The 47,037-nt window shown below is 72.0% G+C and carries 42 protein-coding genes, 1 tRNA gene, 1 other RNA gene and 1 pseudogene (1 of these 45 cut by a window edge); 18 read left to right on the forward strand and 27 right to left on the reverse strand.

From position 1 onward, the window contains the following. A protein-coding gene (locus AB0I89_RS18670) for a hypothetical protein (RefSeq protein ID WP_357127897.1) crosses the window boundary here: on the reverse strand, positions 1-34 show its start. It extends 512 nt beyond the left edge of the window; the window shows 34 of its 546 coding nt (coding positions 1-34); the start codon lies at positions 32-34; its stop codon lies beyond the left edge, outside the window. A 45-nt stretch (positions 35-79) separates the two neighbouring features. Continuing rightward, a complete protein-coding gene (locus AB0I89_RS18675; protein WP_357127900.1) occupies positions 80-1,228 on the reverse strand; it encodes a hypothetical protein in 1,149 nt (382 codons plus the stop codon). Positions 1,229-1,366: 138 nt separating this feature from the next. On the opposite strand from AB0I89_RS18675, the gene AB0I89_RS18680 reads away from it, so the two are divergent. Both AB0I89_RS18680 and AB0I89_RS18685 read left to right on the forward strand, forming a co-directional pair. Then, positions 1,367-2,917, forward strand: a complete 1,551-nt coding sequence (locus tag AB0I89_RS18680) for a gluconokinase (RefSeq protein ID WP_357127903.1) — start codon at positions 1,367-1,369, stop codon at positions 2,915-2,917. Between the two features lie 328 nt (positions 2,918-3,245). Next, positions 3,246-4,751 carry a serine hydrolase gene (locus AB0I89_RS18685; protein WP_357127906.1) on the forward strand — a complete coding sequence of 502 codons (1,506 nt, stop codon included), beginning with the start codon at positions 3,246-3,248 and terminating at the stop codon, positions 4,749-4,751. 7 nt (positions 4,752-4,758) lie between these two features. Here the strand turns inward: AB0I89_RS18685 and AB0I89_RS18690 are convergent, their stop codons facing one another. The 3 genes from AB0I89_RS18690 to AB0I89_RS18700 form a co-directional block, all read right to left on the reverse strand. Next, on the reverse strand, positions 4,759-5,517 hold the full coding sequence (locus AB0I89_RS18690) for a MerR family transcriptional regulator (RefSeq protein ID WP_357127909.1): 759 nt from the start codon (positions 5,515-5,517) through the stop codon (positions 4,759-4,761). 50 nt (positions 5,518-5,567) lie between these two features. Further along, positions 5,568-7,823, reverse strand: a complete 2,256-nt coding sequence (locus AB0I89_RS18695; protein WP_357127912.1) for an EAL domain-containing protein — start codon at positions 7,821-7,823, stop codon at positions 5,568-5,570. Between the two features lie 349 nt (positions 7,824-8,172). Continuing rightward, on the reverse strand, positions 8,173-8,406 hold the full coding sequence (locus tag AB0I89_RS18700) for a zinc-ribbon domain-containing protein (protein ID WP_357127915.1): 234 nt from the start codon (positions 8,404-8,406) through the stop codon (positions 8,173-8,175). Between the two features lie 78 nt (positions 8,407-8,484). Here AB0I89_RS18700 and AB0I89_RS18705 point away from each other — a divergent pair. Further along, positions 8,485-8,685 (forward strand): annotated as a pseudogene (locus AB0I89_RS18705) (transcriptional regulator); the annotation flags it as partial. 117 nt (positions 8,686-8,802) lie between these two features. On the opposite strand, the gene AB0I89_RS18710 reads toward AB0I89_RS18705, so the two are convergent. The 4 genes from AB0I89_RS18710 to AB0I89_RS18725 form a co-directional block, all read right to left on the reverse strand. Continuing rightward, a complete protein-coding gene (locus tag AB0I89_RS18710) occupies positions 8,803-9,672 on the reverse strand; it encodes an SRPBCC domain-containing protein (RefSeq protein WP_357127918.1) in 870 nt (289 codons plus the stop codon). Next, positions 9,665-10,222: a helix-turn-helix domain-containing protein gene (locus tag AB0I89_RS18715; protein WP_355051970.1), complete on the reverse strand. Its 558-nt coding sequence runs from the start codon at positions 10,220-10,222 to the stop codon at positions 9,665-9,667. Before AB0I89_RS18715 ends, AB0I89_RS18710 begins: the two co-directional genes overlap by 8 nt. Before the next feature lie 134 nt (positions 10,223-10,356). Beyond that, positions 10,357-11,700 carry a class I SAM-dependent methyltransferase gene (locus tag AB0I89_RS18720; protein ID WP_357127921.1) on the reverse strand — a complete coding sequence of 448 codons (1,344 nt, stop codon included), beginning with the start codon at positions 11,698-11,700 and terminating at the stop codon, positions 10,357-10,359. Further along, positions 11,697-13,094 carry an FAD-binding oxidoreductase gene (locus AB0I89_RS18725; RefSeq protein ID WP_357127924.1) on the reverse strand — a complete coding sequence of 466 codons (1,398 nt, stop codon included), beginning with the start codon at positions 13,092-13,094 and terminating at the stop codon, positions 11,697-11,699. The genes AB0I89_RS18720 and AB0I89_RS18725 overlap by 4 nt, the downstream gene beginning before the upstream one ends. Before the next feature lie 93 nt (positions 13,095-13,187). On the opposite strand from AB0I89_RS18725, the gene AB0I89_RS18730 reads away from it, so the two are divergent. Both AB0I89_RS18730 and AB0I89_RS18735 read left to right on the forward strand, forming a co-directional pair. Continuing rightward, complete coding sequence (locus AB0I89_RS18730; protein ID WP_357127927.1) at positions 13,188-13,658, forward strand: YbaK/EbsC family protein; 471 nt, start codon at positions 13,188-13,190, stop codon at positions 13,656-13,658. Positions 13,659-13,720: 62 nt separating this feature from the next. Further along, positions 13,721-14,431 carry an RICIN domain-containing protein gene (locus AB0I89_RS18735; RefSeq protein WP_357127929.1) on the forward strand — a complete coding sequence of 237 codons (711 nt, stop codon included), beginning with the start codon at positions 13,721-13,723 and terminating at the stop codon, positions 14,429-14,431. On the opposite strand, the gene AB0I89_RS18740 is transcribed toward AB0I89_RS18735, so the two are convergent. Further along, positions 14,428-15,783: an MFS transporter gene (locus AB0I89_RS18740; RefSeq protein WP_357127932.1), complete on the reverse strand. Its 1,356-nt coding sequence runs from the start codon at positions 15,781-15,783 to the stop codon at positions 14,428-14,430. The genes AB0I89_RS18735 and AB0I89_RS18740 overlap by 4 nt on opposite strands. A gap of 19 nt (positions 15,784-15,802) precedes the next feature. Between AB0I89_RS18740 and AB0I89_RS18745 the strand changes: the two genes are divergently transcribed. Continuing rightward, positions 15,803-16,792 (forward strand): DJ-1/PfpI family protein, encoded by a 990-nt coding sequence (locus tag AB0I89_RS18745; protein WP_357127936.1) that lies wholly within the window; start codon positions 15,803-15,805, stop codon positions 16,790-16,792. A 97-nt stretch (positions 16,793-16,889) separates the two neighbouring features. Here AB0I89_RS18745 and AB0I89_RS18750 read toward each other — a convergent pair whose 3' ends face one another. From AB0I89_RS18750 to AB0I89_RS18780, 7 genes are all read right to left on the reverse strand, one after another. Then, complete coding sequence (locus AB0I89_RS18750) at positions 16,890-17,354, reverse strand: hypothetical protein (protein ID WP_357128041.1); 465 nt, start codon at positions 17,352-17,354, stop codon at positions 16,890-16,892. A 117-nt stretch (positions 17,355-17,471) separates the two neighbouring features. After that, on the reverse strand, positions 17,472-19,424 hold the full coding sequence (locus AB0I89_RS18755; RefSeq protein WP_357127939.1) for a VWA domain-containing protein: 1,953 nt from the start codon (positions 19,422-19,424) through the stop codon (positions 17,472-17,474). 2 nt (positions 19,425-19,426) lie between these two features. Further along, complete coding sequence (locus AB0I89_RS18760) at positions 19,427-20,923, reverse strand: sigma 54-interacting transcriptional regulator (protein ID WP_357127942.1); 1,497 nt, start codon at positions 20,921-20,923, stop codon at positions 19,427-19,429. Between the two features lie 66 nt (positions 20,924-20,989). Further along, entirely contained in the window at positions 20,990-22,066 is a 1,077-nt protein-coding gene (locus AB0I89_RS18765; RefSeq protein WP_357127945.1) for a hypothetical protein, read from the reverse strand. 124 nt (positions 22,067-22,190) lie between these two features. Further along, positions 22,191-22,841, reverse strand: a complete 651-nt coding sequence (locus AB0I89_RS18770; protein ID WP_357127948.1) for a response regulator transcription factor — start codon at positions 22,839-22,841, stop codon at positions 22,191-22,193. Next, a complete protein-coding gene (locus AB0I89_RS18775) occupies positions 22,838-24,082 on the reverse strand; it encodes a histidine kinase (RefSeq protein ID WP_357127951.1) in 1,245 nt (414 codons plus the stop codon). The genes AB0I89_RS18770 and AB0I89_RS18775 overlap by 4 nt, the downstream gene beginning before the upstream one ends. 55 nt (positions 24,083-24,137) lie before the next feature. Then, positions 24,138-24,635 carry a hemerythrin domain-containing protein gene (locus AB0I89_RS18780; protein WP_357127954.1) on the reverse strand — a complete coding sequence of 166 codons (498 nt, stop codon included), beginning with the start codon at positions 24,633-24,635 and terminating at the stop codon, positions 24,138-24,140. 103 nt (positions 24,636-24,738) lie between these two features. Here AB0I89_RS18780 and mgrA point away from each other — a divergent pair, with 103 nt between their 5' ends. After that, positions 24,739-25,734 carry an L-glyceraldehyde 3-phosphate reductase gene (gene mgrA, locus AB0I89_RS18785; protein WP_357127957.1) on the forward strand — a complete coding sequence of 332 codons (996 nt, stop codon included), beginning with the start codon at positions 24,739-24,741 and terminating at the stop codon, positions 25,732-25,734. A gap of 24 nt (positions 25,735-25,758) precedes the next feature. Here the strand turns inward: mgrA and AB0I89_RS18790 are convergent, their stop codons facing one another. Continuing rightward, a complete protein-coding gene (locus AB0I89_RS18790; RefSeq protein ID WP_357127960.1) occupies positions 25,759-26,661 on the reverse strand; it encodes a lytic polysaccharide monooxygenase in 903 nt (300 codons plus the stop codon). Positions 26,662-26,800: 139 nt separating this feature from the next. Here AB0I89_RS18790 and AB0I89_RS18795 point away from each other — a divergent pair, with 139 nt between their 5' ends. Together AB0I89_RS18795 and AB0I89_RS18800 are read left to right on the forward strand one after the other, a co-directional pair. Continuing rightward, positions 26,801-26,923, forward strand: a complete 123-nt coding sequence (locus tag AB0I89_RS18795) for a 50S ribosomal protein L36 (protein WP_030490864.1) — start codon at positions 26,801-26,803, stop codon at positions 26,921-26,923. A 150-nt stretch (positions 26,924-27,073) separates the two neighbouring features. Then, the gene (locus tag AB0I89_RS18800; protein WP_357127964.1) at positions 27,074-28,372 is read left to right on the forward strand and encodes a hypothetical protein; all 1,299 of its coding nucleotides are present in this window, start codon (positions 27,074-27,076) and stop codon (positions 28,370-28,372) included. A gap of 56 nt (positions 28,373-28,428) precedes the next feature. Here the strand turns inward: AB0I89_RS18800 and AB0I89_RS18805 are convergent, their stop codons facing one another. Then, complete coding sequence (locus AB0I89_RS18805; protein WP_357127967.1) at positions 28,429-29,811, reverse strand: fatty acid--CoA ligase family protein; 1,383 nt, start codon at positions 29,809-29,811, stop codon at positions 28,429-28,431. Then, positions 29,801-31,339 carry an NAD(P)-binding domain-containing protein gene (locus AB0I89_RS18810; protein WP_357127970.1) on the reverse strand — a complete coding sequence of 513 codons (1,539 nt, stop codon included), beginning with the start codon at positions 31,337-31,339 and terminating at the stop codon, positions 29,801-29,803. The genes AB0I89_RS18805 and AB0I89_RS18810 overlap by 11 nt, the downstream gene beginning before the upstream one ends. A 63-nt stretch (positions 31,340-31,402) precedes the next feature. Here AB0I89_RS18810 and AB0I89_RS18815 point away from each other — a divergent pair, with 63 nt between their 5' ends. The 7 genes from AB0I89_RS18815 (at position 31,403) to AB0I89_RS18845 (ending at position 39,949) form a co-directional block, all read left to right on the forward strand. Beyond that, the gene (locus tag AB0I89_RS18815; protein ID WP_357127973.1) at positions 31,403-32,920 is read left to right on the forward strand and encodes an aromatic amino acid ammonia-lyase; all 1,518 of its coding nucleotides are present in this window, start codon (positions 31,403-31,405) and stop codon (positions 32,918-32,920) included. Continuing rightward, entirely contained in the window at positions 32,913-34,475 is a 1,563-nt protein-coding gene (locus AB0I89_RS18820) for an FAD-dependent oxidoreductase (RefSeq protein WP_357128044.1), read from the forward strand. The genes AB0I89_RS18815 and AB0I89_RS18820 overlap by 8 nt, the downstream gene beginning before the upstream one ends. A 1-nt stretch (position 34,476) precedes the next feature. Continuing rightward, positions 34,477-35,466: an alpha-hydroxy acid oxidase gene (locus tag AB0I89_RS18825; RefSeq protein ID WP_357127976.1), complete on the forward strand. Its 990-nt coding sequence runs from the start codon at positions 34,477-34,479 to the stop codon at positions 35,464-35,466. Positions 35,467-35,471: 5 nt separating this feature from the next. Next, complete coding sequence (locus AB0I89_RS18830; RefSeq protein WP_357127979.1) at positions 35,472-36,716, forward strand: cytochrome P450; 1,245 nt, start codon at positions 35,472-35,474, stop codon at positions 36,714-36,716. After that, entirely contained in the window at positions 36,713-37,972 is a 1,260-nt protein-coding gene (locus AB0I89_RS18835) for a cation:proton antiporter (RefSeq protein ID WP_357127982.1), read from the forward strand. The genes AB0I89_RS18830 and AB0I89_RS18835 overlap by 4 nt, the downstream gene beginning before the upstream one ends. Positions 37,973-38,042: 70 nt before the next feature. After that, complete coding sequence (locus AB0I89_RS18840) at positions 38,043-38,699, forward strand: response regulator transcription factor (RefSeq protein ID WP_357127985.1); 657 nt, start codon at positions 38,043-38,045, stop codon at positions 38,697-38,699. Next, positions 38,696-39,949 carry a HAMP domain-containing sensor histidine kinase gene (locus AB0I89_RS18845; RefSeq protein WP_357127988.1) on the forward strand — a complete coding sequence of 418 codons (1,254 nt, stop codon included), beginning with the start codon at positions 38,696-38,698 and terminating at the stop codon, positions 39,947-39,949. The genes AB0I89_RS18840 and AB0I89_RS18845 overlap by 4 nt, the downstream gene beginning before the upstream one ends. 41 nt (positions 39,950-39,990) lie before the next feature. Here the strand turns inward: AB0I89_RS18845 and AB0I89_RS18850 are convergent. Together AB0I89_RS18850 and AB0I89_RS18855 are read right to left on the reverse strand one after the other, a co-directional pair. Next, positions 39,991-40,063: transfer RNA gene (locus AB0I89_RS18850), tRNA-Ala, on the reverse strand. Positions 40,064-40,150: 87 nt separating this feature from the next. After that, a complete protein-coding gene (locus AB0I89_RS18855) occupies positions 40,151-40,741 on the reverse strand; it encodes a YqgE/AlgH family protein (protein WP_357127995.1) in 591 nt (196 codons plus the stop codon). A 172-nt stretch (positions 40,742-40,913) separates the two neighbouring features. On the opposite strand from AB0I89_RS18855, the gene AB0I89_RS18860 reads away from it, so the two are divergent. Both AB0I89_RS18860 and mdlC read left to right on the forward strand, forming a co-directional pair. Then, positions 40,914-41,714, forward strand: a complete 801-nt coding sequence (locus AB0I89_RS18860) for an S-methyl-5'-thioadenosine phosphorylase (RefSeq protein ID WP_357127998.1) — start codon at positions 40,914-40,916, stop codon at positions 41,712-41,714. A 123-nt stretch (positions 41,715-41,837) separates the two neighbouring features. After that, positions 41,838-43,433 (forward strand): benzoylformate decarboxylase, encoded by a 1,596-nt coding sequence (gene mdlC, locus AB0I89_RS18865; RefSeq protein WP_357128001.1) that lies wholly within the window; start codon positions 41,838-41,840, stop codon positions 43,431-43,433. Positions 43,434-43,451: 18 nt separating this feature from the next. Here the strand turns inward: mdlC and AB0I89_RS18870 are convergent, their stop codons facing one another. From AB0I89_RS18870 to smpB, 5 genes are all read right to left on the reverse strand, one after another. Beyond that, positions 43,452-44,411: a hypothetical protein gene (locus AB0I89_RS18870; RefSeq protein ID WP_357128004.1), complete on the reverse strand. Its 960-nt coding sequence runs from the start codon at positions 44,409-44,411 to the stop codon at positions 43,452-43,454. A gap of 44 nt (positions 44,412-44,455) precedes the next feature. Then, the gene (locus tag AB0I89_RS18875; protein ID WP_357128006.1) at positions 44,456-44,929 is read right to left on the reverse strand and encodes a hypothetical protein; all 474 of its coding nucleotides are present in this window, start codon (positions 44,927-44,929) and stop codon (positions 44,456-44,458) included. Positions 44,930-45,084: 155 nt separating this feature from the next. Next, entirely contained in the window at positions 45,085-45,717 is a 633-nt protein-coding gene (locus AB0I89_RS18880) for a hypothetical protein (RefSeq protein WP_357128009.1), read from the reverse strand. Positions 45,718-45,800: 83 nt separating this feature from the next. Then, positions 45,801-46,176: a transfer-messenger RNA gene (gene ssrA / locus AB0I89_RS18885) on the reverse strand. Positions 46,177-46,280: 104 nt separating this feature from the next. Continuing rightward, a complete protein-coding gene (gene smpB, locus AB0I89_RS18890) occupies positions 46,281-46,760 on the reverse strand; it encodes an SsrA-binding protein SmpB (protein ID WP_124775313.1) in 480 nt (159 codons plus the stop codon). Between the last annotated feature and the right edge of the window lie 277 nt (positions 46,761-47,037).

The raw sequence follows: 47,037 nt of genomic DNA on the forward strand, positions 1-47,037 counted from the left end.
GCACCCGGGCACCGTCGTCGGATCGGATCTCCACTCGATCATTCTGACTGACCTGAACGAGCGTTCGGGTCAAAATGCGCTACTTCGTGACGGTCCGCCGGACGCCCCGGTGGTCAGCGCACGCGCCCGCCCGGCCACCCGCGAGGCTGACCGAGCCGTCCCGGCACTGCACGAGGTAGCCCCGGCCCGCCCAGAACTGCGGCACGCAGTCGAACCAGTCGCACACCTCGACGGCGGGCCGGCGAACCCTCGTCCCGCCGCAGAAGTCGTACCCCAGGGGGTTCTCCGGCGCCCCGCAGCGCGGCCCGGACGTCGCGCTCGACGACGGGCGTGGCGACGGTTTCCGCTTGGGCGTGGTGGTGGGCGCGGGCCGCGGGACCGCCGGCCGCAGCAGCGCGGGAGGCCCGCTGGCGGCCGGTGCCGGCGTGGCCGCCACGGCGACCTCCGCGCCCCCGGTCGGGTCCGACGGGTTCGATTCGAAGAGCGCCGCCGGTACGAGCAGCGCGACCGCCGCCGCCACCGCGATGGACCGGCGACCGCCGGGCACGAGCGCGGAGAGCCGAGCCTGCGCCGGGGTGGCCACCGCCGGCCGGAACGGCTTGAGCTGGTCGTGCTCCGCGATCAACTCGTCGAGCTGGGCGAGCACCGCGGCTCGCTGCTCGATCGAGTCGGCGAAGGCCAGCGTCAGCTTGAACCGGAAGTCCGCCGCCGCGTCGGTGGGCAGCAACAGTCCGGAGGTACGACGCCGGTCCAGCACCTGGATCAGGGTCACCGGCCCCACCAGGTCGTGGGTCAGGCCGGTGATCCGGCCGTACGCCCAGTCGCGCCGACCGCGCCCGCCGAGCAGCACCAACCGGCGGCTGGTGATGACGGCCATGCCGGCGTCGGTGACGCGTACGCCGTCGGGTCGGCGCGGACGCAGCGGCGCGGCCGGCACGGCGACCGTGAGGTCCGGCGCGGGCAGCACGGCCGTGTGTCGCACCTCGACCAGTTGCGCGGCGGGCAGCGCCCACAGCACCACCTCGTCGTCGACGAGTTCGAGTGGAAGGCCCGCGCCGGCCGCGGCGGAACCGTGGAAGTCGGCGGCCAGGGCGCGCAGCCGCCGTAACTCGTCGTCGCGTCGCCGCCAGGCCGTCTCCGCGCCGCGGTACGTGCTGATCCGCCGCACGTTCTGCCGCTGCGCCCAGCGGTACCGCCATGTGGAACCCGTCGAATCAGTCTTTGCCACGCCGACTCCTTCGCCGCGTAGGCCACCAATCTGGGGTGCACTCGGATTAACAGTTGTGACGGTCGGCCGGGACACGCCAAGACGGGCGAACTACCCGAACGGCGGATCAACCCGGACGATAGGGCGATACTGACGGTCATGCCGCCAGCTACCCCGCCCGGTGTGGTGATCGGGATCGACATCGGCACCACGAGCACCAAGACCATGGCGTACGACACCGACGGGCGGCTGATCGCCAGCCACTTCGTCGGCTATCCCCTCGACGACCCGCACCCCGGGTACGCCGAGCAGAACCCGGATGTGATCCTCGCCGCCGTCGTCGAGTCGCTCCGGACCGTGGTGGCCGAGTTGGCCGCACCGATCTCCGGCCTGGCGTTCTGCTCCGCCATGCACAGCCTCATCGGCCTCGACGCGGCCGGCAACCCGCTCACGCCGTCGGTGACCTGGGCCGACTCCCGGGCCACCCGGCAGGCCGAGCGGCTGCGGGCGGTGCCGTCCGGGCTGGCGCTGCACCGGCGCACGGGTACGCCCATGCACCCGATGTCGCCCCTGCCCAAGCTGCTCTGGTTCGCCGAGCAGGAGCCCAAGCTCTTCGAACGCGTCGCGCACTGGGTCGGCATCAAGGACTGGGTGCTGCTGCGACTCTGCGGAGAACTGGTCACCGACCACTCGATAGCCTCGGCCACCGGCCTGATGGACATCCACACCCTCGAGTGGGACGCCGAGGCGTTGACCATCGCCGGCGTCACCGGGGAGCGGTTGCCCCGACTGGTCGCCACCACCGCCGTCCTGCCCGGCCTCACCGCGCGGGCCGCCGACGCCATCGGCGTGCCGCGGCGCACGCCGGTGGTGGTCGGGGCGGGCGACGGGCCGTTGGCCAACCTGGGTCTGGGCGCGGTGCACCCCGGCATGGTCGCCTGCTCGATCGGCACCAGCGGCGCGATGCGGGTCATGGTCGAGCGCCCCGGCGTCGACCCGCTGGGCGGAGTGTTCTGCTACGCGCTCACCGAGGACCGCTGGGCGGTCGGCGGCGCGATCAACAACGGCGGCATCGTCCTCAAGTGGGCGGGCGCCGCGCTCGCGCCGGAGTTGGGCGAGCACCCCGAGGAGGACCTGGTCGCCCTGGCAGCCCGGGCGCCGGTCGGCTCGGGCGGGCTCATCATGCTGCCCTACCTGCACAGCGAGCGCGCTCCACACTGGAGCGCCCTGCCCCGCGGCGCGTACGTCGGGCTGACCCACGGGCACCGCCGCGAACACCTCGTCCGGGCCGCCATGGAGGGGGTCTGCCAGCAACTCGCACTGGTCCTCACCTCGGTCCGCGCGGCCGGCAACGAGGTCCGCGAGATCCGCGCCGGTGGCGGCTTCGCCCGTAGTGGCCTGTGGCGGCAGATGCTCGCCGACGTGCTCGGCATGCCGGTGAGCTTCCCCGCCGGACGCGAGGGGTCGAGCTTCGGCGCGGCGCTGCTCGGCATGCAGGCGCTGGGCCTGATCCCCAGCATCGACGTCGCCGCCGACCTGGTCCAGATGGAGGAGACCATCCGTCCCGACCCGGCCGCCGCCGCCACCTACGCGGCGCTGCTGCCCCTCTTCGCCGAGCTGTACGAGGCGCTGGTGCCGACCTTCACGTCGATGCGTCGCCTGGCACCCGGCCTGCCCGCCGAGCCACCCACCCCGGGACCGCCGATGTAGCCGGCTCGACCGCCGACCGGCTCGACCGGCTGGCGGCTCGACCGGCGGGCGACGCGACCGGCGACCGGCTCGACCGGCGGGCGACGCGACCGGCGACCGGCTCGACCGGCGGGCGACGCGACCGGCGGGCGACTCAACCGGCGGCGGGCTCGGCGCGGGGCTGGCCGTTCGGTGTTGAGCGTGATGCCGGTGAGTCATCGTTGAGCGTGATGCCGGTGAGTCATCTTGATGCCACTGAGGCATCACGCTCTCGCGGGCGCGGTCTCCCGGACGGGTGACTCACGCCCCGGCAGCCCCATCCGCCGCCAACGCTTCTTATCGTACAAACGTGAGGAAAAGCGACAAGAAGCGCTCATCTTCCCTGCTTGCGGCGGCGATCGCGCTGGTCGTCGCGGCGACGACCGGCCCGGCCACCGCCGACGGTCCCGGCCCGAACCACCGAACGACCCTGGGGTACGCAGCCGACGGACCCACCGCCGACACCGGGCCGAAGGACACGGGCGGGCCGAGCGACACAGACGGGCCGAACGACGAGGGCGGGCCGAACGACGAGGGCGGGCGGAGCGACACGGGCGGGCCGAACGACACGGGCGGGCCGAACGACACGGGCGGGCCGAACGACACGGGCGGGCGGAGCGACACGGGCGGGCCGAACGACACGGGCGGGCGGAGCGACGAGCCGGGCGTGGAGCCGACGGCGGAGCGGGCGCCGACCAGCGAGGTGTCCTGGCTGTCGTTCCCTGGCGGGGCGTTCGCGGTGGACTCGCTCGGGCACACCGTGCGGTACCGGGCCTGCGACGGCGACACCGGCCGGGTCGCCGACCCGGACATGCGGGTCGCCGCCGGGGTGGCCAGTGGGGCGGTCGTCGTCGAAGGGACCGCCTACCGCTACCGGGTGCCGCTGGTCGGGCGCAGCGAGGGCACGCTTGAGGTGATCCAGCGGCACCGCCCGCCGACGACGCTCACCGGAGTGGTGGTCACCAGCCCGCAGCCGCCCACCGACCCGGTCGCGGGAGCACGGCTGTTCCCGCTCAGCGGACAGCTCGCCCGGGTGGTCGCCGACGCCAGCCTCAACCCCGCTGGCGCAACCGTCCGGGACCTCTCCGGCCGGTACGGGGACCAGCAGGTCTCGGTCAACGGGTCGCTGCGTCCCAAGGCCGCGAGCGTCATCAAGCTCTGGATCCTGGTCGAACTCCTGCGCCGGGTCGACTGTGGACAGGTGTCTCTCGACGACGGCGTGCTGGTCACGCCGGCCGACGTGGTGGGCGGCACCGGCCAGCTCCAGTTCGAGACGTTCCCGCAGGTGGTCACGCTGTACCGGCTCGCACGCTATCTGATCAAGTACAGCGACAACGTCGCGGCCAATGTGCTGATCACCTACCTGGGTGGGTTCGCCCCGGTCAACGCGCTGATCGACTCGATGAACCAGCGCTCCACCATCCTGGCCCGGCGGATGCTCGACAGCGCGGCAGCGCAGCGCGGCGAGGAGAACTACACCAGCCCGGACGACGTCGTGTCGCTGCTCGGCGCGGTCTGGGACGGCGAGGTCCTCACCCCGGCCTCCCGGGACCTGATGATCGGCTTCATGCGGGAGCAGACCCTGAACACCAAGATCCCGGCGGCGCTGCCACCCGGCGTCCCGGTGGCCCACAAGACCGGTGACCTGCCGGACGCCTCCCACGACGTCGGCTACTACCTGATCCCCGGCACGGAGACCGCCGTCGCGTTCCTCACCGCCGGGCCGATGGTGACCGGGGACGAGACCGTCCGCCGGATGGCCAGGACCGTCTACGACTTCCTGGTCCCGCCATCCGACGGCGCGGTCGAGGAGTGAGCCCCGGTCAGGCCCGGCTGATCGCGTTGGCGTGGATCGCCTCACTGATGTAAGCGGCCAACCCCGGGGCGATCTTCTCGTAGTACGCGGTGAACCGCTCGTCGGCCATGTACATGTCGGCCAACCCGGTCTGCACCTCGTACGAGCACTCGTAGAACCAGCGACTGATGATCTGCCGGTGCTCCTCGGCCAGGTCCATCGCTTCCGGGCCGTCGGCCGGCGCGCCCGAGGCCATCAGCGCGACGATCCGTCGACCCCAGTCCTCGTTCTCCGCCTTGATCCGCAGCCAGTCCTCCTTGCCGTAACGGGAGGCCCGGCGGTTCGACTCCCGGTACGCGTCGGTGCCTCCCCAACGCTGCTCCGCCTCGGCCTCGTACTCCTCCGGCTTGAAGTCACCGAAGACCTCGAACCGCTCTTCCGGGGTGAGTTGGATGTTCAACTTGCTCGCCTCCATCGCGAACTCGATCGCCGTGACCATCTCCTGCAACCGCTTGATCCGTACCGTCAGCAGTTCGTGCTGACGACGCAGGTGGGCGGCCGGATCGGCCGCCGGGTCGTCGATGATCGCGGTGATCTCCTCAAGCGGGAAACCCAGCTCGCGGTAGTACAGGACGAGTTGCAACCGTTGCAGGTCCGTGTCGTCGTAGCGGCGGTAGCCGGTCGACGTCCGGCCGCTCGGCGAGAGCAGACCAACCTCGTCGTAGTGGTGCAGCGTCCGTACCGTCACGCCGGCGATCTTCGCCACCTGACCCACCGTGTACGCCATGGTTCCCCTCCCTTCCGGAAACCAGGCTCCTACCTGCCGCTACGTCAGGGTCAAGCCCGATTCTGACCCACCGTGGCGGGGCTGTCCGGACGCCCGTACAGAAAGCCCTGCCCGCGCGGGCAGCCGATGGCGGTGACCGCGTCGTGCTGGCGCTCGGTCTCCACCCCCTCGGCGATCACCGCCAGGTCGTACGCGCCGGCCAGCCGGGTGACCATCTCCACCGTGGCGTACGCCCGGTCGTCCGTGCCGAGGCGGGCCACGAACGAGCGGTCGATCTTCAGTTCGGTGGCCGGGATGCGGTGCAGGTAGCTCAGGGACGAATAGCCCGTGCCGAAGTCGTCGATGGCGATCTGGATGCCCAGTTCCCGGAGCTGGTGCAGCCGTTCCAGCACGGCGTCGGTCCCCTCGATCAACGCCGACTCGGTCAGCTCCAGCGTCAACGCCCGGGGTGCCAGCCCGGCGCCGGCGGTGGCCGCCGTGACCGTGGCGATGAGGTCGGGCCGGCGCAGGTGGGCGGCGGCGATGTTCACCGCGACCGTCGCCTCCGGCGCGCGGGCCCGCCAGGTCGCCGCCGCCCGGCACGCCTCGTGGATCACCCAACGGTCGATCGGGAGGATCAGGCCGGTCTCCTCCGCCAGCGGCAGGAACCGCGCCGGGGGCAACATCCCCAGTCGGGGGTGCCGCCAGCGCACCAGCGCCTCGGCGCTGCGTACCGCACCGGTGGCGAGGTCGACGATCGGCTGGAACTCCAGGTGCAGTTGCTCCTCGTCGACGGCCCGGCGCAGGTCGGCGATCAGCTCCGCCCGGGACACGGCCGACTCACGCAGCGCCGGGGTGCAGGTCCGGTACGCGGACTTGCCGGCGGCCTTCGCCGCGTACATCGCGATGTCGGCGTCGCGCAGCAGGTCGGAGTGGGAGGCGTGCTGCGGCCCGTACTCGGCGATGCCGATGCTCGCCGACGGGTGCACACCCACGTCCTCCTCCCCCTCGGACGGGCGCAGCGCGTCCAGCAGGCGTTCGGCCAGGTGCTCCGGTGACACCGGCCGGTCCCCCTCGACCAGCACCGCGAACTCGTCGCCGCCGAGGCGGGCGATCGTGCCGTCGCCGTCCACGGCAGCCCGCATCCGAGCCGCCAGCCCGGTCAGCAGGGCGTCGCCCGTGGCGTGCCCGAACCGGTCGTTGACCTGCTTGAACCCGTCGAGGTCGAGCAGCAGGACGGCCACCGGCCGACCGTCCCGCAGGGCCAGCCGCAGCAGTCGGTTGAACAGCAGCCGGTTCGGCAGCCCGGTGAGCTGGTCGCCGTACGCAAGCCGGCGCAGTCGCGCCACCAGGCGCAGGTTCTCGTTGGCGGCCAGCCCCTGCCGTACGGCGAGGGCGGCGAGCAGGGTCATCATGGTCACGAAGACCAGCGGTGGAGTCTGGCCGGTCGGCCGGCGGGCCAGCAGCACCGCGATGATCGCCCCGCCGACCGGCAGGTACGGCAGCGCCACCCGCCACCACGGCGGCAGCGGGGATTCGGCGGTCTCGTCGGTGCCGTCGCAGTCCGGCGGCGGCCGGCTGGCGGTGGCCAGCCCGATCAGGAGGTAACTCAGCGGCCAGCACAGGTCGATGGGGTGGCCGGCGGCGTAGTCCCCCCGGGCGACCAGCGAGACGTACACCACGTCGGCCACCACCCGGATGGTCAGGCTCGCCGCGAGCACGCGCATCGGCCGCCACCGGGGCCGCGCCGGACCGGCCACCGCCACCAGGATGGTGAGCTGCATCAGGTCGAACATCGGGTAGAGCAGCCCCAGCGTGCGCGCCGGATCGGCCAACTCGGCGGCGGCAACCCCACGGAACACCAGCACCCAGCCGACCGGCACCAGCGCCAGCGCGACGATCACGCCGTCCAGCAGCGTCCGGGCCCGCCCGACGGCCGTCCGCGGTCCGGACGGGGAGCTGAGCAGCGCGGCGGTGCCGGTGAGGATGCCGGCGCTGAAGACGACCCCGATCAGCGCGTTGTGCGGCAGGTCGTCGCCGACGAGCCGCTGCGCCGTCCAGATTCCCCGACCCAGCGCGGCGAGCGCCATGGTGACGGCGAGCAGCGTCCAGAACCGGCGCAACGGGGCCGGGTGTCGACGGGCCACGCCGGCACAGGCGACTGTCGCCCAGCCGGCGACCAGGAGCGCGCCCACGTCGCTGACCAGCGCCGCGCCGGGCAGCGCGGCGGCCAACCAGCCGGCCTCCACGACCAGGACCGCGATCGCGACGATCGGGCCGATGGGCTTGAGCTGCCCCGCGGCCTGCTTCACGTCCTGTCGCGACACGGTCGCTCCGGCTCTTCGTCGGGTGTGCACAGTCGGGCGGACCGGTCCACGGCAAACCTCGAAAGCCTAGCCAGCGCCCGGGAACGCCGCCAGAGCCGAACATCCAGGCCGATGCGGTCTCCCCGGGCTGTCCTGGCGGTCGGTGTCCGCTGCCGGCGACAGGTCGGGTCAGCGGCCGGCGGAGCGGTTCCAGGGTGAGCGGGGTAAGGCGGTGCCGGCCAGCGGACGGCGGACGGGTCGCCGTCTACGCCGGCCGGGAGTGCACGGCGGGCGGGTGGCGGTGTACACGACGGATCCGGCCGACGGGGGTCGGCCGATCAGCCAGCACAGGAAGCGGGCCATCTGCGGCTCAGCCGACCGGGAGGCGCTGGGCGTCGGACTTGGCGACCTCGTACTCCGCCCCGCAGAACGTGCACTGCTGCGCGTACCGGGTGCGGATCGGGATGAGTGGGATGAAGAAGAGGGTGAATTTCGTCGACCGGCGGGTGATCACCTGTGCGGCGTGGTTGCCGCAGTGACGGCAGACCTCCTGCACGACACCGGACCGGTCGACCTTGGTACGCAGACCAAAGATGAGGAACATCGCACGGCAGTACCCACTCCACCCCGAAAAGTCACCGAACCCGCCCCCACAGATCGGTACGACAGCCACAACGCTGCGGTCCAGCGGGCCGCTGGCGAGGAGGCCGTCGAAGCCGGAAAGCAGGAACTGCTCGCGCTGGTCATCGGGCACCGACTCGCCGAGGTACGACGAGCCCGGATCTCCGGCCAGGAGGTGGTGGCCCGATACGCCGTCGCCCTCGGCGGTCGACTGCACCAGGCGATCTACTTCGACGACGGTGATATCGCAGCCATCGCGTGAGCGTGCGGGCAGCACCCTCTCCCCACGCACAAGATCGTGCTCGATCCAGGATGTAGTGCCTTCGAGGTGCGAACGAGGCCACTAAATCCTTGATCGAGCACGATCACGGCGGGACGGTCAGAGGGTGGGCTGGGGCTCCAGGCCGGGGACCTCCTCGGCGAGCCAGATCGGCTGCCAGGCCGCCATCTCGTGGAAGCGGCGCAGCTCGAACAGGCCGGCCACCGAGCCGGACCAGGCAGCGTACGGCGGGTTGGTCTCGTCGAAGCCGCTCTGTACGAAGGTCAGCGTGGTGCGGCCACCGGATTCGGCCAGCTCCCAGCTGGTGACGCCGGTCGGTCCCCAGTCGACGGACATCCGCCGGCCGGGCTCCAGGTCGACGATCTTGGCGGCGTAGCCGTGCTCGAAGCCACCCATGGCGTACCGGCCGCCGACCCAGGGCTCGATCCCGATCGGGTAGCCGAACCAGGCGCTGGCCTGCTCGGAGTCGGTCAGGGACTCCCAGACCTTGTCGGCGGGGACGGCGATGACCAGCTCGCCGCGCAGCTCCGCGGAGGTGAAGTCGGTGCGCGGCAGCAGCGGCTTGCCCTCCAGGTGGGAGGCCAGGTTCGCGATGGACAGCGCCCAGTACGTCTGGAGCACGCCCCGAATGCTGGAGCCGTCCATCGCCTCGGCGAAGTCGAAGTGGCTCTGGGTCAGCGTGAGCACCGTGGCGTCCGGGCCATCGGCGGCGAGCTGGAACTCGGTGGTGGTCTCGACCCCGTCGAGCAGCCAACCGAAGCGCAGCGAGTCGTCGTCGGCGTGCAGGAGCCGCTGGTGCGGGGCGTCACCCTCGGGCGTGTAGCGGCCCCAGAACTCGTACCGCTCGGGCAGCTCGACCTCGGCGTGCTCGGCCAGCCAGAGGCGCAGCTCGGCCGGGTCGGTCAGGGCCTGGCGGACGCGCGCCACGGGGGCGGTCAGGCGGGCCTGCACCTTCAACGGTTCACTCATTGTCGTTCCCTTTCGGATAGCAGGCGACGGCCAGCTTGAAGGCATCTCCCTCGCTGCCGCCGTAGCGGGTGAACAGGTCCTGAAGTGCGGTTTGCAGGTCGTGCAGGAACTCCTGGCGCTGCTCGGCGGGCACCCGGATCTCGCCGGAGACCCCGATCGAGGGCAGCTCGGGCGCCGCCCGGTCCAGGGCGGCGATGTCGGCCTGGACCTCCTCCATCAGGTCGAGCAGGTAGCCCAGGCTCAGCTCGTCGCGGGCCCGGCGCAGCCCGATGCGGCCGACCAGCCGCGGCGAGAGCCAGTAGGACCGGGCGGCGGCCTGGTAGATGCCCTCGGTGATCCCGCGAACCTTGCGCTCGTTGACCAGCTCGACCAGGCCGGCCGCGACGAGCTGCTTGACGTGGTAGTAGACGCGCTGCGGCGTCTGGTCGAGTCGGGCCGCGACCTCGGTGCAGGTGCGCGGCTCGGCCAGTTGCCGCAGCACCTCCACGCGCTGCGGCTTGAGCAGGACCTCGGCCTGCTCGATCTGCTCCAGGTACAGGACGTCTCTCATGGCAAAATCAGTTTGTACGTACAAAACTTGTTTGTCAATCGCTTCGCGAGAAGCCGCGCCGACTTTCTCGACGCGGCTTCCGGCGACGCTCAGCTTCAGGCGACGCTCACCCTCAGGCGACGCTCAGCGGATGATCAGGGCAACCAGTCCGGTCGCAGCGGATAGCCGTTCACGCCGTCCGGGCCGTTGTGGGTGGCCAGCACCTGGTGCAGTTGGATGCCGTTGCGCTCGAACGCCATCCGCGAACCGGCCATGTAGAGACCCCACACCCGGGCCGTCCCGGTGCCGACCTCCGAGACGCAGAAGTCCCAGTGCTCCACCAGGTTGCGGCACCAGGCGGCGAGGGTCAGCGCGTAGTGCTGGCGCAGGTTCTCCTCGTGGTGCACCTCCAACCCGGCGTCGTGCACCTCGCTGATCAGCCGACCCGGGCCGGCCAGCTCGCCGTCCGGGAAGACGTACCTGTCGATGAACGCGCCCGAGCGGTGCGGCGCCCGGTTGTCGGCGCGCGTGATCGTGTGGTTGAGCAGCCGTCCACCCGTGCGCAGGCGCGACCGCAGCGCCCCGAAGTACGACGGGTAGTTGCGCACGCCGATGTGCTCGGTCAGCCCGATCGAGGAGATGGCGTCGAACTGCTCCGCGGGCGCGTCCCGGTAGTCGAGGTGTCGCACCTCGGCCAACTCGCTCAGCCCTTCCCGCTCGATCGCGGCCTGCGCCCACTGCGCCTGCGCCTTCGACAGGGTCACCCCGAGCGCCTTGACCCCGTACTCGCGCGCGGCGTGCCGGACCATGCCGCCCCAACCGCAGCCCACGTCCAGCAGCCGCATGCCCTTCTTGAGTGCCAGCTTGCCGGCGACCAGGTCGTACTTCGCCACCTGGGCCTGCTCCAGGGTGTCGGTCGGGGACCGGAAGACCGCACAGGTGTACGTCATGGACGGGCCGAGCACCTTCTCGTAGAAGGCGTTCGAGACGTCGTAGTGGTGCGAGATCGCCGTGCTGTCGCGGACCCGGGAGTGCCGCAGCCCGTTCATCACCCGCTTCCAGCGCGGCTGGGCCTCCTGCGGAGGCGCCGGCGGCGGCATCAGCCGCTCCCAACCCAACCCCCGCACCAGCGCGACGCCGTCGGCCACCGACGGCGGGCGCAGCCGCAACTCGTCCTTGAGCACCCGCAACGCCTCGTACGGGTCACCCGGGTGCACCCCCTGCAACGCCAGGTCGCCGCTCACGTACGCCCGGGCCATGCCCAGGTCGCCGGGGGCGGTGAGCAGGTACGACAGACCCCGCTCGGTACGGATCGCCAGGGTGATGCCGGCATCGGTCGGGCCGACGGCGCTGCCGTCGTACCCGGTGATGCGGATCGGCAACGGCCCGGCGGTGACCGCGCGGACGACGTCCGCGACGGTCGGGCCGGTGCGCCGGCCCCCCGCCGGCGGGGTGGCGGGGACGCTCGCCGCCCCCTGATCTCGGTCGGTCAGGCTCATGCTCGTGCTACCGCCTTTTCGTACAGTCCCGTCAGCCGGTGGTCCGGGTCGTAGCGGTCTTTCACCGCGCGCCAGGTCTCGCCGCCGTAGAGGCGATCGAAGGCGTCCCGGTCGTAGTACGCGTCGGAGTAGAGCGACTTGTGCCCACCCAGCTCCGACACCCTGCGTTCGATCGTGCGGTTGACGTCGCCGTCGGCGGCGCCGGACGCGATCGGCACGCTCCCCCAGAAACCAATGTTGACGTAGTCCTGCCCCGGGTGGAGCGGATACAGCGGCCACGACCGCGCGGAACCGGGCCCCTCCGGCTCGCGCAACCGCAGCGGGCAGAGCCACACCGGGGTCATCCCCACGTCGGCCGCGAACCAGCGCAGGAAGTCGGCCATGCGGTCGAGCGGGATCTCCACGTCCTGCACGACCCGCTCCCGGGCCGGCTGGCCCCGCAGCCGGTCGATCCGGGCCGCCACCTGGTGCCGGTGTTCGAGGCGGACCAGTCGGTGGTAGACGTCGCTGCGTCGGTAGCGCGCCGGCCAGAGCCGGCGCACGACCGGGTGCTGCGCGCCGAACGCCGCCGAGCACCAGAACCAGTCGGTGTCCCAGCGCCACAGATAGTCGTACGCGGTCAGCACGTCGCGGGTGCGCTGACGCAGCGACCGGTAGTAGATCGCCTGGCCGGTGTAGTCGCTGGGCGGATCGGCGGTGTCGGTGAAGGTCCCCAGCACCAGGTACGCCTCACCGGGGCTGAACATCACGCCGTCCAGCACGTCGACCGGCTGGCCGGCCCACGACCGGGTGGCGCTCACCTCGGCGATCGCGTCGGTGAGCGCCTCCAGTTGGGTGAACCGGATGTTGCGCAACGCCACGTACCGGCCGACCGGCTGCAACTCGATGCGCAGCCTCGTCGCGTAGCCGAGGCTGCCCAGCGAGTTGGGGAACGCGCGGAACAGGTCGGCGTGCTCGGAGTCCGGGCGGGCGGTGACGATCGCGCCGGAGCCGGTGAGGATGTCCATCTCGCGTACCGACTCGTGGGGCAGTCCGTTGCGGAAGGACGTCGACTCGATCCCGAGGCCGGTCACCGCGCCGCCCAGGGTGATGGTGCGCAGTTGCGGCACCACCAGCGGCATCAGCCCGTGCGGCAGCGTCGCGTCGACCAGGTCCTCGTACGTGCACATGCCCTGCACATCGGCCGTACGCCCGGCCGGATCGACCGAGAGCACCCCGTTCAGGCCACTCACGTCGAGGCCCGGGGTGCGGGGAGCGGATCGGGGGCGGAACAGGTTGGAGGTGCGTTTGGCCAGCCGGACAGGCTCGCCCGTGGGCACCGCGGCGTACGACCGCCGCAACGTGTCCACCGCTTGATCATGGTCAATTGGGTGATCCACACGCTCAGCGCGCATGTGATCACCTTACGCCTGCACCCGGGAAATCGTGGGATGTCCTCGCCTGCCGTTTCCCGTCCGACAGCAGGCCCGGCGGTTACCGTGGCGGACATGCCGTCGCCCGCGATCGCCGCCCTGGACTCCGCCGGACTGCCGTACCGGTTGGTCAGTCACGGCGCGGTCGGCAGCCTCGCGGAGGCCGCCGCCGCCCGTGGTGTGGCCATCCCGGACGTGGTCAAGACGATCGTCGTCCGCCGTGGCGCGGACGACCACCTGTTCGTGCTCACCCCTGGTGACCGGGTCATCTCCTGGCCCAAGCTGCGCGCCCTGCTCGGGGTGCAGCGGATCTCCATGCCGGACGCGGCGGGCGCGCTGACCGCCACCGGGTACGAGCGCGGCACCATCACCCCGTTCGGCGCGAGCACGGCCTGGCCGGTGATCGCCGACGAGCGGCTACGGGGCCGGCAGATCACCCTGGGCGCGGGCGAGCGGGGTCTCGCCGTGGCGGTCGACGCCGACGCCGCGATCGCCGCCCTCGACGCCACTGTGGCCGACGTCACCGACCCGCAGCCCACCCGCTGAAACTCCGCCGCTGCCGTCGTCCGGCTGGCTCCGGCCCGCCGCCGTGGGTGAGGATGGCGGCTATGCCCGCCCCCGAGGAACGCCCCGACCCCGTCGGCACCGTCTACGGCGGCCGACGCCGAGCCAACTCGGGCCCGCTGGCCGACCCGCTGCTGCGGGTGGCGTTGGCGGTCGGGCTGGTGGGCGTACTCCTCGGTGTGGTCTTCGCCACCGGCCTGCTCGACGGGGACGACGAGCCGGTGGTGCCGGCGGCCGTCGGCACGCCGTCCAGCGCCGCCGAGCCGACCACCCCGGCGGCCGAGCCGACCCCGACGCCCTCGGTCGAGCCGTCGCCGACCCCGTCGGCCACCCCGGCCGTTCCCACCAGCGGCGCCCACGTGCTGCGGTCGCCCACCGGGCTCTGCCTCGGGCTCGACGGCGACGACGAGAAGGCCGAGGCCGAACTGGCCGCCTGCACCGGCGGCCCGGAGCAGCAGTGGATGGTCAACCCGGTAGCGACGGGAGCGGTGACGATGACCAACGCCGCCCACGGGCAGTGCCTCGATGTCGAGGGCGGCAGCGGTGACGACGGCGCGCGGTTGCAACAGTTCCCGTGCCACGGTCAGGCCAACCAGCAGTGGCGGCTGACCCCCACCGGCGCGGGCCCCGTGCTGCTGGTCGCGGTGCACAGCGGTAAGTGCGCGCAGGCCGACGACGACGGCGTCGAGGCCGGCAACGACATCCGGCAGCGGCCCTGCGACGGCCGGCCCGCCCAACAGTGGACGGTCGGCTAACCGCGGTAGCTCCAGGCGCGGGGTGCGGTCGCGGCGACGAGGACGGCCTCCGGCACCGGTCGACCCGGCCGTCGGCGCAGCAGCAGCGACAGCCCTGCCGCGCCGATCGACAGCGCACCGGCCACGTACCAGGCCACCGCGTAGTCGCCGAGTCGGTCGCGGACCAGCCCCGCGCCGGTGGCCGCGAGCGCCGCCCCGAACTGGTGGGCGGCGAACACCCAGCCGAACACGACCGCGCCCGCGCCACCGAAGTACTCCCGGCACAGCGCAACGGTCGGCGGCACGGTGGCCACCCAGTCCAGGCCGTAGAAGACGATGAACACCAGCATGCTCGGCTCGGCGGTACCCGCGAACAGGCTGGGCAGCACCAGCAGCGACAGCCCGCGCAGCGCGTAGTAGGCACCGAGCAGCAGCCGGCTGTCCACCCGGTCGGTCAGCCAGCCGGAGGCGATCGTGCCGACGATGTCGAAGAGCCCCACCAGCGCGAGCAGTCCCGCCGCCGTGGTCTCGGCCATGCCGTGGTCGTGCGCGGCCGGCACGAAGTGCGTACCGACGAGGCCGTTCGTGGTCGCTCCGCAGATCGCGAACCCGCCGGCCAGCAGCCAGAACGGCCGCGTCCGGGCCGCGGCGGCCAACGCGCCGAGCGCCCGCGTCGCCGCGCCGCCGGCCGGCGGCGGCGCCGCGACGACCTCGGTCGCGCCGTAGGCGGGCAGGTCGAGATCCGCCGGGTGTTCGCGCAGCAGCCACACCACCAGGGGTACGACAGCCAGGGCGGCACCGGCCACGACGAGTGCCGCCGTGCGCCAGCCGTGGTCGCGTACCAGCACGGCGATCAGCGGCAGGAAGATCAGTTGCCCGGCGGCCCCGCCCGCGGTCAGCACGCCGGTGACCAGGCCCCGACGACGGACGAACCAGCGCCCGGTGACGGTCGCCACGAAGGCGAGCGCCATCGAGCCGGTGCCCAGGCCGACGAGGACGCCCCAGCACAGCAGTAACTGCCAGCTCGCGGTCATGAACACCGTCAGACCGCTGCCGGCGGCGACCAGCAGCAGCGCCACCGAGACGACCCGGCGGATGCCGAACCGGTCCATCAGCGCGGCGGCGAACGGCGCGGTGAGCCCGTAGAGGAGCAGGTTGACCGAGACGGCCGCGGAGATGGTGGCCAGCGGCCAGCCGAACTCCGCGTGCAGCGGGTGCAGCAGCACCGACGGCGTGGCGCGGAACCCGGCCGCGCCGACGAGCGCCACGAAGGCGACACCGGCCACGAGCCAGGCGGGGTGCAGGCGACGATTCTTGCTCACGCGACCAGTCTGGGCCGCGCCTCCGGCTAGGACGAGTGGCCGGAAAGCCATCGTACGCAATAATCGGGCCATGAGTAGTGGCCCGCACCGGATCGCCGTCCTCGCCCTCGACCAGGTCGTCGGCCTCGACCTCGGCACCCCGTCCCAGGTCTTCAGCACCGCCCGGGGCGCCGACGACGCGTACCGCTACGACGTCCGGGTGTGCACCCCGGGCGGCCGGCCGGTCCGCAGCACCGCCGGCTTCCAGGTGCTCCCGGACCACGGGTTGGAGCTGCTCGACACCGCCGACACGGTGATCGTCCCGGGCATCCACGACGGCGCGGCGCTCACCTCGGGCACCGTCGAGCCGGAGGTGGCCGAGGCGCTGCGGTCGGCGTACCAACGGGGCGCCCGGATCATGTCGATCTGCACCGGCGCGTTCGTGCTGGCCGCGGCCGGCCTGCTGGACGGACGCCGGGCGACGACCCACTGGGCGTACGCCGAGCGGTTCCGCCGCCTGCACCCCCGGGTGGACCTCGACCCGGACGTGCTCTTCATCGTCGACGACCGGGTGCTCACCTCGGCCGGAGTGGCCGCCGGCATCGATCTCTGCCTGCACGTCATCCGCCTCGACCACGGCAGCGACATCGCCAACCGGGCGGCCCGACGCTGTGTCATGCCGCCGTGGCGCGACGGCGGGCAGGCGCAGTACATCGAACAGCCGGTCCCCCGGGCCACCGATGCGAGCACCGCCGCCACCCGCGAGTGGGCCCGACAGCGCCTGCACGAGCCGATCGCCCTGCGCGACCTCGCCGAGCAGGCCCGGATGAGCGTCCGCACCTTCACCCGACGTTTCCGGCTGGAGACGGGACTGAGCCCCGCGCAGTGGCTACTGCGGCAACGGACCGACCACGCCCGACTCCTCCTGGAGACGACCGACCTCACCGTCGACCAGATCGCCCGCCGCTGCGGCTTCGGCACGACGGCAGCCCTACGTCAACAACTGCACCAACGCATCGGCGTGGCCCCGTCCACCTACCGCCGCACCTTCCACCCCCGCGAGGAGCTGGCCCGCGCCTGACCCCCCGCGATCTTGCACTTGCTGTCGTCGAGATGCCCGTTACACATGCCTTTGTCGCCGCAGAAAGTGCAAGATCGACGAGGGTCGTGGGGGGCGGTCAGGTCCGGAGCAGGTGGAGCTGGGCCTGGTGTTTGGGGAGGTGCACCCTCGCGTGCAGGTCCAGCGTGCGGGACCAGGGCAGCGGCTCGTCGACGATCAGGTCGAAGCCCTCGCGCAGGTGGGTCTCCACCGGCGCCTCCGCCGCCAGGCCGAGTTGGTCGACCAGCCCGCACAGCCGTTCGCTGGTGCCGTGCAGCAACGCCGCCAGGCCGCGCAGACCGCCCTGCTCGGCGACCAACGCGTCGAGCTGCGGACGGTGGATGTCCTCCTCCAGCTCGTAGTAGGCGAACGGCGACCCCGCGAGCAACGCCTCGCTGGCCTGGATCATCAGTTCGTCGTTCGCCACCAGGTGCGCCACGATCTGCTCGGCGCTCAACTGCCCCCGAGGGGCAGCCCCAAAAGAAACCCCGTCGATCTCGGCAAACACCGAGTCATAAGCCCGCCGCAACCCGCCACTCGCCACCACCACACCCCCACCCCACCGCCCCACCCCGTCGATCATGGCGTTGTGGTGCCCGATTCACCCGGACGAGCGGCATTTGCCACCCACCACAACTCCATGATCGACGGGGTGGTCCGTTCAGCGGCGGGACTGGCGGGAGCGGAGGTAGTCCGACACCACGTACTCGCCCAGGTCGTCGGTGTCGGGGGTGAACATGCGGCCACGGCTGCGTCTCGCCACCGCGTCGATGAAGCGGCGCAGGCCCTCGTCATCGCCGAGCATGAACAGGTTGAGGGTCGCACCGTAGCGGCTGAGCCGGTCCACCTCGCGGACCGTCGCCTCGATCGTCTCCGGCAGCGGCGGCCAGTGGAACAGCGCCTCCCCGTCGTCCGGGTCGAGGTGGGCGGTCGGCTCCCCGTCGGTGACCACCAGCACCACCGGCTCGGCATCCGGATGGCGGCGCAGGTGCCGAGCGGCCAACCGCAGCGCGTGTTGCAGGTTCGTCCCCTGTTGCAGGTCCGGCTCCACGGCCGCCAACTCCTGCTGGGTGAGCGTCGTCGCCTCCCGACCGAAGCCCACGATCTGCAGGGCGTCCTGTGGAAAACGGGTCTCCATCAGGTGCGCCAACGCCAGCGCCGTCTGCTTCATCGGCCCCCAACGACCCTGCGAGATCATCGAGTACGACAGGTCCACGCAGAGCACCACCGCCGCCGAGGCACGCTTCTCGGTCTCCACCACCTCGAAGTCGTCCGCTTCGAGTTGCAGCGGAACCGTCGGCCCGGCCCGGCGCACCGCCCGGGTGAGCGTACGAACCACGTCCAGCGGTTGCTCGTCGCCGTACTCCCACGGGCGGGACGCCCCGCTGACCTCGCCGGCCGCACCCGCCGAACGCAGGTCGTGCTGACCGCGCGGACCGGCCGTCAGGTCGGCGAAGACCCGCCGCAGCGCCGTGCCGCCGAGCCGGCGCAGGGCCTTCGGGCTGAGCGTGAGCCCGTCCGCGTCCCGGCCCACCCAGCCCTGCCGGCGCAGCTCGCGTTCCAGCTCGCGCAGCCGGCGGACGTCGTCGGCCGCGTCCCGGCCCAGCGTCCGGGCCACCGCGTCGACGTCCACGTCGTCAAGCGTGGCCCCGGGGTGTTCCTGGTCGAGCTGATCCAGCAGGTCGTCCAGCTCGCCGATCTCGCCGAGCGCGCCGGCCGCGTCGGCGTAGTCCAACGGCTGGTCGCCCCGGACCCGCTCGCCGCGCCCCCAGCGCAGATCCGGCCGCAGCGCCCGCAGGTTCGCGTCGAGCGCCGACAGCTCACCGGCGAGCCGGTCGCCGAGGGACTGCTGCATCAGACCGGCCAGCTCGGCGCGCTGCCGCTCGGACAGCGAGTTCATCAGCCGCTCACCGGCCGCCGAACGGCGGGCCAGCACGTCGATCAGCTCGTCGACCGTCTCCGGCTGCTCCGGGAAGAAGTCGCCGTGCCGGCGCATGAACTCGGCGAACGCGTCGGTGGTGTCCTCCGCGCGGCCGTGCCGGGCCAGCAGGTCGTTCAGGTCCCGCATCATCTCGGCGAGCCGCTGCTGCGCGGCCGGATCGGCGGACGCGCGCACCGCGTCCCGCAGGCCCGCGAACCGCTGACCGAGCACGTCGTCCCGGAGCTGGTCGAGAATCTGCTGGTACGAACGACGGGCGTCCTCGCTGGCCCACTGGTAGCCGGCCAGCTCCTCGACCGCACGGGCCGTGGAGCGGGGCAGATTGTCCAGCACCGACTCGGCGAACCGCGCGTCGTCGTCGTCGCGGCTCCGCAGCTCGTCACGTTCGGCGGCGAGAGCCTGGTCGAGCAGGGCCTGTGCGCGGGTCACCGCGCCGTCGAGGTCGCCGCGACGAAGCGCCTCGCGGCGCAGCCGTCGCGCCCGAGCCGCCAGGTCGTCCAGCCCGCCCCGCCCCTGCGGGCCACGGCGCAGCAGATCACGCAGCGCCTGCCGCAGGCTGCCGCCGGCCAGCACCTCGGCGCCGACCGCGTCCACCGCCTCACGCACGTCGTACGGGGGTGCCAGCGGATCGGGGCCGCCGTTCCACTGGCCGTACCGGAACCGGTTGCCGGCCACAGTCAGCCCCGGCCGCCGTAGACGGTGCGCCCGGACTCGGTGACGTCCTTGCCGAGCCGGCGGGTCAGGTGCAGCCCCTCCAGCACGAACTCCACGGCCGCGGCGGCCTCCTCCGGGGTGGGCGCGTCGCCCAGGCCGAGCCGGTCGAGCACCTTGGCCAGACCGGGCACCGTGCCCACCTGGCGCAGCAGCTCGGCGGAGCCGACCAGCTCGCCGGTCTCGATCGCCGTCCCGTCCTCGACGAGAGCCGTGAAACCGGACAGGTCGAGGCCGGCCAGGTGGGCGCGGAACGTCTCGGCGGTCGCGGTCCGCAGCAGGTGGGCCAGGATCTCGACCTCCCGTCCCTCCTCGCCGCTCTCGAACTCCACCTTGCCGCGCAGCGTGCTGGTCACCGACACCGCGTCACCAACGCGAGCCACCGCCGCCTCCGATGCAAGGAAGGGCACCTTGTTATCGCTTGCGGTTGTAGAGGGGGCCCCTCCTAACACGTCGGCGGAGGCGGCGAGCAAGCCGGCACGACGCAGCGCGGCACCGGCCACCGTCTCGGCGGCGGCGATCGCGAACCGGGCGGAGACTCCGGAGCGCGGGTCCACCGACGGGGATTCCCGCACCGCGCGGGCGAAGCGGGCCAGCACCTCCAGCACGTGCTCGGGGACGTCCGCGACCAGATCCGCCTCCTGGCGGATCAACGCCAGCTCCAACTCCAGGTCGACCGGGTAGTGGGTGCGGATCTCCGCGCCGAACCGGTCCTTGAGCGGCGTGATGATGCGACCCCGGTTGGTGTAGTCCTCAGGGTTGGCGCTGGCCACCAGGAGCAGGTCCAGCGGTAGCCGGAGTTGGTAGCCGCGGACCTGGATGTCGCGCTCCTCCAACACGTTGAGCAGCGCCACCTGGATGCGCTCGGCCAGGTCGGGCAGCTCGTTGACGGCGAAGATGCCACGGTTGGTACGCGGCACCAGCCCGAAGTGGATGGTCTCCGGGTCGCCGAGGGTGCGGCCCTGGGCGATCCGGATCGGGTCGACGTCACCGATCAGGTCGCCGACGCTGGTGTCCGGGGTGGCGAGCTTCTCGCCGTAGCGCATCGAGCGGTGCAGCCAGCCGATCGGCAGGTCGTCGCCGGCCTCGGCGACCTGGGCGACCGAGGCGGGGGTGAGCGGGCGCATCGGGTGTTCGTTGAGGACCGAGCCCGTGATGACGGGGGTCCACTCGTCGAGCAGCGAGCCCAGGGCGCGGATCAGTCGGGTCTTGCCCTGGCCGCGCTCGCCGAGCAGCACCATGTCGTGCCCGGCGAGCAGAGCACGCTCGACCTCGGGCAGGACGGTGTCGTCGTAGCCGACGATGCCGGGGAAACGGGTCTCGCCGGAGCGCATCCGGGCGAGGAGGTTGTCGCGGAGTTCCTGCTTGACGGTGCGGTACTGGTGACCGGCCGCCCGTAGCGCGCCGAGCGTGCCGGGCAGGTCGGCCGGTGGAACCGGGATTACCGGGGTAGGCGCAGTCACCCGAGTAACGCTAGCTCACATTTTCGGGGGCGCCTCCGGCTTCGGGTGGCACCCCCACGGCCACCCTCAGCCCTGGCCGCAGCGCCGGCAGGCGCCCCGGCGGCGCAGGTGGTACGCGTACGTGGCCGCGCCGAGCGCCACGCCCCACAGCGGCCAGAGCAGCATCGGCGCCCCGGTCAGGCTGGTCCCGCCGGTGAGCTCCCAGAACTGGGGGTTGCTGAGCAGGCCGAGGCTCGCCGCGGTGACGGAGATGGCGACCAGGGTCGCCGGCACCACGGCCAGCTTCACCGGCACCCGACGACCGGCGAGCCCGACCATCCAGCGGGGGAACGTTTCACCCCAACGCTGCACCAGCCCGAGGGTGAGGATCGCGCCGGCGGTGGCGAAGGCGGCCAGCCCGAACCCGGCCCAGACCAGCCCGCTGTCCTGCATCTCGGTCAGGAACTCCCGGGAGATGCCCAGCGGGATGCCCGCCGTCCAGGCGAACCGGATCGCCGCGTACGTCAGCGGGATGATCGCCGCGATGCCGGCGGCCCACCGACCCCAGCGGGCGGCGGCGGCCGGGGTGGTCCAGCCACGGTCGGTGCCGTCCCGCCCGCAGGAGACGCAGCTTGCGGCGGTACGGCGTTGCCAGGCGAGCACCGCCCCGGCCAGCAGCAGCCCGCCGAGCAGCGCGGCGAAGCGGCCGAACAGGGCCCAGTTGAAGATGTCGGAGTAGTCGACCGGCGGCCAGCCGAACGGCGCGCCGACGATCAGGATCGGCAGGTAGCCGAGGATGACCAGCACGCGGACGTCCGGCACGACCACGGCGAGCAGGAACACGACCGCCCAGCCGTAGCCGGCGAGCAGTGCCCGCAGCGGGCCGGGTGGCCGGACCGCTGGCCGGCTCATGGCGAGGGCGGCCACGGCGGCGGTCAGCAGGACTCCGGCGAAGAGCGGGGTGGCCACGTCCACCGGCACCAGGCGCAGCAGGCTGACGTCACCGCCGTGGAGGTCGTTCGGGCCGAACGGGTAGCCGGCGCCGGTGAGCGTGCCGAGCAGGGCGAGTACGCCCCACAGGCCGAGCCAACCGGCGGCGAGCGGGGCGAGCCGGTCGGGCCAGCGGGATTCGGTACGGGCTCGAAGGTCATTGATCGTCGTCATGCTCTCAGCCTCGACCGATCGGCGACCGGTTCCCTCCCGGGCGGCGGTGAACCCGCTCCCCCGGCCGAGGGAACGGCCGGGAGCCCTCGGCCGAGGGAACGGCCGGGAGCCCTCGGCCGGGGGATCAGCCGGACGGGGTGACGAAGCCGGACTCGTACGCGGCGATGACCGCCTGGGTACGGTCGCGGACGCCCAGCTTGGCCAGCACGTTGCCGACGTGCGTCTTGACCGTCTCCACCCCGACGACCAGGTGCGCGGCGATCTCCGGGTTGGACCGGCCGGTCGCCATCAGCCGCAGCACCTCGGCCTCCCGCTCGGTGAGGCGGGCGGCTTGCAGGCGGTCCCCGCCCACCGGCCCGTACGCCCCGACGAGCTGGCGGATCGCCGCCGGGAACAGCAGCGACTCCCCGGCCGCCACGACGCGGACCGCCTCGATGACCTCCGCCGGGCGGGCCCGCTTCAGCAGGAAGCCGGACGCGCCGGCGCGCAGCGCCTCGTAGACGTACTCGTCGTTGGCGAACGTGGTGATGACCAGCACCCGGGGCGGGTCGGCGGAGGTGGCCAGCAGGTGGCGGGTGGCCTGGATGCCGTCGATGCCGGGCATCCGCACGTCCATCAGCACCACGTCCGGGCGGTGCCGGGCGACCAGGGGCGGCACCTCGGCCCCGTCGGCGGCCTCGGCGAGCACTCGCAGGTCCGGTTGCACGTCGATGATGGCTCGCAGGCCGACCCGGATCAGCTCGTCGTCGTCGACGATCAGCACGCCGGTGGTCATCGGGCGTCCTCGTACGGCAGGCGGGCTCGGACGAGCCACCGGTCGCCGTCCGGGCCGACGGTGAGCCGGCCGCCGAGCAGCAGCACCCGTTCCCGGATGCCGTCCAGGCCCCGCCCGCCCCGACCCGGATCGGAGCGGCGCTGTCGGCCGAGGGCATTTTCCATCTCCAACTCCAGGGCATCGCGGTGCAGGTCGAGCCGCAGCGTCACCGGCCCGTGGCCGTGGCGGGCGGCGTTGGTCAGTCCCTCCTGGACGATGCGGTAACCCTCCCGGGAGACGACCGCGGGCACCGCCGCGGGATCGCCGGCGCGGCTGTCGTAGACCGTCAGCCCGGCCGCGCGGGCGTCGGTGACCAGCCGGTCCAGGTCGGCGAGCGTACGCTGTGGCGCCACCGAGGGCCGGCCGCCGCCGGTCTCGCGGAGCAGCCCCAGCACGTGGTCCAGCTCGTCCATCGCGGTCCGGCCGGCGTCCTCGATGGCGGTCAGCGCGCGCCGGACGAACTCCGGGTCGGTGTCCAGCACCTCACGGGCGGCGCCGGCCTGGAGGGTCGCCACGGTCAACGCGTGACCGACGGAGTCGTGCAGTTCGCGGGCCAGCCGGTTGCGTTCGGCGAGCCGGGTGGCCCGCGCCTCCAGGGCGGCGATCCGCTCGGCCTGGGCGGGTCCGAGCAGCACCGGGGCCATCGAGACGGCGAGCGCGCCGAGCCCGGCCACGGCGTAGCCGAGGCCCACCAGCAGGGCGACCCCAGCGAGGGTGAGCCAGCCGCTGTCCCGCCCGTCCAGCGGCCCGAACCGTTCCCGGCTGGTCAGCTCGTCGCCCACCCCGAACTGCTGCGCGATGAACGCGAGCGCCATCGGCAGGGCGCTGAACAGCGCGGTCATCACCAGCGCGCCGACGATGAGGTGCGTGGCGATCCAGAGTGCGCTGCGCAGGCGGCTCTCCCGGTCGCCCCGGTGTCCCGGGGCCGGGTCGGGCAGGTCGACGCCGAGCAGCGCCCGTACGGCGGCGATCTCCAGCGCCCGGCTGCCGTCCAGCAGCAGCGGCACCACGGCGATCAGCGCCGCGACCACCAGCAGGACGTACACCAGCGGGCGGGGGATCTCCGAGTCGGTGAGCATCTGCGCGAAGGTCACCGCGAGGACCCCGTACGGCAGGGCCAGCACGCCGCCGAGCAGCAGGTACACGCCGCGTCGCCAGGTGCTGCCGGCGACCAGCGGGGCCAGCGCCGCGCGGAGGGTCATCCGGTCATTCTGCTGGCGTGGACCGGGTGCGCGACTCCCCCGCAGCGGGGAGATCTCAGCGGTGGTCGGCCACGTACCCCTGCGGGTCCTTGTCGCGGAACGGCAGGTCACGGCCGTTCTTGTGCTCGCCGTAGAAGGTCAGCCAGCGCTGGCCCAGCTCGGCGCGCAGCTCGAAGCCGGCGTGCCGGCGGAAGTCGGGCAGCGCCTCGTCCTCCTCCTCGGCCAGGTGTTCACTGTTCTCCCGCCGGGCCGTGCCGACCGCCTCCCACCAGGGCTTCGAACCGACCGGGTGCAGTTTGGACTCGGCGATGGCGTCCCGGATCTTGTTGTGGTCGCCGATCGCGTCGGCGGTCTCGTCCTCGCCGTCGTCGCCGTGCTTGACCAGGTGCGGGTAGAGGATCGCCTCCTCCGCCTCGGCGTGGATGTCCAGGTGCAGGGCGAGGGCGTCCCAGATGGCCAGCAGTTCCTGCTCGTCGCGGGCGTCGTCGAGGCGGGCGAAGCCGCGCCGGAAGGCGGCGTGGTCGTCCAGGATCAGTGCGGTGATGTCGTCCACGTCGCTCACTTTCCGCGGTGCAGGGCCGGTCGTCGGGTCGAAACTACCCCGATGTCCGGCTTTCCACGCCCGATCTCGGGCAGGCCGGACCGGGGCTAGGCTCATGATCGTGACCTACCTCGCCGCGGAAGACCGCTACGACACCATGACCTACCGGCGCAGCGGACGCAGTGGCCTGCGGCTGCCCGCCGTCTCTCTCGGCCTGTGGCACAACTTCGGCCCGGACCGCCCGTACGAGCGCCAGCGGGACATCGTCCGGCGCGCGTTCGACCTCGGCGTCACCCACTTCGACCTGGCGAACAACTACGGCCCGCCGCCCGGCTCGGCGGAGGAGAACTTCGGCCGGATGCTCGCCACCGACCTGAAGGCGTACCGGGACGAGCTGGTCATCTCCAGCAAGGCCGGATATCTGATGTGGCCCGGCCCGTACGGCGAGTGGGGCTCGCGTAAGAACCTGATCTCGTCGTTGGACCAGTCGCTGGGCCGGATGGGCCTCGACTACGTCGACATCTTCTACTCGCACCGGTTCGACCCGGACACCCCGCTGGAGGAGACGATGGGCGCGCTGGACGCCATCGTCCGCTCCGGCAAGGCCCTCTACGTGGGCATCTCCAACTACAACTCGGAGCAGACCACGAGGGCCGCGGCGATCCTGCGCGACCTGGGCACGCCGCTGCTGATCAACCAGCCGTCGTACTCGATGCTCAACCGCTGGACCGAGGACGACGGCCTGCTCGACACGCTGGAGCAGGTCGGCGCCGGCTGCATCGCGTACAGCCCGCTCGCGCAGGGCCTGCTGACGGACCGCTACCTCAAGGGCATCCCGGCCGACTCGCGGGTGCGGACCAGCGTCTTTCTCAACGAGAGCGACCTCGGCGACGAGAAGATGGCCACCATCCGGGGGCTCGGCGCGGTCGCCGAGCGGCGCGGTCAGTCCCTGGCCCAGCTCGCGCTGGCCTGGGCGCTGCGCGACGCGCGGATGACCAGCCTCATCATCGGGGCGAGCAGCGTCGAGCAGTTGGAGACCAACGTCGCCGCCGTGCACAACCTCGACCTGGGCACCGAGGACCTGGCCGAGATCGACCGCCTGTTGGGCTGACCGCCGGATCGCGGGCGGGCCGGGTCACCAGATCCGGCGCCGCCCGGCCCGGTGGTTGCGCACCTCGCACCGTGGTCCCGTCGGCGCGACGGGGTCGCGTCGCCGTCGACCCACGCCGACCAGTACCGCCAGGACCAGCACGACGGCCGCGCCGGCCAGCACCGGCCACCGGCCGTCGAGGTCGCGCACCGACGCCACCGGCACGCCCGGGTCGGCCGCCGCCGCCACCGCCGACTCGCTGGCGACCGGCCGGCTCGCGGGGGTACGCGCCGACGCCTTCGCCGACGCGCGCGTCCCGGTCCCGCCCGGGGCCGCGAAGACCACGTCGGAGCAGGAGTAGTAGGTGTCCGGGGTGTTGGAGTTCTGCCAGATCGTGTAGATCAGGTGACGGCCGGTACGCCCCGTGGGCAGCCGACCGGCCAGTTGGTACGCGCCGGCCCGCACCGGCGGGTCGGTCCGCGTCAGGAACGGACGCGGCTCCAGATCTGCCCAGGTGAGCCGTTTACGCGGGTCGTAGTCGGGCGTGGTGACGTAGAGCCGGAAGGTGCCCCGGTGCTCGATGGTGGTCCGGTACCGGAAGGTGAACGTCACGCCGGTGGTCAACCGGGTGCTCGGCCAGTCGGTCCGGGGCAGGTCCAGCCCCTGGTACGCGGAGAGCCCTCCGCTGCACAGCTCCCCGTCCGGGATTCGTTCCCGGTCCCGACCGTTGATGGCCGCGACGCGTACGTTGTCCCATTCGCGCACCGCCGCGCCGGCCGCCACGGCCGCCCGGCAGGCGCTGGTCGACGCGTACCGGCCCTCGGGCCCACAGGCCGCCGCCCGGCTGACCGGGTCGGTGGGGGCGCCGTGCGCCCAGCCGGGCGCCGCGCCCAGCGGTGCCGCCGCCATGACGACGAGCACCACGACGAGCATCCGACGCACCCTCATGGCTTGAACCTCCCGCCACTGGTACGGGCGCGGGAGGTCAAAGGTTCGACGCCCGGGGCCTGGGAATCACGCGGCGGGCACCGGCGTTCCGATAACCGGTACGGATTTCAGGCCAGACCCCCAGGCCGAGGAGGCAGAGATGAAGGTACGTAGCTCGTTGCGTGCGCTCAAGCAGAAGCCCGGTTCGGTGGTGGTCCGTCGTCGCGGCCGGGTGGTCGTGGTGAACCGCGCGAACCCGCAGTGGAAGAGCCGCCAGGGCTGATACGCCTCTTAGCGGACATACAGTCGAGAACGCCCCGACCGGGACCATCCGGTCGGGGCGTTTCGCGTAGCCGTTCTCGACGAGCGGTGCGCGTGACTCGATGGCATCATCCCTCCTGATCAAGGATGTTCATCGATCGAGGGGGCGACGGTGCACGGACCAGACAGAACAGCGACCCGACGGCGTACACGACAGTTCACCGCCGGCGTGGTCGGCGTGTTGGCGGCCCTGGCGGCCGTGCCGGCACCCGCGTGGGCGGCCACCTGGTCGCCGATCCAGGTCGTGTCGGAGCCCGGCTGGAGCGGGCTGGACCAGCCCTTCGTGGCGGTCGACCGGCAGGGCGACTCGCTGCTCGCCTGGGCGGGCTGCGACAACAACGCGAGTAGCTGCAACGACCAGGTGAAGGCGCAGCTCGTCTCGGTCGACGGCACAGCCGGCCCGGTCCAGACGCTCTCGCCGCTCGGCGCGTCCGCCTTCTGGCCCAAGGTCGCGTCCGACGACGACGGCGACTCGGCCGTGGTGTGGACGCAGGACGGCCTCGTGGCCGGCCGGCGGGTGTCCGCCACCGGCGAGCTGGGTCCGCTGCAGATGATCGCCACGTGGCACGGGGTGAGTCCGGCCGTCGCGGTCGACCCGTCAGGGCTGGCGCTGGTCACCTGGACCGAGATCCGCGACGGCGCGTACACGACGAAGGCCCGCTACTTCGGCGCGGACAGCTCCCTCGGCCCCGAGCTGACCCTCGGTGTCGGCGTGGACCAGCCGGTAGTGGGCGTCGACCGCGCCGGGACCGCCGTCGTCGCCTGGACGGAGAGCTACGAGCGCGTCGTCGCGCGTCGGGTCCGCCCGGAGGGGGTCGCGCCGCTGCGCGTCATCGCCGGACGGGCCACCGATGTTAGGTACGCCAGCGTCTCGCTCGCCGTGGACCGGGACGGCGATGCGGTGATCAGCTACCGGTGGTCCAAGGCGGGTGAGCCGCCCCGCCTGCGGGCCCGGCACTACAGCCACGCCGACACGTTGGGCAGCGTCCTCAGCGTCTCGCCGGCCGCCCACGAGCTGAGCCTCTTCGACGAACTCGCCGGCGATCTCGACGGCGACGCGGTGCTGACCTGGGGCCGCTGGACTCCCGAGGGTATCCAGGTCTTCGCCCGCTCGATCTCCTCCACCGGAGTGCTCGGCACGGTCACCCGGCTCGGCGTCGGCGACTGGCCGAAGGTCGCCCTGGACGACGACGGCGACGGCCTGGTCACCTGGCAGGCTTGGGGCCCGGACGTCTCCACCACGCAGGTGCACGCCCGGACGGTCGGCCAGGACGGCACGTTCGGGGCGGACGAGATCATCGCCCCCGACGGGCGGTACGCGCAGCCGGCGTCCAGCCCGACCGGCCGCTTCTCGGTGATCTGGCAGAAGGCGTCCTACGAGTACGACATCCGGGCGCGCTTCGGCCAGTAGCCCGACGGCGAGACGCCCTGACCGCCGCCTCGGTCAGGGCGTCTCGCGCAACTCCGCTACCGGAGCTGTCGGAGTTGACTCTTGTCGGGTTTGCCGCTGGCGGCGAGCGGGACCCGGTCGATGACCGTGACGGTGCGCGGCACCGCGAGGTCGCCCACCTGTGCGGCCACGAGCTTGCGCAGCAGGTCCGGATCGGGTGTCCTCCCGGCCGCCGGCACCACGAAGGCGTGCACGGCCTCGCCGGTCGCCTCGTCCGAATCGCCGACGACGTACGCCTCGGCGATCGTGGGGTCAGCGGCGAGCGCCCGCTCCACCGCTCCAGCATGGACCAACTGCGCGTTGATGATGATCACGTCCCGGGTGCGCCCGAGCAGCCGCAGGTAACCGTCGGCGTCGAGTTCACCCAGGTCACGGGTCCGCACCCAGCCGTCCACGAACACCTCGGCCGATTCGTCCGGGTCCTGCCAGTACGACGATGCCTGCGCGGGTGTGCGGACGTAGATCTCCCCGTCGCGAAGAGCGACCTCCACGGCCGGGCGGCCGACCGTGGCGAGGGTGGCGGGGTCGGTCAGCATCTCGGCGGGGGTCACCATCGCGATCATCGACGTCTCGGTCTGGCCGTAGCCGTGGAAGAGCACCGGACCCAGCACGTCGAGCGCCTCGGCCAGTCGGCCCGGCGCGAGGGGCGAGCCGGAGACCATCAGCGCCCGCAGGTGACGCAGGTCCACCGGGTGGGAGCGCTGGTCCCGGATCAACTGGTGCAGCTTGCCGACCGTGATCACGCTCGCCGTGGCCCGGTGTTCGACCAGGGCGTCCGGGAAGACCGGCCGGGGCGCCACGACGAGGGTGCCGCCCGCCACGAGGGAGAGGATGCCGTACTCCAGCATCACCTGACTGGCCAGCGAGCCGAAGACCAGGTAGCGCTGCATCCGGGTGGCCAGTTCGGCGACGGCCGGGGGCCACCGGTCCGGGTACGGGACCCAGGACGCCGACATGGCGGCGTAGGTCTGGACCACGCCCTTCGGTGTTCCCGTGCTCCCACTGGTCCAGATGATCCGTGCGGGATCCTCGTCCCGTCCCGCCGCGACGAGTGCCAGCCCGTCGTCAGGCTGCTCGGTGAACGAGGCCAGCCGAGTCGGGTCGACCACGAGGGAGCCGGACAGTTGTGCCGGGCTCAGGTCCGCACGCCACCCGGACACCCGCGCGCCCACGGCGAAGGCGGCAACCGTGGCGGCGAAGGCCGCAGCGGTGACCGGCAGGTCGAGCGTGACACCCACGCCCGGCCCCGCGCCGCACGAGCGCAGCCCGGCCGCGATACGCCGGATCAGCCCCGCCATCTCCGACGCGGTCGTGACGACCGGCCCGTCCTCGAAGACCGGCCGGTCCCCGCCGGCGCTCAGGAGGTCCAGGACTGGTTGCGGCCAGACGTCAGCGGGCATCGGCGAGGACACCCTTGACGAAGACCTCAAGGGGCTGCTGATGCACGGTCGGCAGGTCCCAGGTGTTCTCCAGGTTCTCCGCCAGGTGGTGCTCGGCGACGACCTGCCCGTCGCGCCACACCCGCACCACCGGGTGGAGGTAGGTGGCGTCCTGGGCGGCCGTCGCGTCGTTCTCGGCCGGGCGCGGCACGGTGATGTCGAACGGGTCGACGTGGTCGTGGTCGGGGCCGTACTCGAGGGTGATCACGAGCGCGAACACGTCCGGCTCCGCGTCCCGCAGATAGGCGACCGGCACCTCCTGCCGGTAGCGGGCGGCCTCGCCCTCGACCGTGATCACGTCGCCGAGCACCGAGAACTGCTGCCACAGCGCCGAGGTCACGTTGATCCGGGCGATGATCGAGGCGGCGATCGCCTCCGGCGTCAGCGCGACCTGCCGGGACGGCCAGGGCTCACCGTGGTGCCGCTCGCGGATGATGTGGTGCAGTGCCCGGGTGGCGTAGCGGAAGCCGTGGATGAAGCCGTTCGTGGACTTCTTGAAGTCACGCTGCTGACTGAGGGTGCCGGCGAAGTAGAGGCCGGGAACGTTCACCGACTCGAAGGCCGGGGTCTGCGCCGGGAACCGATCGTTGATGACCAACTCCGGCCGGGCCGACTCGGCGAAGAGGGACGCGTCGAAGCGGAACCCGGTGCAGAGGATGATCCGGTCGTACTCGAGTTCGCGCAGATTCTCGACCGTCCGGGCGTACCGGAAGAGCACCCGGTACCCGCCGCCCTCCCGCTGACTGATCCGCTCCACCGTGCCGTCCAGGACGGCGTTCTGCGACTTCAACTGATAGGTGTCCAGGAAGTTGTTGTTCACCGCGCGCAGGTGACCGACGTAATGGGTCTGCCAGGCCAGCCTGATGGAGTGCGGTCCGGCGACATGAATCGTCGCGGCGGTCTCGATCAGCGCGTCAGCGGTCTCGAATGCCGAGTTGCCCTTACCGACGATCAACACCCGCTGGTTGACGAAATCGGCGGGGTCGACGCTCACCGTGTCGTAGCGCTCGACCAGTTCCACGCCCTCGATCGGCGGCACGTAGAGCTGGGAGACGCCGGTGGCGACGACGACTCTGCGGGCCTTGAAGACCTGGTCGCCGGCCTGCACCGTGAACACGTCACCGGTCTTCGACACCGCCGTTACCCAGGTGTCGTAACGGACGCGCAGACCTCGCGCGAAGTCGGCGAGATAACGCACCAGATCCTCAGCGGCGGGGAAGTAACGCGTGCTGTAGTTCTTGAACAGCAGCGCCGGATCGTCGGACAGCAGCGAGTTCCAGTCCGACCGTAGATTGAACTCGGGGTCCGCCGAGCCGGTCCACACCTTGTTGATCGAGATCAACTGGCGGTGCCGGGGATAGGTCTCGAAGAACATGCCCGGACGGGGGCCGCCCTCCAGCACCACATAGTCGTGACCGTCGCGCTCAAGCAGGGCCGCGAGCTGCAAACCCGCCGGTCCGGCTCCGATGATCAGGCAATCGTGCGTCATGCGGCGAAATGTACTGAGGCGATTTCAGAGCGTTCTGAGAAACTGTTTCTAGCATCCGGTTCCATGACGATTCAGGTGGATCTGGCAGCACCGCTGCGCCCCGCCGACCTGCGCCTCGCGGCCGGCCCGGTCACGCTCGTGATCAGCGACGAGGTGCGCGGCCGGGTGACGAGCGGCCGGACGTTCCTCGGCAAGGCACTCGGCGACGACCGGGCTATCTACGGCGCCACCACCGGATTCGGGGCGCTGGTGGGGTACGCGGGCCGAGCCGACCAACGCGACCAGGCCGACAACACTCTCGCCCACCTCGGCGCGGGTCAGGGACCCGACCTCGCCCCGGATGTCGTACGCGCGACGCTGCTGGTCCGCGCCTGGTCCCTGGCCCGGGGCGCGTCCGGGGTCTCGCCGCACGTGATCGACGCGCTCGCGGCCATGCTCGGCACGACGTTCACGCCGGCGATGCCCCGGCTCGGCTCGGTGGGCGCCAGCGGCGATCTGATCCCGCTCGGTGCCGCCGCCCAGGCGCTGCGCGGCCGTGGACACGCCTATGTGGACGGCGTCCGGATGCCTGCCGGGGACGCGCTGACGAAGGCCGGGCTGGAGCCGCTGCCGCTCGACGGCCGGGACGCGCTCGCGCTCGTCAACGGCACGTCGCTGACCACCGCGGCGCTGACCCTCGCCCTGGCCCGGGTCCGCACCGCGCACCGTGTGGTCCAGACGCTGACGTGCCTCCTCGCGGACCTGCTCGGCAGCGACCCGCAGTTCCTCGACCCCGCCCTGCTGGCCGCCTACGGCCACTCCGGCGCCATCGACGTCGGCGCCGCGATGCGGGCGACCTGTGCCGGGCTGCGGCCGTCCGGCAGCAGACCCCTGCAGGAGCCATACAGCATCCGCTGCGCGCCGCAGTTGCTCGGAGCGGCCGAGGACGCCCTGCGCTACGTGGACGGCGTCGTGGCGGCCGACCTCGGCGGGGTGAGCGACAACCCGCTGTTCTTTCCGGACGACGACAAGGTCGTGCACGGCGGTAACTTCTTCGGTCAGCCCGCCGCCTTCGCCGCCGACGTCCTGTCCATGGTGATCGCCCAGATCGGCAACCTCGCGGAGCGCCAGCTCGACCTGCTGGTGGATCCGGGTCGCAACGGCGGGCTGCCGCCGATGCTCGCGGCGGGGCCCGGTCAGCAGCACGGGCTACAGGGCGTCCAGCTCGCGTCGACGGCGCTCATCACCGAGATCAGACGGGACACCGTGCCCGCGAGCGCGCAGAGCCTCCCCACCAACCTGCACAACCAGGACGTCATCCCGCTCGGCACCCAGGCCGCGCTCCGCGCCCTGGACCAGGCGGAACTCCTGCGCCTGATCACCGGTTCGCTCGGACTGGGTCTGCGCCAGGCGGTGCATGTCGGAGCGCGCCGCCCGACGGCGGTGGGCTGCGACCGTGCTCTGCGGGCCCTGGAGGAGGCGATACCCCCGGTCGACCCGGACCGACCACTCGACGGGGACGTACGAACGGCGGTCGCGATTCTGGAAGAGCTTGAAAAATCTCTGATTTCCGACTCGTACGGTGAGCGCCGTGATGCTTGATTACCTGATCATCGGGGCCGGTCCGGCCGGTCTTCAGCTCGCCGCCCTGCTCGAAGCCGACGGCACGCGCGACTATCTGGTGCTGGAGGGCGCCGACGGGCCGGGGGCATTCTTCGCCACCTATCCGCGGCACCGGACACTCATCTCGATCAACAAGCCGCACACCGGCACGGACGATCCTGAGCTGAATCTGCGGCTCGACTGGAACTCCCTGCTCACCGACGATCCGGCGCTGCTGTTCACGCAGTACACCGAGCGGTACTTCCCGGATGCCGACGTGATGGTGCGTTACCTCGCGGACTTCGCCGCGAAGACGGGCGTCAAGGTCAGGTACGGCACCCGGGTGACCCGGGTGTCCAAGCACGACGACGTCTTCACGGTCGAGGCCGGCGAGCGGCGCTGGGAGGCCCGCGCGGTGATCGTCGCCACCGGCGTCTCGAAGACCTACGAGCCGGACATCGCCGGATTCGAGCTGGCCGAGGGGTACGACGTGATGAGCGTCGAGCCGCGTGACTATCTCGACCAGAAGGTCCTCATCATCGGCAAGGGCAACTCCGCCTTCGAGACCGCCGACAGCCTCATGGAGACCACGACACTGATCCACGTCGCAGGGCCCAGCTCGGTCCGGATGGCGTGGCGTACCCACTACGTCGGGCACCTGCGCGCGGTGAACAACAACTTCCTGGACACCTATCAGCTCAAGTCCGCGAACGCGATCCTCGACGGCACGATCAAGAGCATCGAGCGCGACGGTACGGGGTACAAAGTCACGTTCAGCTTCTCCCGGGCCAACGAGGTCGTGAAGGAACTGCACTACGACCGGGTGCTGGCGTGTACCGGATTCCGGTTCGATGCCTCGATCTTCGATTCCTCGGCCCGACCCCAGCTCGCCATCAGGGACCGATTCCCGGCCCAGACCGAAGCGTGGGAGTCGGTGAACGTGCCGGGGCTGTTCTTCGCCGGGACGATCTCGCAGGTACGCGACTTCAAGAAGTCCACGAGCGGTTTCGTGCACGGCTTCCGCTACGCCGTACGCGCTCTGCACCGGATCCTCTCCCGCCGGTACGACGCCACGGACTGGCCGTCGGACAGGCTCGCCGCCGAGCCGGCGGCCATGACCGCGGCCGTCATCGCAAGGGTCAACCGCAGCTCGGCCCTGTGGCAGCAGTTCGGGTTCCTCGCCGACGTGCTCACCGTCGCCGGAGACGAGGCCCGGTACCACGAGGAGGTGCCGGTGGACTACCTCGTGTCGACGGGCCTGCACACCGCCGACCACGAGTACGACCAGGCATTCGTCGTCACGCTGGAGTACGGGCCCGACCACGACCAGGTCGACCCGTTCGACATCACCGTGTCCCGGGTCGCCCAGGATGTCGTGGGGCAGGCGCACGACGCGGCGTACCTGCACCCGGTGGTCCGTTACCACCGCGATGGCCAGTTGATCAGCACCCACCACCTTGCCGAGAACCTGGAGAACCGGTGGGATCGGCCGGACGTCCACGTTGGGCCACTCGAGGAGTTCCTCCGCCGTTGCCTGTCCGGTGCCGAGGGCTGACATGGACCCCGTCCACCAGGACTTCTTCGAGGGCGGCGCCGGGCGGGAGCGCACCCTGGCCGGCAACGAGGAGGCCTTCGCGCGACGGTGGCTCGTGCCCCGGGTGCTCCGGGCGACCGGCGAGCGCGACCTGCGGACCACGGTGGCCGGTACGTCGCTGGCCGCACCGGTGCTGGTCGCTCCGACGGCCTTCCATCGGCTCGCGCATCCCGAGGGCGAGGTGGCCACCGCGCGGGGGGCTGCGGCGGCCGGCACGGCGATGGTGGTGAGCATGGCCGCCACCCAACCGGTCGAGAAGATCGCGGCGGCCGGCGGGACGCTGTGGTTCCAGCTGTACCCGCAACCCGACCTCGACTTCACGGAGTACGTGGTCAAGCGCGCCGAATCGGCGGGCTGCCAGGCGCTGGTGGTGACCGTGGACTCTCCGGTGTTCGGAAGGCGCGAGCGTGACCAACGCAACGGCTTCACGGACCTGCCGCCCGGCTACGCCTGCGAGAACATGCGCGACGCGACAGGGCGGGTGCGTTCGATCGCGATGGACGCGACGGCGGGGTGGGACCGGATCGGGTGGCTGCGCGGTGTCACGGGACTACCGATCCTGCTCAAAGGAATCCTGCATCCCGCGGACGCCCGCCTCGCGGTCCAGCACGGTGCCGCCGGTGTGATCGTGTCCAACCACGGCGGACGACAGCTCGACGGGACGGTTCCCACGCTCGACGCGCTGCCCGCGGTGGTGGCAGCCGTGCAGGGGCAGCTTCCGGTGCTGCTCGACGGGGGTGTGCGCGGCGGCACCGACGTGGTGGTCGCGCTGGCGCTCGGAGCGCGGGCGGTGCTGGTGGGGCGGCCGGTGGTGCGGGGGCTCGCGGCGGCCGGGTCGGTGGGCGTACGGGAGGTGCTCGAACGGATCACAGGCGAGCTGGATCATGCCCTCGCCCTGGCCGGAGCGCGGCGACCGGCCGACCTGACGCCGGATGTGGTGGTGACCCGGTGAAGGCCGTGGTCGACCTCCGAGAGTGGATCTTCCAACGGGTCAATGGGACCGAGGGCGTTCCCATCCCCGGGCCGCTGGTGGGGCCGGAGGACTTCGAGCGGGTCTACGGCGACCCGGCCGCCGACGGGCGCAGCCGCGGGGCGGGCCTGTCGGACCTGTTCTGGTACTGGCTCGCGCCCGGCCCGCACATGCATCAGGAGCACCTTGAGCCCGGTGAGCGGTACAAGACGGTCGCGCGGACGACACGTCAGGTGCTGGCCGTCCCCCACCCGCGCTCCGACGAACTGGCGACGGCCGCGACCCGGCGGATCCTCGACGCTCTTCCGACCGACCGGATCAGCCACGTACGGCTCCGGGACCTGATGATGCCGATCTGGGCCGAGGTCTCGTACGAGCTGGTGTTCGGCGCGGCCTGCCCGCGCGAGGTGCGGGACCTCGTCGTGGCGAACGCGGACGACGTGGTCACCGCGCTGAAGGGGATGGGTCTGCGGCACATGTCCCGGCGGGATCGGCTGACCCGCTACCTGCTGGACCGGATCGACGCGGGGACGTGCCCGGTCGTGCTGCCGCCGCCCTTCACCGCCCTGGAGACCGCCTGGTACCTGCAGGGCGCATTCTTCAACACGGCCGTGGTGCAGATGTCGGAGGCCATGACACACATCCTGCTGTGCGCCCGGTCCGTCGAGGACACGTCGGACGACTCCCTCGACCGGATCATCGACGAGACGCTCCGCGTGTATCCGCTGTTCGGTATCGCACACCGGATCACCTCCGGACCGATCACCGTGGGAGATCACGCCCTCCCCACCGGGTCGGTGCTGCTCTTCAACTACCCGGCGTACCAACGCACCGGTCCCGCCGCCGACGACGAGTTCGACCCGGACCGCTGGCTGTCGTTGCGTCGGCAGGACGCGCACTTCATCCCGTACGGCGTGAACGCCAACCGGGCCTGTCCAGCGCGCGGCGCGGCACCGGTCCAGCTCCGCGCGGCGACCCGGGAGGTGCTACGGCGCTTCTCGGTCAGCTCGTCGGCAGCGCACACCCGGTCGCTGCCCAGTCGCGGTCCGGCGTACCTGACGCCCCGGGGCCTTCCGGGGCCCGGCCGCAAGCGGCTCGCTCTCATGCGGCAGCGCGACCGGCTCTTCGACGTGGGCCGCTCGGTGAAGCAACTGGTCTGCGGGACGTGGATGGTCGTCGACGCCCGACGACAGAAATTGTGCACCCGATTCTTCGAGGAGGTCGGCTCGTGACGCCCACTCAACTCGCCCCGCGGTTCTTCATCGCGGTCGCGGTCATCCTGCTCTTCTGCAAGCTGGTCGCCTGGCTCCTCGGCAAGGTGGGCCAGCCCGCCGTCGTGAGCGAGATGCTCGCCGGGGTGCTGCTCGGCCCGTCGCTGCTCGGCCTGCTCTGGCCGGGCGCGCAGGCCGCGCTCTTTCCCGCGCCGCTGCTGCCGATCCTGTACGTGGTCGGCCAGGTCGGCCTGGTGCTGTTCATGTTCCAGGCCGGATACGCCTTCACCTCCCACCGGCTGAACAATCTCGCCGGCACGGCGGGAGCGGTGTCGCTCGCGGGTGTCACCGCGCCGCTGGTGTTGGGCATCCTGCTGGTCCTGGGCGTGGCGGGCTTCGTACCGATCCGTGCGGACGACGTGTCGCTCGGCGTGTCCGCGGCGTTCGTCGGCGTGGCACTGGCGATCACGGCCTTTCCGATGCTTGCCCGGATAATCACCGAGCGCGGCCAGACCGGTACCCGGCATGGGATGCTCGCCCTGGCCAGCGGCGCGATCGACGACATGGTCGCGTGGATCATGCTGGCGGTGGTGCTGGCGTTCGCCTCGGGCGAAGCCGGCCCGGCCCTGGTCACCGCGGGTGGCGCGGTGCTGTTCGGGGTGGCGCTGTGGCTGGGTGGGCGGCGGGTGACCGGCTACGTGATGGGGTTCCCGGGCGACCGCGCGCGGCTGCTCGGCACGGTCGCGCTGCTCTTCCTGGTCGCCTGGTACACCGACGAGATCGGGCTCTACGCGGTCTTCGGCGCCTTCGCGGTCGGCGTGGTGATGCCGCGCTCCGAGCAGACCGACAAGGTGGTCGACACGCTGTCGCCGATCGCCGCGACGGTGTTCCTGCCGCTGTTCTTCACCTACTCCGGGCTGCGCACCGAGTTCGCGCTGCTGGGCAATCCCGCCGTCCTCGGATTCGCCGCCGCGTGTGTGGCCGTGGCGATCGCCGGCAAGTACGGCGCCTGCTGGGCCGCGGCCCGGATGCGCGGTGAGCCGAACGGGGTCGCCCTGCGCGTCGGCGCCCTGATGAACGCCCGTGGCCTGATGCAGCTGATCGCGCTCAACGTGGGTCTGGAGGCGGGCATCGTCAACCCGTCGCTCTTCACGGTGTTGGTGCTGGTCGCGCTCATCACGACGCTGATGACGACACCGCTGCTGAGCTGGATCGAGCGGCGCGAGGCCCGCACTCGCGCCGCTGCGCCCTCGCTCGTCACCGCCGGAACCCCGTAGATTGTTGTTTGCGACGACAAGTTTTCCGAGACATAGAGACATCTCGATCTGCCGGTGTCACTATCTATACATGAATCGACTCCTGCTCGTCGAGGACGACTCGGAGCTACGCGGGATGGTGGCCGAGACGCTGACCGGCGAGGGATACGTCGTCGACCAGGCCCCCGACGGCCAGCGCGGTCTGCACCTGGGGCTCACCCGGCCGTACGACGTGATGGTGATCGACCGACGCCTACCCGCCCTCGACGGGCTGGACCTGGTCGTGCGGCTGCGCTCCCGGGCGGTGGCCGCCCGGGCGCTGCTGCTGACCGCGCTCGGCACCATCGAGGACCGGGTCGCCGGCCTCGACGCGGGCGCCGACGACTACCTCACGAAGCCCTTCGACCTGGACGAGCTGAGCGCCCGAATCCGGGCACTCTGCCGCCGGACCACCGACTCCACCGAGGTGCTGCGATTCGGGTCGGGCCAGCTCGACCTCTCCGCCCGCGACGCCGTCCTGCCCGACGGCACCCGGGTCGCCCTCTCCGCACGCGAGTTCGAGTTGCTCCGGGTGCTCGCGGCCCGGCCGCTCACCGTCCACTCCCGCTCCGAGTTGCGCAGCCGGGTCTTCGACGAGGCCGCCGCGGCGTCCCTGGTCGACACGTACGTCTACTACCTGCGCCGCAAGCTCGGCCGCTCGGTGATCCGGACCGTCCACGGTCTCGGCTACAAGCTGGGGACCCTGTGAGTTTCGAGGACACCATGCTGCGCCGGGCCAGGGCTCGGGTCAGCCTGCTCGTCGGACTCACGATGACGGCGCTACTCGCCCTGGGCGCCGCCATCTCCTACGTCGCTCTGCTGCACAACCAGCACGAACAGATCGAACGCGAGCTCAGCTACGGCGTGGTCCACGGCACCATCAACGGACCGCCGGCCTGCAGCTGGATCATCCTGTCCGACGGCGGCCGCATCGACCTGGGCCGGAACCCGCCCCCGCCGGGCTTCCCCCTGCGGTCCGCCATCGACGCGGCGGCCCTCGACGGCCAGGTCCACAGCGACAAGGTCGACCGCAACGGCACGACCTACTACGTCCGCACCCAGCCCCGCGGCACGGGAGTCGTGCAAGCGGTGTTCGACGCGCGTTTCCAGCTCTCCGACCGGCGTCACCTGCTCGCCGCCTTCCTCCTCGCCGCGATCGTCGGCCTCGCCGCGGCAGCGCTCACGGGCATCGCCGTGGGCCGCCGAGCCGTGGCGCCGCTCGCCGAGGCGCTCGGCCGGCAACGCCGGTTCGTCGCCGACGCCAGCCACGAGTTGCGCACCCCCATCGCTCAGGTACACACCCGCGCCCAGATCCTGGCCCGCCGCGCCGGCGCCGACCGTGCCGACTACGACCGCCTGATCGAGACCACCGGCCGGCTCGGTGAGATCGTCGACGAGCTCCTGCTCTCTGCCCGCCTCGCCGCCACCCCGGTCGACCGGCACCCCGCCGAGCCCGTCAACCTGGCCCTCCTCACCGCCCAGGCCGTCGACTGCGAGGCCGACCGCGCCGGGGAGCAGGGCGTCCAACTGCACATGACCGTCCCGGACACCCCGGTTCTCGTCTGCGGCATCGCCTCGGCCCTGCGCCGCGTGGTCGGCGAACTGCTCGCCAACGCCCTCACCCACACCCCGACCGGCGGTCGCATCGACGTCGCACTGCACACCTCGCGCCGGGGCGCGGACCTGGTGGTCATGGACAGCGGAGCCGGCTTCGACCCCGCCGACGCGTCACACCTCTTCGACCGTTTCCACCGCGGCGCCGGGGCCGCGGACCGCCGCTTCGGTCTGGGCCTGGCCCTGGTGAAGGAGGTGGTCACCAGCCACGGCGGGACGATCTCCACCGACAGCCGGCCCGGCGCCGGGGCGACCTTCATCGTCCGGCTACCGACAGTTCCGCCGCAGACTCCCCTGAGCGCCCCGATCGGGCGAGGTACCACGCGAAACAGCTCAGCGGCCTGATCGGTATCCCCGACCAAGCCGCTGAGCTGCACAAACAAGGGTGGAGCCGAGGGGACTCGAACCCCTGACCCCCACACTGCCAGTGTGGTGCGCTACCAGCTGCGCCACGGCCCCTTGCCTCGCCCCGGTCGCCCGGGCACTGGGAAACTATACACAGACCCGCCCGCATGGTCATCTCGCGGGGTCCCCACCGGGGCGGGGTCAGTTCAGCGCCACGTCCGGCGGGAAGTGGGCGACGGCGGCCATCATCCCGCCCTGCCGGCGCAGCACCATCGGCCACAGGTCGTCGGGGCGGTCGACGAAGGCGTCGCCGGGCAGGGCGTCCAGCACAAACCAGGACCCGTCGGCGATCTCCTGCTCCAACTGGCCGCTGCCCCAGCCGGAGTAGCCGGCGAACACCCGGATGCCTCCGATGCTCTCGCGCAGCTTCTCCGGGTCGACGGAGAGGTCGATCGTGCCGACCGCCCCGGACACCTGGTGGAAGCCCTTGAGTCGCCGTAGCGGCTGCCGCATCCGGGCCAGGCAGATCGCCGAGTCGGGTTGCACCGGGCCGCCCTCGAAGAGCACCGCCGGGTGGCGAGCCAGGTCGCTCCAGTCGCCCAGCACCTCGGCCACCGGCACCTCGGTCGCCCGGTTCAGGACGACGCCGAGCGCGCCGCCCGGCTCGTGGGCGACCAGCAGCACCACCGTACGGTCGAAGTTCGGGTCCTTGAGCGCCGGAGTCGCGACCAGCAGCCGCCCGGTCATCAACTCCATCGCTCGTCCGCCGATCGCCTGGCCCTCTCCCTGCATCCCACCTACCCGTCAGCCGTGAGCCCGCACCCGGGATCCGTCATCCGCCGCCTCCGCACGGTGCATCGGTATCAGCCGCGCTGTCAACGCCATGCCTGGCACCATAGCCTGCGTCCCGGGCGCTGGCTAAGGTCTGAGCGGCGGGTGATCGGACAGTTGCGACGGAGGTTCTATGGCACCGACGGCGGACCTCGCGGTGATCGGCGGCTCGGGGCTGTACGCGCTCCTCGACGGCACCCCCCATGAGCTGGGCACCCCTTACGGCCCACCGTCGGACGCGGTGACCATCGCGGAGGTGGCCGGGCGACGGGTCGCGTTCCTGCCCCGGCACGGTTCCGACCACCGGTTCCCACCGCACCGAATCCCGTACCGGGCCAACCTGTGGGCGCTGCGCTCGCTCGGCGTACGACAGGTGTTGGCGCCGTGCGCGGTCGGCGGGCTACGCCCGGAGCTGGGCCCGGGCACGTTCGTGGTGCCGGACCAACTCGTCGACCGCACCAGCGGACGGGTGCAGACCTACTACGACGAGGGCGCGGTGCACGTGCCGTTCGCCGACCCGTACTGCCCGAAGGGCCGGCACGCCCTGCTCACGGCGGCGGCCGGGCGGGACGTCACGGCGGTGGACGGCGGGACCGTGGTGGTGGTCGAGGGCCCCCGGTTCTCCACCCGTGCCGAGTCCCGCTGGTACGCGTCGATCGGCGGCACTGTCGTCAACATGACTGGCCACCCGGAGGCGGTGCTCGCCCGGGAGATGGCGCTCTGCTACTCCTCCATCGCGCTGATCACCGACCTGGACGCCGGGGTGCAGGCGGGCGAGACGGTGACCCAGGAGGAGGTGTTCCGGGTGTTCGCGGCCAACACCGACCGGCTGCGGGACGTGCTGCTGGACGCGTTGGCCGCGCTCCCCGCCGAGCAGGACTGCGCGTGTGGTCGGGCGTTGGACGGCATCAAACTGCCCTTCACGCTCCCCTGAGCGCTCCCGGACGACCTCCCCGGACGCCGGAAAAGCCCGAAAGGTCTGTCACATCCCGATAGATTCGGCTGATCGGGAGGGCGGCCCACGGTCGCCCCTGCGCGCGAGCGGAGGCAGGCGACGATGGCAACGGTCCGGGACGCGACGTACGACGTGCTCCGCACCCTGGGCATGACCACCGTCTTCGGCAACCCCGGCTCCACCGAGGAGCCGTTCCTGCAGGACTTCCCGGCCGACTTCCACTACGTCCACGCGCTGCACGAGGCCACGGCCGTGGCGATGGCCGACGGGTACGCCCAGGCCGCCGGCCGGCCCGCGCACGTCAACCTGCACACCGCGCCGGGCATGGGCAACGGGATGGGCAACCTGGTGACCGCCTGGCACAACAAGACGCCACTGATCGTCACCGCCGGTCAGCAGACCCGGGAGATGCTGCTGCTGGAGCCCCGGCTGACCAACCGACGGGCCGTCGAGCTGCCCGAGCCGTACGTCAAGTGGAGCTACGAGCCGGTCCGCGCGCAGGACATCCCGGCGGCGCTGCTGCGGGCGTACGCGACCGCCGTACAGCCCCCGGTCGGTCCGGTCTTCCTCTCCCTGCCGATGGACGACTGGGCCAAGCCCGCCGAGACGCCGCCCGCGGCGCGCTCGGTGGCGACCCGCTTCGGGCCGGACCCGCAGCGGTTGGAGATGTTCGCCCGGGTGCTGGCCGACAGCCGCGACCCGGTCCTGGTGTTCGGCCCCGGCGTGGACCGCTCCGGCAGTTGGCCGGCGGCCGTCGCGCTGGCCGAGCGACTTGCCGCACCGGTCTGGTCGGCACCGGCACCGGAGCGGGCCGTCTTTCCGGAGGACCACCCACAGTTCCGGGGCGTCCTGCCGTTCGCCATCGGGCCGCTCGCCGAGGCGCTGCACGGGCACGACACCGTCCTGGTCGTCGGCGCCCCGGTGTTCCGCTACTACCCGCACGTGCCGGGCAACCACCTGCCGGAGGGCGCCCGGCTGCTGCACGTCACGGACGACCCGGACGAGGCCGCCCGAGCCCCGGTCGGGGACAGCCTGCTCAGCGACCCCGGACTGGCCCTCACCGCCCTGCTCGACCTGGTGCCGGCCGCCGGCCGGCAGCCGCCGGCACCCCGGGCCGTCCCGCCGCCGCCGGCGGTCACCGTGCCGCTGAGCGCCGACGCGATGTTCGCCGCGCTGGCCGCGCACTGGCCGGCCGACGGCGTGCTGGTCCAGGAGTCACCGTCCAACCTGGCCGCGCTGCGCCGCAACCTGCGCATCACCCGACCGGCGTCGTACTTCACGATGGCCAGCGGCGGCCTCGGCTACGGCCTGCCGGCCGCGATCGGGGTGGCCCTGGCCGAACGGGACACCGGGCGCGGCCGGCCGGTGGTCGCGGTGATCGGCGACGGCTCGTTCCACTACTCCGTACAGGCGCTCTGGACCGCCGCGCGCCTGTCCCTGCCCGTCGTGGTCGTCGTGCCGATCAATCAGCAGTACGCGATCCTCAAGGCGTTCGCCGAGCTGAAGGACACACCGGGGGTGCCCGGGCTGGACCTGCCGGGCTTGGACGTCACGGCCATCGCGGCCGGCTACGGCTGCGCCACCGAGGTGGTGCGAACCCCCGACGAGTTCGGCGCGGCCCTCGCGGCCGGGCTGCGCGCCGGGGGTCCCACCGTACTGCCGGTGCCGATCAGCACCGACGTGCCCACGATCCTCTGACCGGCGTACGGGGCGTCGTCACCGCGGGGCGATCGACAGCGGAGCGCCGTTGACGACATCCAGCACGGGCCGTGCCCCCAGCGGCGCGTCCAGGGTGACGGTGACCGGCTGCAGCTTGAGCATGGCGTTGCAGACGCCGGTGGAGCGGGTGACCGTGCCGCCGACCACCACCACGTCCGGCCGTTCCGACACCAGCGGGCTGATGCCCGTGTCACAGGAGCCGACGCCGAGGCGGACGGTCAGTCGTGCGCCGTCCACCGCCACGAGGTCCTGTGCGGCGACCACCCCGTCCGGTGGCGGCTGCGTCGGTGGGGACACCGAGGGGACCGGTGTGACCGCCGTCGGCGCGACGGCGAGCTGGGCCACCGGGGTGGCCAACTCCTCCACCGTGAACAGCCACGCCGGGACCTGCGCCTCGCCCCGACTCGTACGGACGGGCACGGTGCCGAGGGTCACCCCGGTGACGGTCAGCGGGAGGCAGGCCGTCTGCGTCGTGCTGGTGGCCCAACCGTCCGGCCCGGGCTCGACCGTGGGACCGCCGGGGGTCGGTAGTCCGGGCCGCTTCGGCCGACCCGGGCAGGGCAACGGGTCACCCTGGGCGAGTTGCCGGTACGCCTCGGCGGCGCTGATGAGCGGCAGGGTCAACCGGCCGTCCGGGAAACGGATCTCGCCACTGACACCGGTCGACGGGATGGCGACCTGCGCGCGGTACCAGCCGGATCGGAAGGCCGTCTCGGTGTCCGGGGTGAAACGCGGATCGCCGGTGAGCACGGTCGGGGCCTGGAGAGGGACGTACCCGTCAATCCAACCGGGACCGGGCCGCCAGGCCGCAGCGACCGCGGCGGCCCGGTCGTCGAACGCACGGTGGGTCGACGCGGTGGGGCCGACGGCGGAATCGGCGGCGGGGCCGAGGCCGGGCGTGGCGCAGGCCACCATGGACAGCAGGGGCAGAACGAGCAGCAGGACCGGTCGACGCATGCCGGGTTCGACGGTGCCGCCGCGGCGTCGGTTCCGGCGTCGGCTCAGGTCTCGCCACCCAGATCCGTCTGGTACGCCTGCCACAGCAGGTTCGCGCCACGACGCCGGTGCCGGGCGAGCGCCCCCAGCAGGTGACCCGTGAAGTGGCGTAGCTCGTCGGGGCTGGCCTCGGGCCGTTCCGCGACCCGCTGCACGGCCAGGATCGCGGCGACGATCGCGGCGTGCTCCCGGGTCAGCAGCCGGATGCCGTGGTCGAGGCGGGGCGAGTGGGTGAGCAGTTCCCGATAGAGGCCGGCCGACCCCTCGGTGACCCGCACGTGCTCGGCGAAGTCCCGCCGGACCGGACGCAGGCGCAGCAGCACGGTATCGCGCCAACGAGGTTCGGTCGTTACGACGGCGACGGCCCGGGTCAGGGCGTGCAGGTCGGCGGCGAGCCCGGCGGAAAGCGGCCCGGCGGCGAGGTCGGACGGATGCGGACGGGTCGCGCCCGACGGCTGCTGGACTCCACCGGTGACCATGGCACCTCCCGCGCCGCTACCCCGTACCGTGATGGTGAACCCGCCCGTTCGCCCTGTCCAGGGTCCTTCTGGTGCTCATCCACCTCATCAGTCACAACGCCCACTCGTGGCCCAGGGGTCGCGGATGCCGCAGCGCCGGCACCGGTCGCGGCAGCTCAGGCGTCCGCCAGTCGGCACAGTTGGGCGGCGACGGCGCGAGCGTCGGGTGCAGCCTCGGGCCCACCCGCGACGAACGCGTCAGCCAGCGCGCGCAGCTCGGACGGCGGCAGGACCGGCAGACCCATGCCCCGAAGCGGGATCGTAGCCCGCTGCCCGCTGACCCGATCGGTGACGACGATGGCCGAAGGACCACCATGGCCCTCCGGGTCGCGGTACGGCCCGGGGTCGACGCGTACGTTGGCGAGATCGACGGTTCGGCTGCGCAGCGCACCTCGCACGTGCACCCGGCTCCCGTCCAACCACGCGGCCGTCCGCAGCACCCGCAGCACCAGGTAGACACCGAGCAGGACGAACGGGAGCCCACACAGCCCGAGGAACAGCCCCCGCCCCGACCCGCCTCCGGATTCCCGCAGCGCGGGCGGCAGCATGCCGGGCGGCAGATCGCGGGCCTCCTCGTAGGTGGCGAACCCGTCCCCGGGGCCGGTGAGGCGACGCAGCAGCCCGCCGGCGATCACCGGCCCCAGCACGAATGCCACCCCGACCGCCGCGACGAGCACCCCCGTCACCACCGCGAGCGTGCGTTGACCGGCTGACGCGCCGACCGACAGACGCAGTCCCTGGTTCGCCACAGCCGCAGCGTAGGCGGCGAAGCCCCACTCGTCACATACGACGATGCGCCCCGGCCGGTGGGCCGGGGCGCATCGTTTCGAGGTGGTGGAGGTGCCGGGAATCGAACCCGGGTCCTTCGCCGGTTTGTCAGGGCTTCTCCGAGCGCAGCTCGCTGTGCCTCTACTCGGCCCCACCGCTCACGCGAGCAAGTTGGTGTGACGGGCCCAGTCGCTGATTGATCTCGCCGCACGGACCCCGCGACCGGGTCCGATTGGCCAGCCTTCTAGCTGATGCCGGCTACTGGGACGAAGGCGTTCCCAGGCCGACAGACTTAGCTACTCGCCTCAGGCGGCGAGAGCGAAGTCAGCGCGAGTGTTCTTGGCGCTTATAAGTTTCCGACGACCGATTCTCGAGACGACGTCGGCTTCCTCGGCTCGCTTCCCCTGTCGCTGCGTACGAAGTCGAAACCAGTCACCCCCTCGACAGGCCACCGATGTGGTGGCACTGACAAGCCTAACGCCTGCCGCAACCGCTTTCATCCCGAGCCCCGGGGCGGCACGCCGACCCGGACAAACAGGATGAACTAGTCGTCCATTCCCTTGCCGCGTCGACCGGACACCCGGGCGATCTCCCGGTCCGCGTCCCGCTTGGCGAGGTCCTGCCGCTTGTCGTACGACTTCTTGCCCTTGGCCAGGGCGATCTCCACCTTGGCCCAACCGTCGGAGAAGTAGACCTGCAACGGGACGATGGTCAGACCGCCCTCCCGGGTCTTGCCGACCAGCTTGTCGATCTCGCCACGGTTGAGCAGCAGCTTGCGGGTACGCCGGGGCTCGTGGTTGGTCCAGGTGCCCTGGGTGTACTCCGGGATGTGCATCGCGTGCAGGTACAGCTCGCCGTCGCGCTCCTGGGCGAACGCGTCGACCAGCGACGCCCGCCCGGCCCGCAGCGACTTGACCTCGGTGCCGGTCAACGCCATGCCCGCCTCGTACGTGTCGAGGATCGCGTAGTCGTGGCGCGCCTTCTTGTTGGAGGCGACCACCTTGCGCCCCTTCTCCCGTGGCATCGGCGCCACCCCCTTCCCTGGTTCGTCCGACCGCGGGTCACCCCGGCCGGACAACCGATCATGCTACCGGAGTAACAAGGACCCTCCCGCGCCGTTTATTTCCGGCCGCGGGAGGGTCCTTGTCAGACGACGAACTCGACTAGGTCCTGTTTCATAAGGGCGGTCGAGCCGAGGCGGAGTCCGGGCGGCGATCCGGCAAGGCGCGGTGGTGTCCGGATACCGGTGTCGCGGTGCACGAGTACGGCGACGGGGTCATCAGCGAGACGCTGCCCGGAGG

Source organism: Micromonospora sp. NPDC049801 (genome assembly GCF_040656575.1).
Taxonomy (GTDB): Bacteria; Actinomycetota; Actinomycetes; order Mycobacteriales; family Micromonosporaceae; genus Micromonospora.

Excerpts from the sequence above, each read along its gene's own strand:
- AB0I89_RS18680 (WP_357127903.1), top strand. The coding sequence starts at position 1,367 with ATGCCGCCAGCTACCCCGCCCGGTGTGGTGATCGGGATCGACATCGGC.
- AB0I89_RS18690 (WP_357127909.1), bottom strand. The coding sequence starts at position 5,517 with ATGGCGTACACGGTGGGTCAGGTGGCGAAGATCGCCGGCGTGACGGTA.
- AB0I89_RS18700 (WP_357127915.1), bottom strand. The coding sequence starts at position 8,406 with ATGTTCCTCATCTTTGGTCTGCGTACCAAGGTCGACCGGTCCGGTGTC.
- AB0I89_RS18710 (WP_357127918.1), bottom strand. The coding sequence starts at position 9,672 with ATGAGTGAACCGTTGAAGGTGCAGGCCCGCCTGACCGCCCCCGTGGCG.
- AB0I89_RS18715 (WP_355051970.1), bottom strand. The coding sequence starts at position 10,222 with ATGAGAGACGTCCTGTACCTGGAGCAGATCGAGCAGGCCGAGGTCCTG.
- AB0I89_RS18720 (WP_357127921.1), bottom strand. The coding sequence starts at position 11,700 with ATGAGCCTGACCGACCGAGATCAGGGGGCGGCGAGCGTCCCCGCCACC.
- AB0I89_RS18725 (WP_357127924.1), bottom strand. The coding sequence starts at position 13,094 with ATGCGCGCTGAGCGTGTGGATCACCCAATTGACCATGATCAAGCGGTG.
- AB0I89_RS18730 (WP_357127927.1), top strand. The coding sequence starts at position 13,188 with ATGCCGTCGCCCGCGATCGCCGCCCTGGACTCCGCCGGACTGCCGTAC.
- AB0I89_RS18735 (WP_357127929.1), top strand. The coding sequence starts at position 13,721 with ATGCCCGCCCCCGAGGAACGCCCCGACCCCGTCGGCACCGTCTACGGC.
- AB0I89_RS18740 (WP_357127932.1), bottom strand. The coding sequence starts at position 15,783 with ATGGCTTTCCGGCCACTCGTCCTAGCCGGAGGCGCGGCCCAGACTGGT.
- AB0I89_RS18745 (WP_357127936.1), top strand. The coding sequence starts at position 15,803 with ATGAGTAGTGGCCCGCACCGGATCGCCGTCCTCGCCCTCGACCAGGTC.
- AB0I89_RS18765 (WP_357127945.1), bottom strand. The coding sequence starts at position 22,066 with ATGACGACGATCAATGACCTTCGAGCCCGTACCGAATCCCGCTGGCCC.
- AB0I89_RS18770 (WP_357127948.1), bottom strand. The coding sequence starts at position 22,841 with ATGACCACCGGCGTGCTGATCGTCGACGACGACGAGCTGATCCGGGTC.
- AB0I89_RS18775 (WP_357127951.1), bottom strand. The coding sequence starts at position 24,082 with ATGACCCTCCGCGCGGCGCTGGCCCCGCTGGTCGCCGGCAGCACCTGG.
- mgrA (WP_357127957.1), top strand. The coding sequence starts at position 24,739 with ATGATCGTGACCTACCTCGCCGCGGAAGACCGCTACGACACCATGACC.
- AB0I89_RS18790 (WP_357127960.1), bottom strand. The coding sequence starts at position 26,661 with ATGAGGGTGCGTCGGATGCTCGTCGTGGTGCTCGTCGTCATGGCGGCG.
- AB0I89_RS18795 (WP_030490864.1), top strand. The coding sequence starts at position 26,801 with ATGAAGGTACGTAGCTCGTTGCGTGCGCTCAAGCAGAAGCCCGGTTCG.
- AB0I89_RS18805 (WP_357127967.1), bottom strand. The coding sequence starts at position 29,811 with ATGCCCGCTGACGTCTGGCCGCAACCAGTCCTGGACCTCCTGAGCGCC.
- AB0I89_RS18810 (WP_357127970.1), bottom strand. The coding sequence starts at position 31,339 with ATGACGCACGATTGCCTGATCATCGGAGCCGGACCGGCGGGTTTGCAG.
- AB0I89_RS18815 (WP_357127973.1), top strand. The coding sequence starts at position 31,403 with ATGACGATTCAGGTGGATCTGGCAGCACCGCTGCGCCCCGCCGACCTG.
- AB0I89_RS18820 (WP_357128044.1), top strand. The coding sequence starts at position 32,913 with ATGCTTGATTACCTGATCATCGGGGCCGGTCCGGCCGGTCTTCAGCTC.
- AB0I89_RS18825 (WP_357127976.1), top strand. The coding sequence starts at position 34,477 with ATGGACCCCGTCCACCAGGACTTCTTCGAGGGCGGCGCCGGGCGGGAG.
- AB0I89_RS18840 (WP_357127985.1), top strand. The coding sequence starts at position 38,043 with ATGAATCGACTCCTGCTCGTCGAGGACGACTCGGAGCTACGCGGGATG.
- AB0I89_RS18855 (WP_357127995.1), bottom strand. The coding sequence starts at position 40,741 with ATGCAGGGAGAGGGCCAGGCGATCGGCGGACGAGCGATGGAGTTGATG.
- AB0I89_RS18860 (WP_357127998.1), top strand. The coding sequence starts at position 40,914 with ATGGCACCGACGGCGGACCTCGCGGTGATCGGCGGCTCGGGGCTGTAC.
- mdlC (WP_357128001.1), top strand. The coding sequence starts at position 41,838 with ATGGCAACGGTCCGGGACGCGACGTACGACGTGCTCCGCACCCTGGGC.
- AB0I89_RS18870 (WP_357128004.1), bottom strand. The coding sequence starts at position 44,411 with ATGCGTCGACCGGTCCTGCTGCTCGTTCTGCCCCTGCTGTCCATGGTG.
- AB0I89_RS18875 (WP_357128006.1), bottom strand. The coding sequence starts at position 44,929 with ATGGTCACCGGTGGAGTCCAGCAGCCGTCGGGCGCGACCCGTCCGCAT.
- smpB (WP_124775313.1), bottom strand. The coding sequence starts at position 46,760 with ATGCCACGGGAGAAGGGGCGCAAGGTGGTCGCCTCCAACAAGAAGGCG.